The 47912-nt window shown below is 39.7% G+C and carries 45 protein-coding genes and 1 rRNA gene (1 of these 46 only partly in view); 10 read left to right on the top strand and 36 right to left on the bottom strand.

From position 1 onward, the window contains the following. Positions 1-98 (bottom strand): 16S ribosomal RNA (locus tag BUB71_RS14015); the annotation flags it as partial. A gap of 209 nt (positions 99-307) precedes the next feature. Between BUB71_RS14015 and BUB71_RS14010 the strand changes: the two genes are divergently transcribed. Next, positions 308-646 carry a YgzB family protein gene (locus BUB71_RS14010; protein WP_073155783.1) on the top strand — a complete coding sequence of 113 codons (339 nt, stop codon included), beginning with the start codon at positions 308-310 and terminating at the stop codon, positions 644-646. 21 nt (positions 647-667) lie between these two features. Continuing rightward, positions 668-2446 carry an AMP-dependent synthetase/ligase gene (locus BUB71_RS14005; RefSeq protein WP_073155779.1) on the top strand — a complete coding sequence of 593 codons (1779 nt, stop codon included), beginning with the start codon at positions 668-670 and terminating at the stop codon, positions 2444-2446. Positions 2447-2478: 32 nt separating this feature from the next. Here BUB71_RS14005 and perR read toward each other — a convergent pair whose 3' ends face one another. The 6 genes from perR to bcp all read right to left on the bottom strand — a co-directional run bounded on the left by perR (position 2479) and on the right by bcp (position 6986). Then, positions 2479-2931: a peroxide-responsive transcriptional repressor PerR gene (gene perR / locus BUB71_RS14000; RefSeq protein ID WP_073155775.1), complete on the bottom strand. Its 453-nt coding sequence runs from the start codon at positions 2929-2931 to the stop codon at positions 2479-2481. 90 nt (positions 2932-3021) lie between these two features. Continuing rightward, complete coding sequence (locus tag BUB71_RS13995; RefSeq protein WP_245815641.1) at positions 3022-3735, bottom strand: MgtC/SapB family protein; 714 nt, start codon at positions 3733-3735, stop codon at positions 3022-3024. Between the two features lie 59 nt (positions 3736-3794). Beyond that, positions 3795-5060 (bottom strand): vWA domain-containing protein, encoded by a 1266-nt coding sequence (locus tag BUB71_RS13990; RefSeq protein WP_073155771.1) that lies wholly within the window; start codon positions 5058-5060, stop codon positions 3795-3797. Beyond that, positions 5057-5719, bottom strand: coding sequence for an endonuclease III (gene nth, locus BUB71_RS13985; RefSeq protein WP_073155767.1), 663 nt, complete (start codon positions 5717-5719; stop codon positions 5057-5059). The genes BUB71_RS13990 and nth overlap by 4 nt, the downstream gene beginning before the upstream one ends. A 17-nt stretch (positions 5720-5736) precedes the next feature. Beyond that, positions 5737-6522: a class I SAM-dependent methyltransferase gene (locus BUB71_RS13980; RefSeq protein ID WP_084731577.1), complete on the bottom strand. Its 786-nt coding sequence runs from the start codon at positions 6520-6522 to the stop codon at positions 5737-5739. Next, the gene (gene bcp, locus BUB71_RS13975; protein WP_073155764.1) at positions 6519-6986 is read right to left on the bottom strand and encodes a thioredoxin-dependent thiol peroxidase; all 468 of its coding nucleotides are present in this window, start codon (positions 6984-6986) and stop codon (positions 6519-6521) included. The genes BUB71_RS13980 and bcp overlap by 4 nt, the downstream gene beginning before the upstream one ends. Positions 6987-7069: 83 nt before the next feature. Between bcp and BUB71_RS13970 the strand changes: the two genes are divergently transcribed. Both BUB71_RS13970 and crcB read left to right on the top strand, forming a co-directional pair. Further along, a complete protein-coding gene (locus BUB71_RS13970; RefSeq protein WP_073155761.1) occupies positions 7070-7444 on the top strand; it encodes a fluoride efflux transporter FluC in 375 nt (124 codons plus the stop codon). Beyond that, entirely contained in the window at positions 7441-7794 is a 354-nt protein-coding gene (gene crcB, locus BUB71_RS13965; protein ID WP_073155758.1) for a fluoride efflux transporter CrcB, read from the top strand. The genes BUB71_RS13970 and crcB overlap by 4 nt, the downstream gene beginning before the upstream one ends. 51 nt (positions 7795-7845) lie before the next feature. On the opposite strand, the gene BUB71_RS13960 is transcribed toward crcB, so the two are convergent. After that, positions 7846-8544 (bottom strand): sporulation protein, encoded by a 699-nt coding sequence (locus BUB71_RS13960; protein ID WP_073155755.1) that lies wholly within the window; start codon positions 8542-8544, stop codon positions 7846-7848. Positions 8545-8588: 44 nt separating this feature from the next. After that, positions 8589-11492, bottom strand: coding sequence for a hypothetical protein (locus tag BUB71_RS13955; RefSeq protein WP_073155750.1), 2904 nt, complete (start codon positions 11490-11492; stop codon positions 8589-8591). Between the two features lie 152 nt (positions 11493-11644). Here BUB71_RS13955 and BUB71_RS13950 point away from each other — a divergent pair, with 152 nt between their 5' ends. After that, positions 11645-12937 carry a glutamate-1-semialdehyde 2,1-aminomutase gene (locus BUB71_RS13950; protein WP_073155747.1) on the top strand — a complete coding sequence of 431 codons (1293 nt, stop codon included), beginning with the start codon at positions 11645-11647 and terminating at the stop codon, positions 12935-12937. A gap of 34 nt (positions 12938-12971) precedes the next feature. Continuing rightward, entirely contained in the window at positions 12972-13346 is a 375-nt protein-coding gene (locus BUB71_RS13945; RefSeq protein WP_073155743.1) for a globin domain-containing protein, read from the top strand. A 425-nt stretch (positions 13347-13771) separates the two neighbouring features. Here BUB71_RS13945 and ald read toward each other — a convergent pair whose 3' ends face one another. From ald to mutY, 20 genes are all read right to left on the bottom strand, one after another. After that, positions 13772-14887 (bottom strand): alanine dehydrogenase, encoded by a 1116-nt coding sequence (gene ald / locus BUB71_RS13940; RefSeq protein ID WP_073155739.1) that lies wholly within the window; start codon positions 14885-14887, stop codon positions 13772-13774. A gap of 259 nt (positions 14888-15146) precedes the next feature. Then, positions 15147-16442: a YjiH family protein gene (locus BUB71_RS13935; RefSeq protein ID WP_245815640.1), complete on the bottom strand. Its 1296-nt coding sequence runs from the start codon at positions 16440-16442 to the stop codon at positions 15147-15149. A 135-nt stretch (positions 16443-16577) separates the two neighbouring features. Then, the gene (locus tag BUB71_RS13930) at positions 16578-17162 is read right to left on the bottom strand and encodes a hypothetical protein (protein WP_139279113.1); all 585 of its coding nucleotides are present in this window, start codon (positions 17160-17162) and stop codon (positions 16578-16580) included. Positions 17163-17339: 177 nt separating this feature from the next. Beyond that, positions 17340-17618 carry a cytochrome C oxidase subunit IV family protein gene (locus BUB71_RS13925; RefSeq protein ID WP_073155729.1) on the bottom strand — a complete coding sequence of 93 codons (279 nt, stop codon included), beginning with the start codon at positions 17616-17618 and terminating at the stop codon, positions 17340-17342. 5 nt (positions 17619-17623) lie between these two features. Beyond that, positions 17624-18247: a cytochrome (ubi)quinol oxidase subunit III gene (locus BUB71_RS13920; RefSeq protein ID WP_073155726.1), complete on the bottom strand. Its 624-nt coding sequence runs from the start codon at positions 18245-18247 to the stop codon at positions 17624-17626. Next, positions 18247-20109 (bottom strand): cytochrome c oxidase subunit I, encoded by a 1863-nt coding sequence (gene ctaD / locus BUB71_RS13915; RefSeq protein WP_073155805.1) that lies wholly within the window; start codon positions 20107-20109, stop codon positions 18247-18249. Before ctaD ends, BUB71_RS13920 begins: the two co-directional genes overlap by 1 nt. Before the next feature lie 64 nt (positions 20110-20173). Then, on the bottom strand, positions 20174-21190 hold the full coding sequence (gene coxB / locus BUB71_RS13910; protein ID WP_245815638.1) for a cytochrome c oxidase subunit II: 1017 nt from the start codon (positions 21188-21190) through the stop codon (positions 20174-20176). A gap of 83 nt (positions 21191-21273) precedes the next feature. Next, positions 21274-22227, bottom strand: coding sequence for a heme o synthase (cyoE, locus tag BUB71_RS13905; protein WP_245815637.1), 954 nt, complete (start codon positions 22225-22227; stop codon positions 21274-21276). A gap of 309 nt (positions 22228-22536) precedes the next feature. Beyond that, positions 22537-22824 (bottom strand): ATP-binding protein, encoded by a 288-nt coding sequence (locus tag BUB71_RS13900; protein WP_084731573.1) that lies wholly within the window; start codon positions 22822-22824, stop codon positions 22537-22539. Further along, positions 22825-22956, bottom strand: coding sequence for an ATP-binding protein (locus BUB71_RS20215; RefSeq protein WP_139279112.1), 132 nt, complete (start codon positions 22954-22956; stop codon positions 22825-22827). It abuts the gene before it with no gap. A 66-nt stretch (positions 22957-23022) separates the two neighbouring features. Further along, on the bottom strand, positions 23023-24792 hold the full coding sequence (locus BUB71_RS13895; protein ID WP_073155718.1) for an ABC transporter ATP-binding protein: 1770 nt from the start codon (positions 24790-24792) through the stop codon (positions 23023-23025). 83 nt (positions 24793-24875) lie between these two features. After that, a complete protein-coding gene (gene codY, locus BUB71_RS13890; RefSeq protein WP_073155714.1) occupies positions 24876-25655 on the bottom strand; it encodes a GTP-sensing pleiotropic transcriptional regulator CodY in 780 nt (259 codons plus the stop codon). Positions 25656-25998: 343 nt separating this feature from the next. Further along, positions 25999-26538, bottom strand: a complete 540-nt coding sequence (lepB, locus tag BUB71_RS13885) for a signal peptidase I (RefSeq protein ID WP_073155711.1) — start codon at positions 26536-26538, stop codon at positions 25999-26001. 523 nt (positions 26539-27061) lie between these two features. Continuing rightward, positions 27062-28375 carry a vWA domain-containing protein gene (locus BUB71_RS13880; RefSeq protein WP_073155708.1) on the bottom strand — a complete coding sequence of 438 codons (1314 nt, stop codon included), beginning with the start codon at positions 28373-28375 and terminating at the stop codon, positions 27062-27064. Between the two features lie 352 nt (positions 28376-28727). Continuing rightward, complete coding sequence (gene proC, locus BUB71_RS13875) at positions 28728-29582, bottom strand: pyrroline-5-carboxylate reductase (protein ID WP_084731571.1); 855 nt, start codon at positions 29580-29582, stop codon at positions 28728-28730. A gap of 302 nt (positions 29583-29884) precedes the next feature. Next, the gene (locus tag BUB71_RS13865) at positions 29885-31195 is read right to left on the bottom strand and encodes a S8 family peptidase (RefSeq protein ID WP_073155701.1); all 1311 of its coding nucleotides are present in this window, start codon (positions 31193-31195) and stop codon (positions 29885-29887) included. Between the two features lie 123 nt (positions 31196-31318). After that, positions 31319-31756, bottom strand: a complete 438-nt coding sequence (locus tag BUB71_RS13860) for a GNAT family N-acetyltransferase (protein WP_073155697.1) — start codon at positions 31754-31756, stop codon at positions 31319-31321. Between the two features lie 361 nt (positions 31757-32117). Then, a complete protein-coding gene (locus tag BUB71_RS13855; protein ID WP_073155693.1) occupies positions 32118-32834 on the bottom strand; it encodes a VOC family protein in 717 nt (238 codons plus the stop codon). A gap of 146 nt (positions 32835-32980) precedes the next feature. Continuing rightward, positions 32981-34660, bottom strand: coding sequence for a VanW family protein (locus BUB71_RS20020; protein ID WP_073155690.1), 1680 nt, complete (start codon positions 34658-34660; stop codon positions 32981-32983). 33 nt (positions 34661-34693) lie between these two features. Next, a complete protein-coding gene (gene mutY / locus BUB71_RS13845; RefSeq protein WP_084731569.1) occupies positions 34694-35731 on the bottom strand; it encodes an A/G-specific adenine glycosylase in 1038 nt (345 codons plus the stop codon). A 418-nt stretch (positions 35732-36149) separates the two neighbouring features. Between mutY and BUB71_RS13840 the strand changes: the two genes are divergently transcribed. Continuing rightward, positions 36150-37127 carry a metal-dependent hydrolase gene (locus BUB71_RS13840; protein ID WP_073155682.1) on the top strand — a complete coding sequence of 326 codons (978 nt, stop codon included), beginning with the start codon at positions 36150-36152 and terminating at the stop codon, positions 37125-37127. A gap of 34 nt (positions 37128-37161) precedes the next feature. Beyond that, positions 37162-38148, top strand: a complete 987-nt coding sequence (locus tag BUB71_RS13835; protein ID WP_084731567.1) for a mechanosensitive ion channel family protein — start codon at positions 37162-37164, stop codon at positions 38146-38148. 77 nt (positions 38149-38225) lie between these two features. Here BUB71_RS13835 and BUB71_RS19645 read toward each other — a convergent pair whose 3' ends face one another. Continuing rightward, positions 38226-38381 (bottom strand): hypothetical protein, encoded by a 156-nt coding sequence (locus BUB71_RS19645; protein WP_175552372.1) that lies wholly within the window; start codon positions 38379-38381, stop codon positions 38226-38228. A gap of 17 nt (positions 38382-38398) precedes the next feature. Beyond that, entirely contained in the window at positions 38399-39718 is a 1320-nt protein-coding gene (locus BUB71_RS13830; protein ID WP_073155679.1) for an O-antigen ligase family protein, read from the bottom strand. A 466-nt stretch (positions 39719-40184) separates the two neighbouring features. Between BUB71_RS13830 and BUB71_RS13825 the strand changes: the two genes are divergently transcribed. Both BUB71_RS13825 and BUB71_RS13815 read left to right on the top strand, forming a co-directional pair. After that, entirely contained in the window at positions 40185-40442 is a 258-nt protein-coding gene (locus BUB71_RS13825) for a YgaP family membrane protein (protein WP_073155676.1), read from the top strand. A gap of 872 nt (positions 40443-41314) precedes the next feature. Then, positions 41315-41527 (top strand): hypothetical protein, encoded by a 213-nt coding sequence (locus BUB71_RS13815; RefSeq protein ID WP_073155669.1) that lies wholly within the window; start codon positions 41315-41317, stop codon positions 41525-41527. A 606-nt stretch (positions 41528-42133) separates the two neighbouring features. Here BUB71_RS13815 and BUB71_RS13810 read toward each other — a convergent pair. From BUB71_RS13810 to purM, 5 genes are all read right to left on the bottom strand, one after another. After that, on the bottom strand, positions 42134-43072 hold the full coding sequence (locus BUB71_RS13810) for an MFS transporter (protein ID WP_073155666.1): 939 nt from the start codon (positions 43070-43072) through the stop codon (positions 42134-42136). A gap of 294 nt (positions 43073-43366) precedes the next feature. Next, a complete protein-coding gene (gene purD / locus BUB71_RS13805; protein ID WP_073155662.1) occupies positions 43367-44638 on the bottom strand; it encodes a phosphoribosylamine--glycine ligase in 1272 nt (423 codons plus the stop codon). Between the two features lie 76 nt (positions 44639-44714). Continuing rightward, positions 44715-46253, bottom strand: coding sequence for a bifunctional phosphoribosylaminoimidazolecarboxamide formyltransferase/IMP cyclohydrolase (gene purH / locus BUB71_RS13800; RefSeq protein WP_073155657.1), 1539 nt, complete (start codon positions 46251-46253; stop codon positions 44715-44717). A gap of 212 nt (positions 46254-46465) precedes the next feature. After that, a complete protein-coding gene (purN, locus tag BUB71_RS13795) occupies positions 46466-47035 on the bottom strand; it encodes a phosphoribosylglycinamide formyltransferase (protein ID WP_073155654.1) in 570 nt (189 codons plus the stop codon). Between the two features lie 5 nt (positions 47036-47040). Beyond that, a protein-coding gene (gene purM, locus BUB71_RS13790) for a phosphoribosylformylglycinamidine cyclo-ligase (protein ID WP_073155651.1) crosses the window boundary here: on the bottom strand, positions 47041-47912 show its 3' portion. Its footprint extends 166 nt past the window's final position; 872 of the gene's 1038 nt are visible here — the last part of the coding sequence; the start codon falls outside the window, past its right edge — the gene reads right to left on this strand; the stop codon is at positions 47041-47043.

Raw genomic sequence — 47912 nt, 5'->3', positions numbered from 1 at the left:
CGCTCGTTCCACCTCCGAAGAGGCTTCCCGCGCTCGACTTGCATGTATTAGGCACGCCGCCAGCGTTCGTCCTGAGCCAGGATCAAACTCTTCATAAAAGTTTGTCTTGCTCAATAAGAATTACAGGTCACATGTTCACTCTTCTGTTATCAAAGTGCTTCATCATTTGTATCTCTTTATGATGTTTGCCGCTCTTGCGGCGACAAGTAGTAATATATCATGTCTAGATAGAGAAGTCAACACTGTTTCTCAAAAAAAAAGTTTCTGCTATAATGCAAGCAAGCTGTCTCACTTTGGAGGTTGTGTGATGCTCTTATCAAGTAAAATTAATAAAATACGTACCTTTGCATTGTTATTGATATTTATTGGTGTTGGAATCATGTATATCGGCTTTTTATTCCCTAGCATAATGGCTTTATTTCTCGTTATTGGAATGCTTGCTGTTTTGGCAAGTGTAGGGATTTACTTCTGGATTGGAATGTTATCAACTCAAGCACCATTAGTTGTTTGTCCAGCGTGCAACAAGAAAACGAAAGTACTAGGAAAACGTGATCAATGTATGCACTGTAAAGCAATCTTATCACTAGATCCACAGGATCAATCAAGTGAGGAAAGTAAAAAAATGGACACAGTTCATCATGACTAATAACAAAGGAGGACTAAACCTTTGAGAGCAAAGCATTTGCTGAATATGATCGAAGAAAGTGCCCAACAGCATGCTGAAAAGACTGCACTGATCTGGTATTCAGAAGGAATGCAGCAAGAAATGAATTATGCTGAATTTTGGCAAAGGGTGCAAGAATTTGCTTTAGGTCTTGAAAAATTAGGAATCAGGCAGCAATCAAAAGTTGGAATTCTATCGCATAATAACCCCTGTTGGCCTATTTGCGATCTAGCAATTCTCAGTTTAGGAGCCATTTCAATCCCAATCGATCCTTATCTCCCACCATACCAAGCAATGAAACTGATGGATCAATTTGATGTTGAATACATAGTTGCAGAAACGGCAGAAAATGCCGAATTATTCCATCAAATACCAACATATAAAAAAAACCTAATCGCTATCTATGACGATGATAAACCTGAACAGAATATCTATTCTTTTACTACTGTTCTTAATCAAGGTGCAGATTTAAGCGAATTAAAAGAACAGAAAAGTAATGCCCCATTACTACGAGATACTGACTTAGCCACGATTGTTCACACTCCAGGTACCAATGCCCCTCCTAAAGGAGTCATGTTAACACACCAAAACTTATCGTTTGGTGTTCATTCACTTTTTAACATCTTCCCAGCATCCAAGCATGATATCTTTCTTCCATTGCTATCGCTTTCCCACCCAGCACAACGTATTGTTCAAACACTTTATCCCCTAGCTGTAGGCGCTACTATCGTCTTTAGAGAAGAAAACGATTCACTTGTTGAAACGTTGCAGAAAACACAGCCCACCATTTTATTTGCAGTTCCTCGTTTATTATCAGAGTTGCAAGCAGAGATGGAAGAACAATTTCATGAGGCGTCTTGGGTTAAAAAAAAGGTCTACAATTGGGCACTACAAGTGGGTGTAGAACGAGAAGAGTATTTAAAAAAAGGCTTCAATTGGCAGCTACCTACAAAATTACGTGAACGGTATGAACAAGCTGACCTTTGGGTCTTTTCTAAACTTCGCGAACTAATTGGAGGTAAACTACGCTTTCTAATCTGTACAGGTGGCAAGCTATCGGAAAAACAAAGGGAGTATTTTTCTTACTGTGGATTACCAGTCATTTATTGCTATCATATGACTGAATGTACGACATTTGTTGCTGCTCAATCTTTACTTCATCCCTATCAGGAAACTGTTGGTTTTGCTCTCCCATCTGTGGAAACAAAAGTGCTTACAGATGGCGAATTGGTCATCCAAAGCCCTACTGTGATGATGGGCTATTACAAAGCACCCGAGAAAACCACCGAAGCACTCATTGACGGATGGTTACAAACTGGGGATCATGTAAGCATCAATAAACAAAATCAACTGCAAATACAACCTTCACCACGCCTTATGATGCTACTTGCTAATGGTCAGTCATTTTCGCCTGAAGAAATAGAATCAGCTCTCGAAGAAAGCAAGTATATCTCCCAAGCTTTTATCATGGGTCATATGCAAAAATCAACAACTTTATTATTTGTGCCTGATTTGGAAGCGATTTATGAATATGCAAAAGACGAAGATTTTCCTTCATCTAGGTTGGATGATTTAATGCGATCTTCACTCATTCAACATCTAATCAAAAGAGAAATTGCTCATTGCTGCGAAAAATTTCCAATATCAGTTCATCCTACTTCTTTTTATTTTCTTGATCATTCTTTCTCAATTGAAACAGGCACATTAACTTCTATAGGAAAACGAAGGCGATGGCTGATCGAAGCAACTTATTATCAAGAGCTTGAAAATATTGCCCAATAATACAAAAACCCATCGCTTGTCATGCGATGGGTTTAATGTTTCTTACTACCAACAACCTGCTGACCCTGACATTCTGGACACGTTCCGTAAATCTCCATGCGATGCCCTCCCACTCGATAACCGGTCATGTCAGCCGCTTTACTCTCGGCTTCAAATAAATGTGGATAATCAAAGTCAGTGATTTTACCACAATGATTACAGATCACATGATAGTGATCTGACATATTGGCATCAAATCGGCTGGATGCATCTCCATAAGTTAATTCTCTTACTAGACCAGCCTCTTTAAACACACGAAGATTATTATATACCGTTGCCACACTCATATTAGGAAACGTATCAGCTAATGCCTTATATATATCATCCGCAGTTGGATGACTCAAAGTGGTGAGCAAGAAGTTGAGGATTGCATGCCGTTGAGGGGTCATCCGCACTCCATTTACTTTTAATGTTTCCACTGCTTCGGCTAAGCGTGTATTTCCCATTATGCTCCACCTCACTTCTAACCGCCATTAGAAAAAACTATTCTCTAATAAGAATTTATATAATTAGTGTACGGTTCATCAATCAATTTGTCAATCAACTTCAGCGATCTCATCTTCATCTATCCATCGCCATCCCACTGAATCAACCTCTGTTTCAACACTAAGTCGACCAATAATTCGCTCGATTACTTCATCTCTGCGCAATGGCGTAAGCAACAAAGCACGCACAACCATTTGATGATTCCGTTCGGGAACTGTTGTTACATTTTTAATGCCGATATCCTCAGTATGCAATATTGTGAGCAATAACATCCTTACTTGAGCTTCATCTTTTTCTTGACATGTAATCTCAATTAAATAATTCCCTTTTACAGTCCGTTTTCCTGTACGATCATTTAGCTCGCGAGCTATGATGCGTAAAAGCGTATTGGTGAGAATGATAAAAGCGGCACCTGCTAGTGCTTGCCAAAGGTAACCTGCTCCTGCTAATGTACCAATTGCAGCAGCACACCAAAGAGTTGCTGCCGTATTTAATCCTCGAATGCTAAGACCGTCTCGGATGATAACGCCAGCTCCTAGGAAACCAATACCACTGACTACTTGGGAAGCAATTCGCGTTGGGCTTGCTTCTCCCGCTACCATCACACCTAATGATACAAATAAAGCTGCCCCTACTGAGACGAGTACATTGGTCTGCAATCCTGCCATGCGCTGTCTCCATTGTCGTTCAAATCCAATCAGTATACCTGCTAAAAATGCGACTAAGACTCTTAATAGAAATTCGTGCCACAGCGATGTGATCACCTACGATCTCATTAAATAGGGATATCGAATTCAGTAAAAGAATCAAAGATTATTGTTGCTCATTTTTCTGGTATTAATGTTTCCAGCTTTCCTTGCAAATAGTCTTTTAATCGATCACGGCGATTGGTAATCTTCTGCAATAGCAAATCTTTCTCACTTTGACTTATCTTGAGTTCTTCAGCCGCTGCTGTCAAGATTTCATATTCAAAATTAAATTTTGGATCTAGTTTTAATAATTGATTTCTTTTGCGATTTTTCATGATTTCCGCCCAAGTATAGGAATACAGATCATTCGTCTCAAATAAACCAAAGTCGTCGCCAATCCCTGTAGATTGATCTTTAAAATTAAAACCAGAATCTTTATCAACCTCACGAGACTCTCCTAAACCTGCAAAAGCGATATCATCTAATTTTTCTTTTAGCTTATTATCTTTACTATCATAAGAAAGGGTACTTACTTGAGCTTGCCCTTCAGAATAGAGTAGCTCCTTTGTTTTGGTCAATGCTTGATCGTCAATTGCATCAAGGCTGGAACTCACAACAAAGACTTGATTCACATCATTCGGGCTATTTTTTTGATTAAATTCTATTTGAACTTGGCTTAATGCATCGGATAATTTACTTGCCCCTCCGAGTTTCACACCATCTAAAGCACTGGTAAGCTCTTGCATCGAATCATCAGACTGACCAGGGGCTGCACCTGCAATTTTGATAAATGATGTATCTTTATCTACTTTTCCGCCATAAGTATGGATGGAAATTGAGTATTCCAAACCGTTTGTACCACTATTCAACACATCATGAATTGCTTCTTTTATTTTTTGTTTGATTGTATCAAAACGTGTTTGTTCTGAATTTACTTTCTTTTGTTGAACTGAAGATGCATCAATAACGAGGGCGATATTTACATGCACAGGGCTTTTAATCACTGACTTTGGCGCACTTTTTCGTTGGGAGCTTAATGGGATTCGTGAGTCATATTGATCAATTTTTTTTGCAATGGGCTGATAATCTTGAGCTAATAAATAAATCAATCGATTATAAGCTTCAGATGCATTTAATTTTGGTGAGAAAGTGCGAAGTTTTGCTCGCACACTATCTGGAAGTGTAGGCGTATAGCCAGTTGGTTCAATCTCTTCAGCGTACTTACCAGGTCCTTCTTTTAACATTCCCTCAATAGAGGTAGCTGCTTTAAAAGACAACATTGGATCTGGTTTACTTTTTTCACTTCCTCCTCGATCCTTACCATGCCATACTGACTGATCCGAACAAGCAGTTACGAAACTGAGCAATAAAGCAAATAACATGATAAAACTCTTTCTCATGATGTTCCACCTTTCTGATTTTTTGCATACCAACAAAGCGACGCTAAGTCACATTGTTCACACTTTGGTCGACGAGCAACACAAATTCTACGACCATGCCAAATTAACTGATGATGTGTATCACTCCAATCTCTTTTCGGGACTCGCTTCAACAACTGACGTTCTGTCTCTAACGGATTTTCGCTATCTGCCAAAGCAAGTCGATTGGCAACTCGCTGTACATGTGTATCAACAGCTAATGCAGGTACGCCAAATGCATTGCTCAAAACAACATTGGCTGTTTTCCTTCCAACACCAGGCAAAGATTCTAACGCTTTTCGATCATTAGGTACAACACCATCATATTTGTCAACGAGGATTTGGCAAGTTTGTAAAATGTTCTTACTCTTGTTTCGAAAGAGACCAATACCCCGAATATGCTCTGCTAACTCCTCGACAGTTAGTGTTAGAAAGTCATATGGTGTAGGAAAACGTCGGAACAAATCATGTGTCACAATATTTACCTGACGATCAGTAGATTGAGCCGATAAAATTGTGGCAATTAATAGCTCAAATGGGTTTCGATAATTTAATTCACAATGAGCATTAGGATACATCATTCTTAATTGATCTAAGATGCGTTTGGTCGGTACCCGTTTTGGCTTCTGCACCGGTGCCATGGCTGTTTCTCCTCTTTCTATTGTCGATTCTTCTCTGCTTCCATAATTAACTCATAACTATTTGGATGAAAGCTCCCTCGTAAGAAATCTCCATAACGAGCACGAACACGGAAACCTTGCCTTGCTAACAAATGCTCTAGTTCTTGTGGGTATGTATATCTGATCTTCATTCGCGTTCGCAGTCGTTCTAAGGATTTTCCTGTATGGGTAAAGCGTTCATAGTAACGATAGATTTGGATAATCTGGTTAAAGTAATCCACCTCAGAAAAATCATACACATCAACTTGTTCATCACTACCTGGAACTGAAAAGTTACCTCGAAAAGCATATTCATTATCAATTGATTGTAACTCCGCATGGAGGGGTACAAATAGATTAAATGCAAACAACCCTTCATCATCAAGGTGATGGCGAATCGCCTGTAATGCATTCATCTGCATCTGAACTGTATCAAGATGTTGAAAAGAGCGATACGGGATAATAATGAGTGGAAATGTCTTAGACAAGTTAAAGTCACTCATATCCGAATGAATCCATGTTACACGATCTTCAATACCTAAAGCAGACGCCTTTGCATTGGCATATTCCAACATCTTTGCTTCAACATCTAATCCTACAACTTCGACCCCTTCTCGGGCGATTGCAAGAGCTACTCTTCCCGTACCACATCCAAGCTCAAGAACCGGCCCACCTGTTTGTTTCGCCAATTCTAGATAGTAGAATGTATCATGATCAAGACCTTCCGATGTCCAGTCATAATATTGAGGCCATTGATAAATCGATTGGTCTGTCAAAAATGTCACTTTATATACTCCTTCAAAAAGCTAAGTATTTCTTCCACATGCCCTTTCGCCTTTACCTTACGATATGCTTTTACGATCACGCCATCTGGATCAATCAAAAAAGTAGAACGTTCTATTCCCATCACTTTTTTACCAAACATATTCTTTTCTTTCATTACATCATATAAATTACAAACGGATCCATCTTCATCGCTTAAAAGTGCGAAAGGCAATTGGCATTTTTCTACAAACTTTTCATGACTGGTGACTGAATCTCGGCTTATCCCTAAAATTTCCACATGATTTTGTTGGAATTCATCATAATGTATTCTAAAATCATTTGCCTCAAGTGTACAACCAGGAGTTAAATCTTTAGGATAGAAATAAAGTACAACATAACTACCTCGCAACTGATTGAGTTGAATGGTTTGTTGTGTAGTTGCTGGTAATGTAAAATCTGGAGCAGGTGATCCTATTTTTACCATTTTTCCGCCTCCTTATCTTCCTTTTTATTATATCTATATCTGCCATAAGATACTAATTTTATGTGAAAGCGAAGGATACATTCATGTTGAAACATTTATTTTGGGTTGGTCTCGGAGGAATAGTTGGTACATTTCTTCGAGCATGTTGTTCTTTTTTGTTTGTAACACCTTGGGGAACATTATTCGTCAATTTAGCAGGCTGCTTCTTTCTTGCACTACTTTTCAGTTGGAATCAGACTAAAAAAGTGATCCCAACCGTCTACCATGATGCGCTAGGAGCTGGTGTAATGGGCTCTTTGACTACCTTTTCAACTTTTATAACTGAAATTTTCTTATTACCCTTCATGATTGAGAAGATTTTATATCTCATGGCTTCAGTGATCGGGGGAATTACATTCGCATACATAGGCTATTGGCTCGGACGTGGCGGATTTCGAAAAGAAGTGATAAACCGATGAGTCTTCTTTTTATTAGCATAAGTGGCTCACTTGGAGCGATCAGTCGATATCTGCTGTCAAAACGTTATCCCTTTAAACAATTTCCGACGACTACTTTATTGATTAATTTAAGCGGTTGCTTCCTTTTTGGCTTTTGGCTTGGCTGGATCGGATTCCAAACACCTCCTGCACACCCTTTTACAACAGGTTTTTTAGGAGGCTATACGACCTTCTCAACATTTAGTGTAGAGATTATCAATCTTTTAGAGAAAAAGGATTTGAAAAGAGCTATCTTTTATCTTTTTGCTAGCATTTTTGGCGGGATGGTCTCTTGGGCAATTGGGTACGGGCTAGCTCGAATGAGTACATAAATAAAACTCACGGTCTCCCGTGAGTTCACTTTACCCCATATAAAATTAGGCTTATTTATGAAAATGATTTAATTGTTCATGCAGGCGTTTTGTTAACATTTCTGGCTGATTATACTCTTCAGCAGTGAGTGTAAATTTCGCAAAGTTTACATGTGAATTCGGTTTACTGATTATTACATGCAACTCATTTCCCTGCAATTGAAATCCAAAAGCGAGTTGCTCCCCACGATCTGAAGATTGAAGACGAAAACGTTGAGCAAAAGGAAGAGTATCATGATAAGCTTCTTGATCAAAATAAACGTCTACTAAATGAAATTGAAACTGTTTCATCTGATTGATTACCTTTTCGACAAATGGATGCATCTGCACATCGATTCCATCATGATCATCAGGATCAATTGCTCTTTTTACATCTAACCCTGTTTTTAAATAAACCGAAGCACCACCAGAGGTAACAGGTGTATCGACAGGTAGTTGAAATTCAAATGGAATGCTTTTCTGTTCTTTTGCTGCAACCGTAAAAGATTCTGTTAACAAAAATTCATCCAAAATATGCTCTTCTTGTTGATCATCAAATAAAGGTTGTAAGATTAAATAGAGATAAATCGAATCAATCTTTTGCGATGCTTTTCCACCTTCAACATATATTTCACCTTTTACCCAATCTCCTTGGCGATATGTCGATCTCTCCAAACGAGTATCAACTTTAGCTGAACCGATTCCAAGACTTGCTAACATACGTCCAATCATGATATGTCCCTCCTCAGATGTTGAATCATCGCTGTGAAGTTTAGTTACTCTGGATTGGTATTCTGTTTTTGCTCGGGCTTAGCTGCTGTATCCTCTGCTTTTGAATGTGATTGTTGACCTTCTGTTGACTCTGAAGTCTCTTCTGAGTTGGTTTGTGTTGATTTTTTAGCAGATGACCTTCTTCTTTTCCTCTTTCTCTTACGTTTTTTTGGAGTTGGAGACTCTGATTGCTCCGTGTTCTCTGGTTGTGTTACATCAATTTCAAGTCCTGCTAACTCCCGCTCTTCCATTAGCTTCGCCCATTCTTCACGTTTCTGTTGGCGAAAAACTTCCTCTTCATGTTGTAGCTCCTGTTGTATCTCTTCTACCATCCGTTGCTCTCTTTGGTTAAAGATCAATCTTTCTCTCTCTAATCGTTCTTGTTCCCGTTTTTCCCATTCAGCTTGCTCTTGCCGCAAACGAGCGATGGCTTCTTGTTCTTTTTCTAAGTAATGTGCCTGAATCTCTTGCAATCCTGTTTTTTCTTCTAAATCATGTTGCTGTCTTAACGCAGCAAACTTCATCCTCTGCTTTTCGATCCGCTCCCTTTCGCGCATCTCTTCTTCGATTCGTTTCTGCTCTTCTTCAAGCAAGCGACGCTGTTCTTCCTCTTGTTTTGCCAACTCTTGTTCTAACTTTGTAAAAACTTCTTTCTCTTGCATTTCAATTTTTTCACGTAGCTGCTCTTGTCGCTTTTGCAATTCCTGCTCTGCTTGTACAATCAACTGTTGTTTGCGCTCTTCGAATTTTTTCCATTGCTCTTCTAGCAACTCCTGCTGTTTCTTTTCAAATTCAATTCGAATTATCTCTAACGGATCATCTGCGGTCTCTGTCGTTGCTTGAGCAGACTGGCTCGATTGGTTCGACTTTTTCTGTTCTGATTTTGTAACTGTTGTTGATGCTTCACTTACTTGCTTATCCGTTCTTGGCATTACTTGAGGATCAGCGATGGGCTCTGTTACTTGGTTATGCAGTGGGTCATGTCGTTCCCGCTTCTCAGGTTTCGGTTCTCTACTTAATTGCTCTATCACTTCAGGAATATCTGGCATATCAGGGCTTTGCTGCGACTGCAAATCTTTTTGGATACTTTCAAATTGGCTAAACAACTCATCAAGATTATCGAGTTTCAAATCATCGATTTGATCAGGTTGATCATCAGTTGGAGCAGTAAACTCAACTTCTTGTTGAAGATTGCTCTGCTGTTCTTGTTTTAATTGACGTTCAATCTCTTCAAATGATTGATTGATTTGCTCAAATGTAGGGTCTGTAGATTGATTCGTTGGTTGAATTTCTGCTTCATTTGTTACTTGGTTTGGATCAAATGCATTGGACCAATCGACTAACTGCCCTTCTTCTAAATTATCAATATCGTCATCCATATTTTCTGTTTGTTGTTGTAGCTGTTGCCATTCCTGATCAACCTCAGTAGAAGATGATTGGCGTTGTTGCTCCTGCAACAACTGTTCAAGCTCTTCTGGGCTCACATTTAATTCTCTCATCCAATCTTCTTCAGTCTGCGGAGATGTTCCAACATATTGATCTTCAATTGTTGCCGAAGTTTGTTGCTGCTCTTCAATTGGAAAAGCAGGTGTCTGTGTTTGCTCTAAAACAGGATACGTCTCTTGATTTGCTGAGATTGGTTCTATTTCTTTTTCATCAGCCTCAACTGGCGGATTCGCATTAGGAAAATAGTCAAATGGATCAAAACTTTTCTCCTGCTTGATAGTTGGCTCCTCAAGTAAGAGATCAGGCTTCACGGGTGATTCGTTAGTTGGCTGCTGTGTCATCTCTGGAGAATATTGCTGGTTGGAAGCTTGTGTAAACTGCTGATTATTGGACTGCTGCGTCGCTTCTGGCGTATATTGTTGATTTATTGGTTGCTGCGTCGCTTCTGGCGTATATTGCTGATTCATTGGTTGCTGCGTCGCTTCTGGCATATATTGCTGATTTATTGGTTGCTGCGTCGCTTCTGGCATATATTGTTGATTCATTGGTTGCTGCGTCGCTTCTGGCATATATTGTTGATTCATTGGTTGCTGCATTAGTTCTGGTGTATATTGCTGGTTCGTGGAAGGTTGCGCTATATCAGGCGTGAACTGTTGATTCATGGTGGGTTGGCTAAAGTTTTGCGATGGTTGCTGTGTTGAGTCTAATGTGGGAAAATTCGGCTTTGGTTTATGCTCTATTTGAGCTGATTGCTGTTTTTTATTTCCACCAAAAAGATTACTCAAAAGTCCCATTCCACTACTTTTTTGTAAATACTGATCAATAGGTCTTTGGATCGCCTGAATCGATTTGGCTTTGAAAGCTTTATAAACGATTCTAGCAATTGGCCTCGGTAATGAGTGTTTACGTGGTAATCGATCCATAGCAGTTTCAATATATTCTCCTGATGCAACTCCATAGAAAAAGGAACCCCAATTTAAATCGAGTGGATATGGGGTGACCTGATCAACACCGCTACAAAGAACCTTTAAATCACCATCTTCGTTCAATCCAATATTATGTAAGTCTTTAATGTAAAACATTGGAATCGACTGTGAGCGTAAGTATATTTCCAGATCAAGTAATGCTTTCATCCAATGAACAATTTGAGCCTCTTCTACTGCAGATTGAGCCATCACTTGAGGCAACGGTTGTAAGGGCTGATAAGGGTAGACGAAGACCAATGCATCTGGCTCCATAAAAAGATCGGTAAAGTTGATCAGGAGAGGATGATCCAAATGATCATAAAGTTGTCGAACTCGGTCAAACTCAAGTGTAGTCACTCTTCTTTCTAGCGGCACAGACTGCAAATAATAATACTGATCAAACGCAGTTGAAACAGCCAGTTCACCCCCAAAAAAAGTAACTACATTCTCAACTAAATATTCTCCTGTATAACGTTTACCAATTGTGAACAATGACAATGCTTCTCGCCCCCATTTTTTCCTCAGTACCCTTTTCTATTTCAGATAAAAATGCTTTTAGAGGGTAACAGCCTTAGAATATCATAATTTTTCAGCTAACTCCAATCTACAATTATTGTTATACTGGTTAAAAAACTTGGAGGGGGTTTATCGTGCATATAGAAAAATCACATCAATTACATAAAAGAGCACAGGAGGTGATCGTTGGGGGAGTAAATAGTCCTTCTCGATCTTTTCGAGCTGTAGGTGGAGAGTCACCCATTTATATGAAAAAGGCGCAAGGGGCATACTTTTGGGATGTTGATGGGAACCGTTATATCGATTATCTGGCTGCATTTGGTCCTATTATCCTTGGTCATGCTCATCCACAAATCACAGCCGCAATTTTTTCAAGTAGTACTAACGGAATTCTCTATGGTACACCTCATGAACTTGAAATTCTATTCGCTGAGCAGATCCGCCAAGCGATTCCTTCTATGCAACAACTCCGTTTTGTTAATAGCGGTACAGAAGCAGTAATGAGCACCATTCGACTCGCCAGAGCCTTTACAGGTCGTGATAAAATTATTAAATTCGCTGGATGCTATCATGGGCATGCTGATCTTGTGTTAGTCGCTGCAGGCTCCGGCCCTTCTACGCTGGGAACACCAGATAGCGCTGGAATTCCACAAAGCATCGCTCAAGAAGTGATTACAATCCCGTATAATCAACCACAGCTACTGGAAGAAGCATTGCAAAAATGGGGAGATCAAATTGCTGCCGTACTGGTTGAGCCTTTAGTTGGAAATTTTGGCATTGTACCACCAGCTTCTGGCTTTCTTGAATCGATCAATCGTCTTGCACATGCCCATGGAGCTTTGGTCATTTATGATGAAGTGATTACAGCTTTTCGGTTTCACTATGGTGGGGTGCAAACGCTCTTTGATGTAGAGCCTGATCTCACTGCTTTGGGCAAAATTATCGGTGGCGGTTTACCGATTGGGGCTTATGGAGGCAAAAAAGAAATCATGGAGCATGTTTCTCCAGAGGGTCCCATGTATCAAGCAGGAACAATGGCAGGGAATCCCCTTTCATTAGCAGCCGGCTCCGCTTGTCTATCAACACTCGCCCAGCCAGGCACGTATCAGCGTTTAGAGCAAATGGGTACTACTTTACATGACCAAATACTAAACTTAGGCAGAAAATTTGACATCCCTTTACAAGTTAACCAATATGGTGGTGCCTTTACCGTTTACTTTACAGAGCAAGAAGTGACTGATTATGAAACTGCTAAAAAAAGTGATGACCAGCAATTTGCTCAATTTTTTCAACTCCTATTACAAGAAGGAGTCTACATTGCACCATCAAAATATGAAGCATGGTTTCTGACAACAGCGCATACTGAACAAGAAATCGAAATGACCATTCTAGCGATAGAAAAGTCTTTTAAACAAATGAAGAAATAAACAATGAAATATTAATTTTAACTAGGAGGTTTTTATGCTATCACCATATGAACAGATTGGCGGTGAAAAAACCGTCAGAGCAATTGTGGAAAAGTTTTATGCAAAGGTTCAACAACACCCTTTACTAGCACCACTTTTCCCAGAAGATATCCAACCAGTAATGGAAAGGCAGTATCTTTTTTTAACACAATTTCTAGGAGGTGAACCCTTATACACTCAGAAACGGGGGCAACCAATGCTTCGGGCTCGGCATCTTCCTTTCCCTATTACAAAAAAGCATGCGGAAGCTTGGTTACTCTGCATGCATGAAGCATTAGATGAAGTAGGTATTACTGGTATGGTACGCAATCAAATCTGGAGCCGACTCGAAATGACTGCCTTTCATATGGTAAATCAATCTGATGAATAGTCCTTCATCAGCCGTTTCCATAAAACAGAATATTCTGATATATTTTTCATAGTCCCATTCCTAACTGGAATGGGATTTACTTTACTCTGAGTTTGCTCTTTTTTGACATCAGGTTAGTTTTCCTTGAATGACTGTTGCGCTTGATGTTCATTCAACAAATGAAGCGCTAGATTATCGTGAACTGTGCCAGGAATCCAAACCGCCTGTCCAGTCTCACTCCGAATCTCATCACTCCAGACTCCCTCTGTAAGCAATAGAAAACGGACAACTTTACCTCTGAAATTGATCCATTTGAAACTCCTCATCATCTATCGATAAGGTATCTCGCGCAATTGGAGGCCATTGTTTCAAAGATTGGTCTCGTCTCTTTTGATCATTATGATACACAATACTTATATTTGAACCAAAATTTCATGAATTCGGACTCAATCAAGCAATTCTTCTAATGATACATATGAAAATCCATGTGCCTTAGCAACTGCTGCATGCGTAACAGCACCTCTCATCACATTAATCCCTTTTGATAATGCAAAATTTCCGGTTGATGCTTGAATTACTCCTTGATCTGCAACCTGTATACCAAAAGGGGTCGTTACATTTGTTAGAGCCATGGTAGATGTATGCGGCACTGCACCAGGCATATTGGCAACCGCATAATGTAAAACACCATATTTGAGATAAGTAGGGTCACTATGTGTGGTAATACGATCAATTGTTTCGATTGAGCCCCCTTGATCTACTGCGACATCTATAATGACAGAACCTGGCTGCATAGACTTTACCATTTCTTCACTAACCAATTTGGGTGCTTTTGCACCAGGAATCAACACAGCACCAATCAATAAATCAGCTTGTTCTACAGCATTTGCCAAATGATACGGTTCCGATTTCAGAGTTGTAACGCGTCCTTGAAATAGGTCATCTAATTGACGAAGTCGCTCAGTATTAATATCTAAAATTGTTACATGTGCTCCTAGCCCAACAGCCATTTTCGCAGCATTTGTTCCTACAATGCCTCCGCCTACAATCACAACTTTCCCAGGCGCTACACCAGGCACACCACCTAGTAATACCCCTTTTCCACCTTTAGGCTTCTCTAAAAATTGCGCTCCTAATTGGATCGACATACGACCCGCTACTTCGCTCATCGGGGTAAGTAATGGCAGTGCACCTTGCTCTGATTGAATCGTTTCATAACCAATCGCTGTTACACCATTTCGAACCAACGCTTCTGTTAGTTTTTTTTCAGCTGCAAGATGAAGATAGGTGTACAAAATCAAGTCTTCTCGGAAGAAGCGATACTCCTCTGAAAGTGGTTCTTTTACTTTGATCACCATCTCAGCTGACCACGCTTCTTCGGCAGTCTGTACAATTTGAGCTCCTGCCAATCGATAATCCTCATCAGAAAAGCCACTACCTACCCCGGCTCCTGACTCCACCCAAATTTGATGCCCATGTTCAACATAAGTAAATAGACTGGCAGGGGTTAAACTAACTCGATTCTCATTATTTTTAATTTCTTTTGGCACACCAATTATCATCTTGTCACCCTCCTTTATGCTTACAATAAAATTATACTAAATAAAAATATTTATATCATTATGTAAAAATAGATCATTTGCAGTCATTTACAAATGATCATTGATCAACTTGATAGAAGAAGGGTTATCCCTTTCATCTTAATCGTATAATTTAGAAGAAAGACAATGACTAATGACCAATTTGCCTATGTATTGATTCAATGATTGATAAAGTTATTCTGTTCGGGGACAGCGATCCATATACACGACTGATAAAAGTCTAGAAAAAAAGGTAAGCAATGATCGTAATAATCGGCAATGTAATCATCGTCCTTTGTAAGAAAATGATTACAAGTTCAACAAACGCGATCGGAATACTTGATCCTAAAAGAAGTCCACCTACTTCAGACATGTAAATAAGCTGTGTAACTGAAAGACAAGCAATAATAAACCGTGTAAATTCACTCTTAATTGAACCACTGGCAATCACCGCTGGTAAAAACATATCGGCAAAACCAACCACCATTGTCTGTGCTGCGATGGTCGCCTCTGGAATATGAAAAAATATCAGAATGGGAACAAAAGGAAGGCTAATCCATTTGAAAAAAGAAGTATACTCTGCCAAAATTACTGCTGTTGTCCCAAATGCCATCACAACAGGCAATACACCAAACCAAAGATCGACTATATTTTTCAATCCATTTTTCCAAATGAATGATAATTCCGTTAATTCTGCTCGTTTTAATGCCTGCTTTATGCCCCAGCTCCATAGTGTGGTTCCCTTTGGTGCTTGTTCAAGCAATCGATTCTTTGATCCATCATAAAATGTATCTTCTTTTCTTGAAAGAGGGGGGATTCGGGGTAAAATAATCGCTGCTACAATCCCAGCGAAAACAATCGTTAAATAGTAAAGTCCAAAGCCCTTTTCTAAGTTCATCTGTTCATAAACAACAATCGTAAATGTAATCGAAACGACTGAAAAAGCGGTGCCGATCACTGCGGATTCACGTTTTGTGTAGATTCCCTCGCGATACTGTTTATTTGTAATCGCAATTCCTACCGTTCCGTCACCTAACCAAGAAGCGATGCAATCAATTGCACAACGACCTGGAAGTGTAAAAACGGGTCGCATCCATCGTAAAAGTAGCGCACCCGTTAGTTCGAGTAACCCAAAGTCCATTAAAAGAGGCATAAATAATCCAGCAAAAATAAATACTGTAACCAAGACAGGTATTAAATTTCTCAGCAAGAGTCCACCTGTTTGCTCAGACCAGAAGAGCTCAGGACCATACTGGAAGATTATTAATATTGCAAACAATAGCCCGATCGTTCGCACGATTAGCCATAACCCATTCACATCAAATAAGCTTTTTAGGAAACCATGTTTCATGATAAAAGCTGGTCTCCGCAGCTTAGTCATCCAGGTGAAGAATGTAGCAACGAAAATAATCCAAGTAGCCAAAACCGGTAAAATCCCATGGAGCATCATCTGTAGCTGTTTCGCTAAAAATGCGACCAAAATCGTTGTTTCACCATGAATAGAAATAGGAATCACAAATAAAAACAATCCGACCAAAGATGGTACAACAAAACGTAAGTAAACGATTGATCATCACACTCCTACCTTATGGTATGAGTCACCTTTATACGCTCATCATACCAATATATACCATTCGTTCACTATTTCATTACCATCAGTTTAATTAACTGGCTATTTATCTTCGTCAACTTCAACATGATCACTTTCTTGGCTCTGTTTATGAGCGTTTTCTTCCCTTGGTTTATCCTCATTCTCTTTCATACTATGAAATTCTGTTTGTTTTATCTCCTCATCTTCATTTGATTTTTCTTGTTCTGTATCTATATCTTCTGTCTCATTTGTAGCTTTTCGTTTGATCTTATTTTCTTTCCATTCACTAGTTTGTTGTTCTGTTTTCTCATTCTCTTCTGATTCACTAGTAATATTTTCCATCGTCTGATACTTTAAATCTTGTTCTGTTAGCTTCTCTTCATCTTCATGAATCATTTCTTCCATTGAAGCAATCCGCTTTGTTAAATCGGCTAATTCCTCAGTCATGCGGATTTGATCTTCAATCATCTTTCGCTGTTCAGCAAGCGATATTTCAACCATTTGTTGATATGCTTTTTCCTGTTTTATTTGTTTACGGCGCGCAACGACCTGTTGGGTAATCCTCCAAATAAACCATCCGACAAGTCCAATTACCACAATGCCAACTATATAGATAAAGGCTGTTAAAATATACGTTTTCGAATGAAGGAATGCCATTTTGCTCATCCTCTCTATCCTTGCTGAGATAAAAAATATTTTTAAGTTTGCTTTTGATGAAAAGGCAATCACGTTCAAAAATAGTATAGTTGGGCGGAAAAATCAAATGGAAATTCATTGATCATTTAGACGCAAATAAAAAGCTAGCTCTCGATGATGAGTGCTAGCTGTGAAGTCTTACAAACTTTACATGACAATAATCCCAATTGCTGATATGACAGCAACAAAGATTCCTACAATCATGAAGAAAGTATAGTAATTGGAACCTTTTTGATCAAGATGCATAAATGTAAAGAGCTGCAAAATGACTTGGATCACCGCTAAAATCAAGATCAGCGGTAAAATCCATCCTTTTGAGACGACATTATTAATCACGAGATAAAAAGCGGCAATCGTCAAAGCAATCATAAAGGCAAATGAGATAATATGCTTCCCAATGCCTGACTTTTTAGTAGTATTTGCCATCTTACTTACCCCACCTTCCCTAATAGATAGACAAGGGTGAAGATAAAGACCCAAACAACGTCAATAAAATGCCAATATAAACTGCTGACAAAGAGCTTGGGTGCTGTCTCTTTTGTAATGCCACGTCTAGCTGCTTGCAACATCAATGTACTGATCCAAACAATTCCAAAGGTAACATGCGCACCATGTGTTCCTACTAATGCGTAAAACGAGGAACCAAATGCACTGCTCATAAAAGTGTGTCCTTCATGAACATAATGAACAAACTCATATATCTCAAGGACCAGAAAAGCTAGACCTAACAATACTGTAATACCAAGCCATAGTTGCATAAGACCTTTTCGCTGTTGATTCATATAATGCATAGCCAAAACACTTGTTAAACTACTCGTCAACAGAAATGCAGTAGCCAATGCAACAAGATTTAGATCAAACAGCTCTTTACCTGTTGGTTGTCCAGGTAATGTTTGGTGTCGTAATGCGAGATAGGTTCCAAACAGACAAGCGAAGAGTACAGTTTCAGCACCAAGGAAGAGCCAAAATCCAAGAACTTTATTCTTCCCTTCAAAAGTAGCTGTTTCTAAATGAAGTGGTGCATCCTTTGTGGTTGTTTCCGTTTGAGCTGACATTACACCTTGGCCCCCTTTTCTTCTCTAATCGGTCGAGGATCAATATGATATCCATGATCCTGCTCAAAGGAACGGAGGAACATCATTAATAACGTAATGGCAACCCCTAAGATCGATACCTCAATCCCACGTGTAATAAAGCCAAATCCAGCAATAAACAGACCGAGAGACATCATGATCGGTAAATATGATGAAGAAGGCATATGAATGGGTGCTAATGGCTCTGCTGGTTCAATCTGCGTTTTTTGTTCTTTTGCTACCCAAAATGCATCATAACTGCGAATCAATGGAGTTTGGGCAAAATTATACTCCGGTGGTGGTGAAGCAATTGTCCATTCTAATGTACGACCATCCCAAGGATCGGCTGGTGCTTGTTCTTTTGAAAGGAACGAACGATAGATCGCGACTCCAAGTATAATCGTACCTAACGCCATACCAATCACGCCAATAGAAGACAAGAGATTTAGTGTATCTAAACCTAAATTGGAATGATAAGTAAAGACCCTTCTTGGCATTCCAAACAATCCGAGGAAATGCTGGGGAAAGAATGTAAGGTGAAAACCAATTGCAAACAGCCAAAAATGCCATTTTCCTAATCGCTCACTCAACATTTTTCCAAACATCTTCGGCCACCAATAATAGAGTCCTGCAAAGAGACCAAAGACCGTTCCACCAACAAGTACATAATGGAAGTGAGCAACAACAAAGTAACTATCTTGATATTGGTAGTCTGCTGGCGGTAGTGCCAACATTACACCAGTCATACCACCCATTACAAAGGTAGGAATAAAACCAACTGCCCATAGCATAGGTGTCGTAAATCGAATTTCTCCACCCCACATGGTAAAGAGCCAGTTAAAGACTTTAATCCCTGTTGGTACAGCAATTGCCATCGTCGCTACTGCAAAGACAGAGTTAGATACAGGCCCTAAGCCCACTGTAAACATATGGTGAACCCAAACCATAAAACCGAGGAAACCGATTAAGACTGTGGCAAATACCATAGAGGTATAACCAAACAAGCGCTTTCTTGAAAAAGTTGAAATAACTTCTGACATCACACCAAATGCAGGCAGAATCACAATATAGACTTCTGGATGACCAAAGATCCAGAATAAATGCTCCCAGATCACTGTACTTCCACCCATTGCATAATCGAAGAAATTGGCTCCAAAGATACGATCAAACATTAAGAGCAATAAAGCAACGGTTAATGGTGGAAAAGCAAACAAAATCAAAGCGGATGTTACAAATACAGTCCATGTAAACATAGGTAAGCGAAGAAAAGACATGCCGGGAGCGCGCATGTTAATGATCGTTGCAATAAAGTTCAGACCACCAATTAATGTACCAATCCCTGCAATCTGTAAACCGAGTACATAATAGTCTACCCCAGGGCCTGGACTATAATTATTCAAAGCTAATGATGTATAGGATGTCCACCCAGCATCAGGCGCACCACCAAAGATCCAGCTTAAATTGAGTAGCAAGCCCCCAAAGAAGAAGAGCCAAAAACCAAGTGCATTGACAAAAGGAAATGCTACATCACGCGCACCAATCTGTAATGGTACCACTGCATTCATTAAACCAAAAATCATTGGCATCGCAGCAAGGAAAATCATCGTCGTTCCATGCATGGTCAAAAGCTGGTTAAAAACATCGCCTACAAATAAATTACTATCCGGGAATGCTAGCTGCAATCTCATAAAAATTGCTTCAATCCCACCGATTAGGAAAAAGAAGATCCCAGATATAAAGTAGAGGATACCGATCTTTTTATGGTCAACTGTTGTGATCCAGTCCCAAACTTTTGTATCTTTTACACGAGCGAAAAATTTCTTATTGTAGCCCCCTGTTAAAATTGCGGTTAAAAACAGGGCAAAGACTATGATGACAAGAAGAGTAGCCAATGGAGTCCCTCCTTCGCTATTTTTTGGTTGACTCTGGTTTTCGAGTCATCAAGTATTGAGTTAATGCATTCATCTCTTGATCATTTAAATAATCAATTTTCGGCATCTTTGTACCCGGCTTGATCGCACTAGGGTCTTTTAACCATTTTTTCAAATTGGCTTCATTTTTCGGTAATGTTCCAGCAATTGTATCGCGCAAACCAAAATGTGTTAACTCTGGGCCTTTAATACTTGGGTTGACCCCTGCATGACAGCCCATACAGTTTTGACGGAAGAGCTTTTCGCCCTCGGCTAAATCTTTTGTAACTGTTTTGGTTGCGGGTTGTTTCATAGCTGTTACCCATTGATTGAAATCGGATGGGTTCTTTGCGTACACTTTAAAGTCCATCAGTGCATGTCCTGCACCGCATAACTCCGCGCATTTCCCTTGATAAAGTCCTGGTTTTTTAGCGTCCAACCACATGTAATTCACACGACCTGGAACAACGTCAGTCTTACCACCAAGAGCTGGAACCCAGAATGAATGTAAAACATCTTTCCCTTTGATTTCAAAATGAACTTTCCGTCCTGTAGGAATCACTAACTCTTGTGCAGTTTTAATGCCCAATTGTGGATATTCAAATTCCCACCAATATTGATAACCTGTCACCTTTACTTCTAGTGCATCGCCTTTTGGCTTATCTGCAAGGTCAAAAGTATATCGAACAGTTGGAAACGCTAGAACGACTAAACAAATGATCGGAACGACAGTCCAAAGTATCTCCAAAAAAGTACTTCCATGTACTTGCTTAGGCATGCGATCGATCCCTTTGCGTTTGCGAAAACGAATTAAAACGTAGACATAGATCGCTAATACAATTGCAAAGACAACGACCATTAAGATAAGGCTCCATTTAATGAGGTCAAGTTGAATCTCGCCCGCTGTACCTTTAGGTGTTAATACATTTAATCTTGGGTCCCCACTACATCCGGCAAGAGCTAAAATGACCGTTGCAAAAATGAATAAGAGCCGCCATGTACGTTGTTGACTCACCGTAGCCCAACCTCTCTTTCTCATATCAAGCTAAGATTATTCCGTTATCAAATAACTTCCAGTATTAACGCTCATGTTTGCTATTATACTCTCTCGACGATTTCTATAATCGTGACATCCATGATCATCACAAAAAAGAGAACCGTCAAATATAGGAGTGAATATAAAAACATACGTTTCGCCCAAGCGTCATCATCTTCTGCTTTAAACCCTTTCACTGCGTGAAAAATGTAAATAATGCCTAATACGAGAGCAGTTACTAAGTATAACCAACTTGTTACCCCAGTAAAAAATAATGTTAAAGAAGCCGGTAACAAAAGAATGGTATACACTAATGATTGTCTTTTAGTAGCTGCAAATCCTTTCACAACAGGCAACATGGGCACACCCACTTGTCGGTATTCTTGAACTTTTCGCATTGCAAGAGCAAAAAAATGAGGGGGTTGCCATAAAAACAAAACCATAAAAAGTGCCCAGGCGGATAAATCAACTGAGTTGGTATAAGCCACCCAACCGATCAAAGGGGGTACTGCGCCAGAGATTCCTCCAACAACTGTATTTAAAGTGCTTGATCGTTTGAGCCACATTGTATATATAACTACATAGACAAAAAAGCCAATAAAAGCAAAAAAGGCAGCAAGATAATTAACTCCGACAGCAAGTATAGATAGACCAACTATAGATAGGATAAGCCCAAACCAAAGAGCAGCTATTGGTTTCATACGCCCCTCTGCAACAGCGCGATTACGGGTCCTTGTCATATATGGATCAATATCCCGGTCATAAAAGTTGTTTAATGAACAACTTCCTGCAATCACAAGCGTTGTTCCAAGCAGTGTGTAAACAAGCAAAGACAAGTGTTGGAAAGTATCAAATCCTGCAGCTAGCCAGAATCCAGCAAACGTTACTAAAAGATTATGTATGTTGATCCCCGGCTTTGTTACTTCAAGATAATCCTTCCAAGTTGCTTTCTGCCTATCGATAAATGAATCTGCTATTACTTGATTCGCCGTATGTTCTGATATTGAACGCTCCACTTACAGCCCTCCTTTCGTTGACAATCAATTTATGTTGCGATGCCATACACTAAAACTGCATGTTCACAAAAAAATAGCCCACATGCTCAAGTCATCCCTCATTTTAGATGATCATGAAATGTATTTGCAAGTTTCCTTATAAAAGGTTCATAATTATGTCCCTTTTGATCCTCAGTCTATAGGAGCTTTTCATAAATCTCACTTTAAGTTGTGAACATTTCATGAGCAAAAAAAATACCTTACATTTTATGTTTAGTTTATGAAATGTAAGGTATATATGAATGATAGACAAGTCATATCACTTTTTGATCAATTGACAATTTCGCTTTTCTTCATCCATTTGACAACTTCAATCCAAGTGCCTGTGCCTTCTGATTTAATATCAAACTCATCCATTAAAGTAGCTACGCGTTGCAGCCCTCTTTTTTCTTGATCCGTTTTTGCTGCTTCACGAACTTGCTTTAATATCTCCTCAACATTTGAAATGCCTGGGCCAGAGTCTTGTACAATGAGTCGAAGACCTTTTCGTGTGTCTTTCTCTAACTGATCAATCGTGATCGAACCTTTCTCAGCATGTTGGACAATATTCCCAGCCAACTATGATACAGATTGGACAATGCGTGATTGGTCTAACTCATTAAATCCGATTTTCTTGGCAAATTCGCGCACCTCACTGCGCATGTCAAGAATATCCCACTCGAATTGAATTCGGAATGTTTTACGCTCCATCTTTCCCTCCATAAGCAATTTTTCACCAATTAAGGAGCTGTTCGTTTTCAATCATCTTGTAGAAAATCATCCTTGGTGAACTTCTGATGAAATGGTGAGATTTTGCACCCGATATAGTTGCGCATACATTCCATTCTTTTTCATTAGCTCTTGGTGAGTTCCATGTTCTTTCAACTCTCCACGTTCCACATAGTATATTTGATCAGCATGCGTGATCGTGGAAAGGCGATGGGCGATCACAATTGTGGTACGCCCTTTCTTTAATCTCTCGATTGATTCCTGAACCAACTGTTCGGATTTTAGATCAAGATGAGAGGTTGCTTCATCCAAAATCAAAATAGATGGATTTTTAAGAAAAACCCGAGCTAGAGATAAACGCTGTTTCTGTCCACCTGATAACTTAATCCCACGTTCACCGATCTCCGTCTGATAACCATCTGGTAACTCTGTGATGAAGGAATGAGCATTGGCTAATTTTGCAGCTTCGACAATCTCATCTAATGTTGCATCTAATTTACCCATTCGCAGATTTTCTTCTACAGTTCCACTAAACAGCAATTGTTCTTGTAAGACAAAACCCATCTTTTGTCGTAAGCTCCCTAAGGTAAATGATGTAATACTTCTGCCATCGATTCGAATTTCACCTTTTGTCACATCGTAGAACCGGGGTAATAATGAAATCAACGTTGACTTCCCACCACCACTAGGTCCCACAATCGCTACTGTTTGTCCAGGTTCAACAGTAAAATGAATATCCCGTAAAACGGGTTTCTGTCCCTCATGGTAATTGAACCAGACATGATGAAATTCTACTTGACCTACTACATCATCTACTATCTCTGCATCAGGTTTATTCATAATATCATAAGTTTCATCTAAAAACTCAAAAACCCGATCCATTGAAGCATGTGCCTGTGTTAATGAGGTTGAAGCATTTACTAAACGCCGAATCGGTGCATAAACAATCGACATATAACCGTAAAATGCAGTCATTTCGCCCAATGTCATCTGCCCTTTAATCACGAGATATGCAGCAAACGTGACTGCAATCAAAGGGGCTAAATCGGTAATTGTGGCAAATGAAGTAAAAGTTTTTGCAACCCACCGACTTTGTATAACTGCACGACTTAAAAAATGTTGATTTCTTTTTTCGAATTGCTCTTGCTCTGCTTTCTCAAGATGAAATGCTCGAATAACTGGCATTCCTTGTGTTCTTTCATGTAAATGCCCTTGTAAATCTCCAAGAGCTTGTGATCGTTCCTTTGTAAAATGTTTCATGTTTTTATAAAAATATTTCATACAAATGATGTACAAAGGAAATATCGAAAGCGATACAACCGTCATCATCGGATGCATCCAACACATAATACAGATGGCAATAATTAACATTGCTGTGTCGAGCCAAATATTCATTAAACCAACAATAATAAAATCCTTTGTTTGTTCCACATCATTAATGACACGAGAGACAATTTGACCTACTCGGTTATTTTCATAATAGCGTAAGGATAACTTTTGCATATGCTCAAATAACCGATTCCGTATATCATATAAAGCATGGTAAGCAATCCATTGGGCAAAATACTGCCGATAGTACTCAACTGGAATTCTCACGACTGTAAAGATGAGCAGTGTGACTCCTACAATCAGTCCTAAGCGATATAATTTCGTTTCGAGTGGCAAAGAAACCATCAAGATGTCATCAACTATATATTTTAAAATTAAAGGCAACAACAACGGAATCCCAAAACGAAGCATCCCAATGAATACCGTAAGGATTAATCGTCCTCGATACGGTTTTACAAACCGCATATATCTTTGAAAACTTGTACCCATCCTCTCCATCCTTTATCTTTTTCTCTATTATATCAAAAAAAAAAGGACCCCCTCATCCTGAGAAAGGCTCCCTTTTTTATATACTAGCTCCGTGCTTTTTCAAGAGCTGGCAACAATTTTGGGTTGAGGATCTTGATGTAAGTCCCTTTCATACCAAGCGAACGAGACTCGACTACACCCGCACTCTCTAGCTTGCGAAGTGCATTGACGATTACTGAACGAGTAATTCCTACACGGTCAGCAATCTTACTTGCTACCAACAAACCTTCTAATCCATCCAGTTCATTGAAAATATGTTCAGCCGCTTCTAACTCACTGAAAGAAAGAGAATTAATTGCCAACTGTACAACAGCCCGGCTTCTAGCCTCTTCTTCCACTTGTCCAGCGCGACCACGAAGAATCTCCATACCAACAACTGTTGCCCCATACTCACCCAATACCAAATCCTCATCAACAAACTGCTCATTTAGACGAGAGAGCACAAGAGTTCCGAGATGGTCGCCACCACCAATAATCGGAATAATTGTTGTATAACCTTCTGGGAACATATCCTTTAACTCAGGCGCATATGAAAGGCTAATCGCATCTGTTCCCACATTCGGCATCGACTTATCAACTTCCATTAAGGAACGAGTGAAGTCTGCTGGAACAGTACGTTCAGATAGATGCTGCTGAATTGGGTCTCTTACTGACTCATGGTAAACGGCAGCACCCAATACCTTCCCCTCGGGATTAATCACGTAGACGTTAGATGCTATAACATCGCTCATTGCTTGTGCTACTTCGTCAAAATCTACCAAGTGATGTCCAACATTTTTCTGTAAAATTCTTGAAATCCGGCGTGTTTTGTTAAGTAAGTCCATGAAAAAATCCTCCTAATGTGAAAAGTAGTGTATGCATAAGAGTCGTCCAAGCGTTTGAGAATATTGCACCATTTCATCATGGATGAAAAGTAGGAAATCGATTTCCTATGCATTTCTCATGCATTTTCGACCTAAGAAGTATGACTAAGATGAGGAATAACACTTGGTTTCTACAAAATGCATATGTTTGATTGCAAATATTGTGATGGTAATTACCGAATCGGAAGAGGATAGAGGGAAAAACGGAATCTACCTCCTATTATGCGATATTTTTACAGATGTAAATTTTAATTTTGTGAACAAACTTCGACTTTTATACAATTTTATAATAGTTCTCTCACGATTATAAATGCGCCATGAGAGAGGGTCGCCACAAAATAAACTCCACTTTTCCGTTCACCAATTCGATTGGTACTAATCCGACACTTTGATAACGACTATCCCGACTAGCAAAACGGTGTCTGTTATCCCCCATGACAAACAATGTTCCTTGTTTGACGACAATCGGACCAAAATTTCCATCTTCTATTGGGGTATCAATATACTTTTCAGGTACAGTAGTGCCATTACAGTATAGAACACCCCTGCGTATTGCAATTACATCTCCAGGTAAACCAATCACCCTTTTTACCAAGTAGCGCGTTGCAACATGTGGGTCCCGAAATGTAACTACATCACCACGATCCGGTCTTGCAACCAAAAAACTAAGCTTGTTAATCAGTAAGCGATCCCCATGTTGTAATGTAGGTTGCATCGATGTTCCATTTACTACTGAAATCGCTACACCATAGTGATTAATCAGCACAGCAAGCCCGATCGGGATTAAGAAGATGAACACCCATTTCGACAGGTACCGACGACAGAAATTTAACAACCATGCCATTCTATCCACCTAATCCTCCCAGAACCCATTTCGCTGAGATAAATGATTGACTGTAGTTCCCTCAATCATATCTATTTGAAACGAACTCTGGCCTCCTTACTCTGGATTGAAGAAGAATGGTGAGTTTGGTCTCTACTTTGTTGCCTGTTTATCACCAACTCTCACTTCATTTTTCTTTATTGCCAAATGAGCCAAAATATAAAACTCAAAAACTCAGAATTATTTTCTGCACAAAACCTAACTCTTATGCATAAATCTGAAAATGACTTCATCTTTTTTGTTAAACAAACAACAGGAAACATTGGAAATAAGATATAGATTCTATTTCTACCAAAACGCAATTATCTTATTAGTTTAAATATTACCCGATATATTCACAAAAACAAACCTTCTGTCAAAGATTTTTCGACAAAATGTTCGTTTAATTATTCCTAAACAACATTCCAGATGCGATTATTCTTTGGATTTTATAATTATTTGCATTTTTTGGTATTCAAAATGATGTTTTGAGCAATGATCAAATTTATTTTTTATCCATATCTTGGATATTTTTGTTTCCCTGATCGGTAATATCGCCTTTTTCTTTTACTTTGTTTTTCCACGATTCACTGTACTTATCCTGTGATCGTTGATTTGCATATTTTCCAATCTCATTACGCCGCTCATTTAACGCCTCAAAAGCAGTTTTTAAGACACTCTGATCCACATGTCCTTTTAGACCTGCCATCACTTGTTTCACATGTTTAAACTCTGTTTTTCTTAGCTCGTCCATCTCCTGTTCCATTTGTCTTGCTTGACCATGAATCTGATCAGATTGTTCTTCGGCTTGTCCTTTCCCTTTACCAATCCATGATCGCCATTCATCACGCAATTTTTGATATTGCTCATCAATGTACTTGTTTAATGCTGTTTCATCATTCACTGCAATAAATTGACCACCACCGGCATATGCCACATCTTGCAGTGATTTTTGACCTTTATCTTCTACATCAAACCCAATAATATTCACCACTGTTTTGATACTTGATTCTTTTAGCTTCTTTGCTGCGCCAACAGGATCTCCGCCACATGTTTCTTCACCATCGCTTACAACATAGACATACGAATCGGTAGTATCTGCTTTTATATCCTGACTAACAGACTCTAAAGCTTTTCCAATCGGAGTCCAACCTGCAGGATTCATTTTATCTAACGCGGCTGCAAATTCTGATTCGTTGTAACCTGTAGACTTGTAGATTTCCTCTGTACTATTACAGGACTCCTCTTTACTGGCCCCATTTTCGCTTCCTTTATGTCCATAGACTCGCAATGATATTTCTGCATTTGTCGGCAGTGATGCGGCAAACTTTTTGACAGCGCCTTTTGCAATACCCATCTTTGTCTTTCCACCGATTTTTTTGTTCATACTTCCACTGGCATCCAGCAAAATAGAGACATGAACCTTTTTATTTTCGGGTAGGGTTAATTTTCCCGGCTGTCCATCTTGATTTACATTGATATTTGTCCCTAATTGATTAAACTTTTGAATGATCGGACGATAATCTTCTGCTACGAGAGACATAATAAAATCAACATATTTTGCAGCATCACCATTGCTAGGAGCCTGTTGAGCCAGTTCTTTTACTTTTTTCTCATCAAATTTTGTTCCACTCAGCACCCCTGGGTTACGTAAAAATTTCTTTTCCCATTCTCCATAACTACCTGTTGAAACCGAGGAGATTGGTTTCCCTGCTTGTGAAGGGATCGAAGTTTTTGATTGAGTTTTTGACTCACATCCTGTGATAATCAATAGCAAACTAGTTAATATAAGAGCAAATTTTAATACGAAACGTTTCACTCACTTTCCCCCTCCTTTTTCTAGAATATTCCAAAAACAAAATACTATTCTACAATTAAATGTTAACATAAACAATAATCAATAAAAACGTTTATTTGTTCTTTGAAGTTACAAAAGTAACAATAATTATCCTAGGACTAAAAAAACGAGAATCGTTTTGTGATTCTCGTTTCAGCTTGTGGACAAAAATAAAGGTTCCGTCAATATTTCACGCTCGCCTCCATTTCAGGATGCGTTGATGTCTTCAAGACACCGCATCTAGTAAAATGCGGGCTAAGGAGCATTTTTCCGCCCGCTGTGAAATATTGACTCCACGATTTCTCCTTCTTCTATCCAAATAATACTATCTCATTTAAGTTCCAACCTTATTTAGTTCTTTACCCATTTCAGCTGAGCGTTCCGTTGCTTTTAGGACAGCTTGCTGAAAAACCTTTTGCGTTTCATGCCTATTTAATTCTGCAAGCCCAGCCATTGTTGTTCCATTTGGTGATGTTACTTCTTGACGAAGTTGGCTTGCTTCTTTTCCAGACTGCATCAACATCTGAGCCGCTCCAAAAAATGTCTGCAAAGTTAACTCCCTTGCTACTTGTTTTTCAAGCCCCGCCTGAATTCCTGCTGCTTCTAATGCTTCTACCACATAATAAATATAAGCAGGTCCACTTCCTGAAAGCCCTGTCACAGCATCCATTAAAGATTCGTCAACTGTCCATACGGCTCCAATAGAGCGGAAAATTTGTAATGCACATTCAACATCCTGCTTACTTGCAAAACGCCCATGACACATTGCAGTAGCAGAGTAACCAACAGCGCTTGATGTATTTGGCATAGCACGAACGATCGCTACCTCAGTGCTTAAAAAACTTTCTAGATAAGCAATCTCAATCCCAGCAGCGATTGAGATTAATAATTGACCAGAACACAACTTCTTGCTCCAATATCGCATCGCTTCTGGCACATCTTTGGGTTTTGTAGCTAAAACTACAATATCCGCGCTTGCGATTTGTTTTATTTCAGTTGCTTTAGCAGATAGCCCATACTGGTTAATTAAATCTTGTAAACGTTGCTCATCTGAACGATTCGTTAAAAAAATCTGTTTGGGTTCTACCTGTTTCGTTTGTAATAACCCAGCGATAATTGCCTCTGACATTGCGCCGGCTCCAATAAAGCCAATTCTCTTTTCTTGCAACATATAACGGATTCCCTCCATCTTGATCCATGTCACCTACATACAAAAAACCTGCTCATCACAAGGACGAAAGCAGGTCTTCCGCGGTACCACCTTTTTTAGCGCTGCTGATCAAGCAGCACTCATCTTTCATGCTTCGATAACGGAAAGCAACACCGATCCGATTCATCATCAGCCGCTCAAAGGATGGGTTCAAACCGATTGATATGGAGTCTTTCAGCCAAGGGCTCCATTCTCTGGTGTATAATTCGATTCTACTAATCCTATCACCGCGTTTTGATGCATGTATTTCTATTTATTATGAACAAGAGTTCCTTCCTTTGTCAAGGATGAACCTTTTGTTGCGCCTTTTGAAATTCAAGATATTGCTTCGCAATTTGCAATGACTGTTTGACATCGATATAACCTGCTTGCTCCCCCTCTAAGATTGATGATGTACTCATCAAAATACTCTTAATATCATTTGGGCTTAGGAAAGGGTTTGCTTCTAATAGAGTAGCTGCCACACCAGCACAAAAAGGTGTTGCCATCGATGTTCCAGAAAGACGAATATAGTGTTCACTCACACGGCTTTCGGGTAGTTGCATTTCTAATTGAGAATCAGGAGCGCTCAATGAAATGATATCAGCACCTGGGGCATAGATATCGGGTTTGACAAGTCCATCTGGAGTAGGGCCAAGACTTGAAAATGGTGCCCTGATATCATCATCACGATCTAGGGTATTGCGATCATCGGCAGCGCCAACTGTTATGATCAATGGATCATTACCTGGTGTGCTGATTGTTCCCGTACTAGGACCTTCATTACCAGCAGCAGCACAGACAACGATTCCATGGTGCCATGCTTTTTCCACTGCTTGAGCCATTGGATCATCTCGATATGATTCGAGAGCAGTGGAACCTAGGGATAGAGAGATCACACGAATTTGATAGCGTTCCTTGTTTTCGATACACCATTCTACACCGCGAATAACAGTGGAAAGTCTTCCTGCACCGTGCTCATCGAGCACTTTGACTCCAACTAAATTTGCTTCAGGTGCTGCTCCAGCATAAAGACCTTCAGATTTATATCCATTACCAGCAGCATCTCCAGCACAATGTGTTCCATGACCTTGATCATCGTAAGGGTCTGTTTTTTGGTTTACAAAGTCAACAAAACCCTTGATTCGATTTGTTGGTTGAAGTAAGTCAGGATGTGGATAAATGCCAGTATCTAAGACCGCAATTGTAATGCCTTTACCTGTAAAACCATCCTCTAATTGAATATCACGTGCGCCGGTACTTTTTGATGCAATATCAAGAAATGCTTGGACTTTGCGATCATAAAAGATACGTACCACATTTTGGTGTTCTGTAAGTGTTCGAATCGCTTGAGGATTTAGTTTACCGTACAGACTACAAAAAAGTGGTAACTCACCGAGTGAATATGATGTATCCGCAGCTGAATACTTGGAAAATATGTCGAAGATTTCTTCTTTCTGCTTTTCCTTTGTCTCTGGTTTCAACTGTACAATAACAGGTAACATCGTTGTTGCTGTTTGATTTACTTGTGATCGCATTGTTTGCAGATGGTAACGCAGATTAGAATCGATGGTCCGAACCTTCTCTTCAAACCATGGTTTTTTGGAGCTCATGATCGTTCCACCTTTCAAGTTTCGACATTGTTTTATATATTATATATTTTTTGAAAATAACCTCTTTAAAATTAAAAAATCCCCTAGAGGAGTCTTTACTCTAAGGGACCTTCTTTGTTTCATTTACCCCATCACGGCAATATTTTGATCAAATAACTCTTTTTCTAAGCGGGTTGAGCAACTGTTGACAAACCCTAGATGACAATAGAACGAAAGTAACTTTTCCGTCCCTTGATCTACTGTAATCCAGATTCGCTTCACACCTTTTCTCCGGAACCTCTCTTCTAGGGCATTTACTAGCATTGTTCCGACTTGCTGGTTTTGATAATTTGGGTGAACTGCTAAACAATAAAAAAAGCCTGTACTCCCATCCATGGTTCCTACAATCGCTCCTACTACTTCACCATGCGGTGCCTCAGCTACTATTACGAGGTCACGATCATAGGCCAATTGTTGATATAGCACTTGTAGTGTTTCCTGCTCTTTCCGATGCGTCGCCGTTTTTTTCCAAATTTGAGTCACATCGTGAACATCAGTCAACTGAAAGGAACGCAGTTGCATACGATACCCTCCCACCAAAAAGCCAATAAATTTAGTTATATTTGAAAGTCCAATAAAAATATTTGATCATTGCCGTGACTGATGAAAAGAAACATTTCATCAACAAATGATGAAGAATAATAACTTTTACAGTTTAACCCAGTAAGATTCGATTTGCAATGAATGTTTCATTGTACAAATGATAGAAAAATTATTACTAATCATGCCGAATATAAATAAACTCACGCTCTCTTATTTCCCGATTTATCGAATAAAAAACCCAATCCCATAGACTGAAATAATAATTTAATAGGAAATGAATTGAATATTTACGCTTGGGTAAATCCCAGAAATATTTGTTCAAGCGTTTGCAAAAAAGCCTTTACTTTATATTGGGAATGGACTGGATAAAATAGGGATATGGCTTGAGTTGTAACTCTATTGACTGTTCGTCCAAAATCGTCATTCGAATAGGATGAACTTCAGGGAGACGTTGAGTTGGATACCATGGACGTGATGTATCTCCAAGGATAAACATGCCTTGATCATCACCTAATATTTGAAACGTTTTCTCGTCACCAGTATATGGAAATACATCAAAATGTGAACAGATGCTTTGCATAGCTTCCGGTAGATTTTGATCAAATGCAAACCCTACCTCGCTAATATTGAGCATGCTATCAGTTGAAAAAGGATTGGTGGAAGCGTTTTCCAAGTTTTGACGTGCAATCAGCTCTACCAAATTACCACCAGAATCATAGAAGTAGATGGACTCTGCATTTACTGCATCAAAAAAAACAGTGTCTCCATCAGCATGAATGCCTGCATTTTCAATTGAATGAGTGGGTAGTAATGGACAACCCTTTTGTAGCAACCACTTTTTTGCTTTAAGTAATTTGTTTTTGGGGATATTCATTGCAATATGATAAAAGGGATCTTGTTCTGCCATCGTTGAAATAAAAGTAACGCTGGTTGAGCCCACAAGCATAGTAAATGTATCTGTGGATTGAGTTTGAAGTGAAAAACCAAGCTGGTCTATATAAAATTGTTTTAATGTGGAAATATGCGTGGTTGTGAGTTCGACTGAGAGAATTTTCATATGACATTCACGCCTTTTTTAAAATTATTATTATTTAATAATAAAAATATAATAATTCGATGATGTAGTCAAACTAGTGTCAATGCCTGACAATCAGATTTTTCTCCCCATTTTAAAACCCATCCAAATATGGATGGGTCTCAATTTTACTGTTGTTTTTCTTTAGGAAGATTTTCTGTTGGTTTATTTGGATTGACGACTTTTTCTTGTGTAAATGCTTTTGGTGCTTCGACAATTTTCTTCTGACGAACTTTAGCTCCAGGTGCTGTATAGGTATCGACTGTCATCGAATTAGGACCTACACGAATACGAATCATGATGGGTTTGTTAAAGTTATTTTTAAACTTAAAGTCAGGGCCATCCCAAGATACGGTTGCATCACGTCCTGGTGGCACATAAGTAACAGTCGCACTATGAGAAAAGCGACGAACAATTTTAAGACCAGCTTGATCAACACTGTTAAATAAGGTTGAAGAAACTTGGCAAATGCCTCCACCAATCCCCTCACTAAATTCCCCTTTTACAATTACACCTGCTGTCTTATAGCCACGAGCTTCCGTCCGTTCTCCCACTACCTTGTTGAAGGAGAATTTCTCACCTGGTAGAAGGATGATTCCATCGATTGCCTTAGAAGCAAGGCGAATATTATTCATACGGTTTGCGTTGTTGCCATCATATTTCGTTGTGTATGAGCCAACTTTCTTTTTGTCAACTTGCTCAATATCTTGAATGGTTACCGTTGGCTCCACCTTCATGATTGGAATCTCAGTCGAATGGTTTATATATGGTTTGAGGTTTTCTAACCAACTTTCTACCTTTTCGGTATCCATATACCAACCTGACGCCTCAGGTTTTATTTCTGCATGAAGTCGCTTGGCTGAAGCATTGACTGGTGGGTGATCGACCTGTTTCTTTACTTGATCCAGCCATGTGCGCAAAGCGGATTGGTTAATCGATTGAAGATTTTTTCCATCATAACCTGCTTTTTGTAAATCGTAGTCAAATGTTTTTCCTTGGAAGGTTAAAGTTAAGTGATCATCTTGCTTGACAGCTGTTTGCTTCTGTTGATTTGGATTTGTTTCACGAGCAAATAGATCAGGACCAAAGATAATGGCAAGGGCTCCACCCAATAACAAGAATGAAAGAAGACCCCATAAAAACCGTTTCTTAGGAAAATGTGATTCCTTGATCGGAAGCTGGGGTTGCTGAACCTCAGCCTGCTTTGTACGATTATTCCTAGAAATTTGCTGTGTGGTTATTGGATTGGCTGGTTTCTGTTCAGTCTTTTGTTGCAAATCGTCCTTCGTATATGGAATCGTTTTTTCTAAATCACCGCTAGACTTCCCATCAAATTCCAATTTTTCTTCTTTATTATGTTCCGATAATTCTACATTAATTTCAGCACTTGAAGACGTTCTCTGAACTAACTTAGACTTTCCTGCCTCATCCATATTCTCTTTTTCTGCTATTTGATCTACTTGTATCTTGTACGGACGGTTCGTCATTTTTTCTTGCTTGGTTGGGTCTAATGTTTCATCTGTTACCTCTAACTCATTGATGATTGGTAACTGAGTAGTAGCAGTAGGGTCAACTGACAGACCTTCATTGGCTATTTCCTCTTTCGAAAGCTCGCTCGTTTCAATCGAATCATGATCAATTACTTCTTGATCATCATCAGAGATTTCCAACTTCTCTGTAGAAGATGACGTTGATTGATTGAGCGGGGAATGCTGGGGTTGATGTTCTAACTTATCACCATCAGTTTTTTCCAAACGTTCAACAGGTTCATCTTTCTTCGATTGGTGTTTGTTTGGTTTTTCTTCCACCCATCTCTCTCCCCTATATTGTTATGGTAAACATTATATAAACTTTAATGCTTTTCGGTATACATTTGCGAGAGTAGAATTTGAAAATTTTTCATAAGTCCATAAGGAAATATTTTCATTGTACATATTTTCTATTCCCAAATAGTCCATTTCTAGAACCTCTATATTCCAATGACGATGGGTAAAAATATGTTCTAACTCTCCAACCTGTCTACCATTCCTTAACAAAATGCCATGCAATTCCCCCCATCGAATAGCGGCATCAATCGCTGATTCACCTTTATCCCTCTCGATGGTAGGCAAAGACCAAAAACCTGCTAATAAACCAGTATCAGGGCGTTTCTCCACCCATAATTTATTCTGATCTCGAATCAAAAGGAACACCATCTTCTGTTTTAATGGCGCTTTATTCTTGGTCTTAATAGGCAGCTCATCATGTTGTCCAGTTGCTAATCCCTGACATGCTTGTTGCAGAGGACAGAGTAAACAACGTGGTGATGAAGGAACACAAATAGTAGCTCCTAATTCCATCAAAGCCTGATTAAAATCGCCAGGTGCTTCTTCTGGAATCAATTGAAGCGCCAATTGTTCAATCTTTTTTCTTGTTTTTGGTTTTGCAATATCATCAGTAAGGACAAATAATCGAGAGAGAACACGCATCACGTTGCCATCGACAGCAGGTAATTTTTGATCGTAGGCAATGCTTAACACCGCCCCCAATGTATAGGGCCCAACCCCTTTTAATCTTGCCATCTTCTTTGGTTCATATGGCACATATCCCCCATATGAGCTCTGAACTTCTTTTACTGCTGAATGGAGGTTACGAATCCGCGAGTAATATCCAAGCCCCTCCCAAGCTTTATATACTTCATCTTCCTCTGCTTCAGCTAAATGTTGTAGTGTAGGAAACTGTTCGACAAAACGATTAAAGTAAGGAATAACTGTTTCAACCCTTGTTTGCTGTAACATAATTTCTGATACCCAGATTTTATATGGGTCTTTATCCTTACGCCAAGGTAGATCGCGACGGTTTTCTCGATACCAAGTAAGTAATCGATCTTGAATTTCCATAATCAGTTCATTTTCTAATGCCTCTTGCTTTATCCTTCATTCCCCCTATTTGCTGACTATGGGGTCAAACGCCATCTTTGATTGTTGCATAACAGAGAATGACTTCATCCATTATAAGTTCAGCTCGTTAGGTTTTTTCTTCAGTCTAGACTTATTCCATTATAAGTTATCTCTTCTTTCTTCTTAGTTACAAATGGTATGATGGAAATATATCCATATGAGGGTATCGTAACAGAAAAAACGCATAACGAAAATAGGTCTACATTTCTTTATTAAAATCTGCTAGACTTTCATAAAACATCCACATTTGGAAAATAAGCTCTGGTTCAAATCAGGCTAAAGAAACCTTCGATATGAAATAAAAAAATGAATCTTTTGTTGACAAGTTAGACATGAATGTCAAATGTTGGAGGGTACAATGGATACAAGCACCCACCTTGTTATGGGAATTGGTCTTTTTGGACTGGCTCATTTAGACCCATCAATGGGTCATACAGAAACAGCAACAGCAGTCTTGGCAGGTACCGTAATTGGTTCCCAGGCTCCTGATTCTGATACGATTTATCGTCTTTTCTCAAATAGTCTCTATATAAGAAAACATCGTGGATTCAGCCACTCTTTACCTATGCTTTTATTGTGGCCGATCCTAATCACGTCTGGACTACTGTTAATTTTTCCGACTGCGGTCGCTACACATTTATGGCTTTGGACATGGTTAGCAGTTGCAATTCATATTTTTATCGACCTCTTCAACGCTTATGGCACACAGGCACTTCGCCCTTTCTCCCAAAAATGGATTTCATGGAACATTATCAACATCTTTGATCCATTTATCTTTACACTTCACTTAGTCGGTATTCTACTTTGGAGTTTTCATCTATTTAATCCAGGAATTATATTTGCGATAATCTACTTAATCATGATACTCTATATCGGTTGGCGAACTATTACCCATCAACGCCTTCAATCTTGGGTACAAGCACATACTCAAGAAGAGGGACGATTCACTATTACACCTACATATCGCTGGACGCGCTGGAATGTAGTACTCAAGCAAAATGACCGTGTGCGCATGGGTGAAATTCGACAAGGTCAATTAATCTGGACAGGACAGATATTGATGAAAGAAACCAATCACCCCGCAATCGAAGCATCCAAGCGTTCAGAGACGATTCAAGCATTTCTTTCATTTACATCTTATGGTTACCCCATTCTATTTAATCGACCTTATGGATACGAAATCCGATGGCTCGATGTACGTTATCATCATAAGAAACATTTCCCTTTTGTTGCCGTTGTGCTACTTGATCATCAATACCAAGCAATCAATTCATATGTAGGCTGGGTAAGTCGGACACAATTGGAGAAAAAAGTGGAGCGTCTACTTTCGTCATGATGTGTGACAAAAGGCACTCGGAGGTTGAATCATCTTGGCTGCGAACACACTCACCGAATACTTTAAACTTGAAGAGAAAAAACCAGAAACGATAGCAGAATCAACAAAGCCACAAAAACCTTTCCTAGAGGGGATGTGGAACAGTTTGGTAAACTTTTTTAAGGAAGTTCGAGAACACCCAGTGGAAAAACTCCTAATCCCTTTAGGGGAAATATTGATGATTATCCTTATCACCTTTATTGTGATCAAAATCATCGATCGAGTTGTAGATAAGTTCTTTGATCTTGGTAAGATGGAAAGCAATAAAGCTCATACATTGCGAAAGTTGATAAAATCCGTCTCCCATTATTTAATTTATTTCATTGCATTGATGAGCATATTGATTCAAATTGGTTTTGATCCAAGACCTATTCTTGCAGGTGCAGGTATTATAGGTCTTGCAGTTGGCTTTGGCGCCCAAAACCTAGTTCGTGATGTAATCTCTGGTTTTTTTATGATCTTTGAAAGCCAACTAGAAGTAGGGGATTATGTACAAATAAATGGAAGTATAAACGGAACAGTAGAAGAAGTAGGTCTGCGTATTACAAAAGTTCGTGAATTTAATCAACGACTGCACTATCTTCCTAACGGAACAATTACACAAGTCACAAACTACAACCGAGAAAAAATGAGGGCCATCATTCCGATTACAGTTCCCTTTGAGTCTGACTTAGATATTGTGAATCAAGCACTCGAAGAAATATGTGATAAGGTATATGAAGACCATAAAGAAGACTTAGTTGAAAAACCAGAGGTTATGGGTGTGACGAGAATTGATCCAAATGGAATTCAATTTACGATTACCGCCCTCTGTGTACCGGACAATTATTGGAAACTTGAGCGTCAGATGCGTCGAGAAGCTGTAATGATCCTCCATTCTCATGGCATTCAGATCGCCTATCCACGCACAGTCATTACTGACCCCGACCAAATGCATAAGCTCCAAACTGCTAATAAATCATTGCAAACCATGAATAAATAAAAAGCCCAGCACTCTATCCAACCATTGTGTAAAGTGAGATCAAACTTGCATTGGTCGGATTCGAGTGTTTGGGCTGTCTAAAAATATTGATTCCACACAATACCCACAACTGCCACGATCACTCCTCCTATTGCGATCCAAAGCGCAGTACGTGATAAGTCCCTCATCAACAATTGTTCTGCATTTACAGCAGCAACGCGTTGTATTTTTACCTTTTTCTTCTTTCGTGCCAATTGTTTCACTCCTTGCCTTACAGTCTCTTGATCTTCCAAAACTCTCGTAAAAATATGAAAAGAGATGAAACCCACTTATAATCGATTGCTGGGAAATCTTGAATCTCTTTTGATTCTGGCAATGATAATTCTTTACTAATTCGATCTGACTGCGTATGAATAATAATGACACTTAACATAAAAATCAGTCCGACTTGTGGGGAAATAATAGGGTAATCATACATCCCATGTCCCAACAACGCAATGGTTTGTGAAATTAACATCCCTGCTAATCGCTTCTCTTCTTTTGTCTCTGCTGCTTTCCGCCAATGACGCGCTCTCCTGATTGTCATCAAGACTAGCGCAACAAACAACATCAGACCAATAATACCAAATTCACTGGCTACACCTAGAATCACATTATGTGCATGAAATACATAGAAACCGGCTTTTTCCAAAAATAATTGTCCAAAATGTAATGGTAAAACTCCCACCAGCCAATGTTCTCGGAATATTTCAAATGCTGTTGACCATACTTTAAATCGGACAAAAAATGTACTCATCAAAGTATCGTTTCTAGGGATTAAATCAGGGTAAAAGATAACAGCAACAATAAGTAGACATGTAAGAGCCACTGTGCGCTTACGATGACCTGTCATCCAAACTTGGACAATCAGTCCGATCACCAAACCCACCCAAGCTCCTCGTGATCCCGTTGACCAGATAGCAATACAGAATACAGCAAGTGCACCAAAGGCAGCAACTTTTTGCCACATCTTTTGTAACACGGAAGAAGCATAAATACTCATCAGCGCAAAACAAATTAGCATCGCAGCAGCTAAGTTAGAGTTGCCTGCTGTTCCTACACTGCGAACTGAGTTTTCCGATTGCCATCGATAATGACTATAAAAATCGAGTAGATGTTTTAAAAATGTATTCTCATTAATGACCGGCCAATCAACTTGTTGAATAATCACAATCGCCGCTACAAAAAGCCCGCCCAGCCAGAAACGAATATACATCTGTTGTACTTCTTCCCATGACCACTGCACAACTTGCCGAATCCAAACGGTCAAGAGAAAGTAAAGAACAAACATCGAGACTGAGATAAGTCCAATTGGAATTCCATTATCAAACCACGAAGGATTAAAATACCAGCTAATACATGATAAGAGGGCAAAACCGATAAAAATCCGTTCGGGCCAGCCTTTGATATTCCATTTCCCCTTAAAATGAAAGAAAGTAAGCATTCCAATGCAAACCAATGCAACAGGTGGTAGAAAAGGGGTTAAGAGTATGGAGAAGTATAAGAGCTGTGTCAGGCCTACGATAATACTTCGATTCAATTCTAGTTTCAAGAGTAGTACTCCCTTTTTTATACAAGATAAGTCATCTGCATACAAATCTATGTAAATTTTTAAAAAATACATACTTAGAAATAGATTTATGCGACGACGAGAAAGAAAAAAGAAATCCTTCTTCCTATTCCCCAAAAGAACCGATTAGAAGCATCGATCATGACTGACAATCTGATCTATTATAACATGGTTTGAACAAGATGCGATTATTCCATTTTCATCCTTTATCTTTCGAAGATTCATATCCTTGGAAGTTATCGCTTTGTTGATGTGGACGCAAGACAAGCTTTTGTATCTATAGTTCTTTATTCGTTTGATTCGTATTCGATGATGTCGACTGACGATCACATACCATAAATTTACTTATTCGCCCTCAATTTGTTTCCAAACTTTCACTCTCATGCTCCAATCAAAAAAAGACATACTAATGAATGTCCAATGATGAATTTGTAGGAGGAGTTAAAGAATGAAAAAAAATGTAGGTCGCTGTGATGCGATGTTACGAATTACCCTAGGACTGATGGGACTTGCCTATTGCATTGCACGAACAAATCGTCGTCGTCGCTTCCCATGGACAACTGCTTTCTTATCAGCAATGAAAGTAGCTGAAGGGATTATGAGATATTGCCCAATGCTCGCCCTCTTCGGTAAAAATACAAAAGGCTTTGCGTCATTCTTTAAGAAAAAAGACCCCTTGATCTCACTAAACCATCAACCAGAGTAATCATTTGTGATCACCATTGAAAAATATGTCGAATTAATAAATCCCCTATGGAATATATAAATAAATCGTGTGATAAAAATATATGTTTGCTTTGTAATCCTTAAAAGGTTGCGTTTCGCAATCTTTTTTTATATAATCGAACATATGATCCGGATGTGTTGCTTCCTCTTGATTTCACTGGCAAATCCAATTCCATGTTACCTAAAAACTCAGATGCAGATATCAGACATGCTATCAGTCCATTCTGATTACTAAAATAGCAACCAACCATCTACAAAATAAATTTTTACTAACTACTGATACATTATTCAGCAGTGACGCAGCTTTAATATCATTGTGTTTTTTCAGACTTTTTAGTATAATTGCTACTGAGATACTCTGTCTCACTTCTAAAATTAAAAATATATCTGCGAAATGTGGTTTAGTATCAGAATAGAAAGGGAATGCCATAAGCAACCAATTTGCAGCGAAAGAGGCTTTAGCACTTTTCATAGAACTTTGTTTGCTTTATACCTGTTCTATTCTAAGTAAAAAATTTGCTATATCATAGAAGGAAGCGCTTTCTCCATCCTTTCTGGATGAACTGCAGATTGTATACCTTTTTCGTTGACCTGACAGCCCCAAGCAGAAGGTAAAGGATTATCAGAACCTGTAACTCTCTGGAAATATCGATGAAATATGACTGATAAACAGAAAATGCAACTAATTTTCAAAAAAAAGAGGTTCTTGTTGCCTCTTGTCGAAAAAACTAGTATAAGTTTTTTGAATACAAGGGTGGCAAAATCAAAAAAAAATGGTAGAATGGAGTACAGGTCAGAACAAAAGTTCGTTTACCATCAACCAACTACCGGTTAGGGAGTGTGAGAATAACTATGGCGCTTAGTGAAGCGGAAAAAGAGACAGTGATCCAATTTGATGAATCCACCAATCTTGCAAGAGTGTATACAGCTAGTTGGACTGTTGCGCGAACCTTAAAAAAAGCTGGATTCAAACCGATTCGCCGTGATGATGGCGCTTGGTGGTTTGAGATTCCCATTGAAGCAATGAGCATTCAAGGGGATAAAGAAACGACGAAGATCGGCTAACACATACTTATCAATATCATCGGAAAAAGCTAGAATCTCGCTAGCTTTAGCCCGATGTCTCATTGTGCAGACATACTTCGTCTTCAGCTAAAGGGAAGAGTCCTGCTCTTTAAATAGATTGTTTCTTCGACCAATTCACCCTCATATATGTGGATGGGTGATTGCAATTCGTTTTGACGCTCATTTCCCGGTCTCTCATGAGAACCGGGATTTTATCGTAACCTAAAAGTTACATATAAAAGACGAGTGAATAGAACATAGCCCACCATACAGGCAACTTTGAATGCACAACACTTGTTGATTTCCAAACATCTGTATAGATTACAGCTTGAATAGCAAACTGGCAGACCCAAATGGGTCTGCCAGTTGCCTTTCACGGAAAGTCACGTTCTCCCTCTCCTGATGAGGAACAAAGAAAAGAGTGTCCAGGGGATCGTCAGGAGCCACAAGGACTCAACGCCGAAGCGCTTCTCCATCTGTCCCCCGTACACATTACCGATCAGGGTCGCTCCCTCGGCCATCAGAGAGCGTATGGCCATCACTGATCCACGTTGTTCCGATGGTATCAATCGGAACAAATCGTAGATACAGAAAGCGCAGATGCGCCTAGCAACCCCCCTGAAGAATCGCACCGATGACCAACAAGGTCAGTCCTGCAATCATGTTGAACTGTCGATTCACCCAGGTTAAGAGCAATGATCCAACCAGCAGCACCACGGCAATTCGGAGCGTGGTAAAGTTTCCCTTGCTGTTTGCCCACTTATCGACCCACAGGGAGGTCAATATATTGACGACAGTGGAAATGACCAGGATCGGACCAGCTCTCCCACCGACATACTGCTCCAGGAAGGTGAGTGTCACCCGGTTGACGATGAAGAAACCGACAGAAATTGCAGCGACCTGTACCACCCGTTTCATTCCCTTGTTCAAGTAAATAGGCGTTTTCTTATGGGATACAGAATCCCCGACTCGGCGTCCTTGCTGATGTCCTAGAGCAATCCGATACAGGAGAAGAACCGGCAAGGCGGTCAGACCCGTACCGATTCCGATCCACCACTCTTTTTGCCCAGACTGCAATAGTACGAGTCCGAGCCAGTAGCCGAGGATAACAGCAAGGGCATCGACACCATTTCCTATGCTGTGATAGCGCGACGCCCTTTTCTCAGGCAGAGCTTCGAGGCTGTCCGCCAGCAAGGTGTAGAGCGGTGGAAAGGTCATGGCATAGGTAACCCCATGAATCCACCGTACCACGACAAACTCTGAGGTATCCTGTGCCATCCCTGTACAGAAGGTGATGACAACCATGAGAGGCAGCGACCACAGGGCTACACGCTTTCCACCGAATCGATTCGTAAGACGCCCACCGATCAGGTAGAACACGATGGCTCCGGCGGGCGAAGCGCCCATGATCATCCATATTGTATCGTGTAACCCTAATTTTTTGAGGTAACTGACAATCGGATTTGCCGACAGACCGACTTCAAACGAAAGGCAACTGATGGCAGCAGCGATTCGCAGACGGATCATGGCAGGAGTGGAGAACATGGCTTCCTTCCTATGTCGAATCCGTTTTCCAAGCTGTGGACTCTATGAAGTGATCATAGTGGCCTACTTTTGAGTTCGATCTAGGTACCCAGGCGAATATTACACTAGATCAAACATGTTCAAACACACATGTTCACAATGAAAACATATTCTAAAATCTCGATCAAAAAAAAATTGAGAGAATTGTTACAATCATGCAACCAGCAATTTGACGACTGATCAAATGAAGTTGAATTTCTCTATGTAGAGATGAAAAACCCCTCACATGTCATATGTGGGGAGTTGGTCAATACTTTATTTTAATGCTTTATTGGCAATATCTGTCCGATAATGGGCACCTTCAAAGTGAATTTGCTCGACCAACTGATATGCTTGTTCACGAGCTGAAGCAAGGTCTTCGCCAAGCGCAGTAACACCAAGGACACGACCGCCATTTGTCACAACTTTTCCAGTTTCTGATCGTTTTGTACCAGCATGGAAAATCATTGATTGGTCTGATTGGACGGATGAAGATAATCCAGTGATCACTTTCCCATTTTCATAATCTTCGGGATAGCCTCCTGATGTCATGACAACACAAACCGCTGCTTGTTCATTCCAATCAAGTGATAAATCAGCCACTCGATTTTCACTCATTGCTTTGAAAACTTCTAAAAGATCTGTTTTTAATCGTGGTAAAACGACTTGCGTTTCAGGGTCGCCAAATCGCGCGTTAAATTCGATCACTTTTGGTCCAGTTGCAGTGATCATCAAACCTGCATAGAGAATTCCCTGAAATTGAATCCCTTCTTTCTTTAATCCAGCAATCGTTGGTTTTAATATCTCCTCAATTGCTTGTTCGACAATTTGTGATGGAATCTGAGGTACAGGCGAGTATGTCCCCATTCCTCCTGTATTCGGTCCTTGATCCCCATCATATACAGGTTTGTGATCTTGGGAGATAACCATTGGCTGAATCCCACTTGAATCGACAAATGCCATTAATGAAGCTTCTTGTCCCACTAAAAACTCTTCAATTACTACCTCATTACCAGCTTCACCAAATATTCTTTTCTCCATTACGTCATGAATCGCTTCTTCTGCCTCTGTAACGGTTTGCGCTACAATAACACCTTTACCTGCCGCTAGCCCATCTGCTTTGATTACAATTGGTGCACCTATGATCTTTATGTAATCCTTTGCCTTGTTTGCATCTGTAAATGCACGATACCGCGCTGTCGGAATCTGATATTTTTCCATTAGTTCCTTTGCAAACCGCTTACTACCCTCAATTTGCGCTGCTGCTTGATTTGGACCAATAATGGTTAATCCCGCTTCTTGAAAGCGATCAACAATTCCAGCAATCAATGGTATCTCTGGTCCTACGATCGTCATATCAATTTCAGCTTGCATTGCAAAATCCTGTAACTCGTCAATATCGGTTGGATTTAAATTAATACAAGTTGCAAAAGATTCCATCCCTCCATTTCCAGGAGCAACAAAGATCTCTTCTACTAGGGGACTTTGCTTTAACTTCCATACTAATGTATGTTCACGCCCACCATTTCCAATCACAAGTAAACGCAATGTGACACTTCCTTTCTATAACGAAATATTATTTGATTATAAAAGATCAATTCGGTCTGATTGGATTACATAGATCTCAATGTTTAAAATGACGAATTCCTGTCATCACCATAGCTATGTCATGTTTATTTGCTTCATCGATTGACTCTTGATCACGAACAGAACCTCCAGGTTGAATAATGGCACGAATTCCCGCTGCTGCGGCTACTTCTAATGTATCTTTCATCGGGAAAAAGGCATCTGATGCTAAAACAGCTCCTTTTGCTTGCTCTCCAGCCTGCTCAATGGCGATTTTAGCTGCTCCAACACGATTCATTTGTCCAGCTCCAATTCCAATCGTTTGTCCATTTTTCACAAGTACAATAGCATTTGATTTTACATGCTTTACTACTTTCCAAGCAAAGAGCAAATCTGCCCATTCTTGTTTGCTAGGCGCTCGTTTTGTTGCATTTTGACACTCTTCTCTTGTTATTTCATGTTGATCCACATCTTGAATCAACAATCCACCGCCAACAGAAACGACTTTATGTTGCTGAACAGTTGAAACTTCTCCTTTTAAACGAAGCAGACGCAAATTTTGTTTTTTCGTTAAAATTTGGCGAGCTTCCTCCGTAAATTCAGGAGCAATAATAATCTCAAGAAAAATCTGACTCATCAGCTCGGCTGTTTCATCATCTACAGTTTGATTTGTAGCAATAATTCCTCCATAAATTGAGATCGGATCAGCATCATAGGCAAGGCGATATGCCTCAACAATTGTATCAGCACTGCCTACACCGCAAGGATTCATATGTTTTACTGCAACGACAGTGGGTTGCTCAAACTCACGTACCAGTTCTAAGGCTGCATTTGCATCACTTATGTTATTATATGAAAGCTCTTTTCCTTGCAATTGTTCACAGGTGGCAAGTAAGCCTTCTCCTGCTAGTGGTTCCCGATAAAAAGCGGCTTGTTGATGTGGGTTTTCCCCATATCGCAATTCTTGTTGTTTTTGGAAGGTTAATGTCAATTGCCCGGGAAATGGCTCATCAATTTGTCGATTTAAGTAGTCAGCGATCAAAGCATCATAGGCAGCGGTATGTCCAAATGCTTTAGCAGCTAAACGACGACGAAGTGCCTCATCCGTGCCACCGTTCTCTTTGAGCTGCTGGATCACGAACGCATAATCATTTGGATCAATGACTACTGTTACATAACGATGATTCTTCGCAGCAGAGCGAACCATTGAGGGGCCGCCAATATCTATATTTTCAATCGCTTCCGCAAAATCGACATCTGGCTTTGCAATCGTTTGTTGAAAAGGATAAAGATTGACACAAACCAGATCAATTGGTGTGATCGCTTGGTCTTGAAGCTGTTGCTGATGGGTCTGAAGATCACGAACGGCTAATAAACCTCCATGTACCTTTGGATGAAGCGTTTTGACTCGACCATCTAAGATTTCAGGAAAACCTGTCACATCTGAGATGCTAATCACTGGCACTTCGGCTTCCTCAAGCGTTCGACGTGTCCCTCCTGTAGAAATAATTTCCACACCTTGTTCTGCTAAAGATTGAGCAAATGAGACAATTCCCGTCTTGTCAGATACACTGATCAATGCACGACGTATTTGCATGAATATCATATACCTCCAAATTATATTAGATATATATTGTGTAGACTCCGTGTTGGTTTCAATATTTCACGCTTCGACTTCAATTCATGCTGCTTAGATGTCTTCAAGGCGCCTCGAAATATTGACTCCACAATTTCTTCCCTCACTACCCAAATGTTATTAACTCTCTTAACAAGCGGAGTAATCGTCTTGAACACTCCATGTCGACTCTTTTATAGTTTTCCTTCAACCCAACTTCGAACAATTTTCGGGTAGAGTCGATGTTCAACACGATGAATTTTATCTTCCAGCGAGGCAAGGGTATCATCTGGATCAACTGAAACTGCTTCTTGCGCAATAATCGGACCTGTGTCAATGCCTTCATCGATAAAATGAATTGTCACCCCTGTAATTTTCACAGGATAAGTAAAAGCCTCTTCTATAGCATGTTTCCCTGGAAATGCTGGTAAAAGTGAAGGATGAATATTGACGATCTTTCCAATAAATGGATTCAAAATGGTTTCTCCTATGATTCGCATATATCCAGCTAGAACAATCCATTTAATTTGATATTCTTCTAAAGTATTTACAATTTCTTGCTCATAGCGAACTTTGTCAGCAAAATCATGCGGATTGATACATCGATAAGGAACTTTAGCTGCTTGCGCTCGCTCAATTGCTTTCGCATTTGGACGATCACAAATAAGTAGAGAAATGGGCACCTCCCAATTCTCTTTGTTTGAGCAATCGATCAAACTCTGAAAGTTACTACCATTGCCAGAGGCAAAAACGGCAATACCCATTGTTTTTACCTCCTTTTCGCCCAGGCAAATTGAGATTGCTGTCCCGCGACTACTTGACCGATCCTAGTCGCTCTTTCTCCTAATTCTTCCGCCGCTCTGCACACTTCGTCTGCCTCTTCGACTGGGACAACCAATACCATGCCAATCCCCATATTAAAAGTACGCACCATATCTTCGAAGGAGATTTTTCCGATATGTTGAATCCATTGGAAAATAGGTGAAACCTCCCAAGCGCCTTCTCTTACTTCAGCAGCGCAGCCGGTTGGTAATATTCTTGGCAAGTTCTCAACCAGTCCTCCGCCTGTAATATGCGCACCTCCCTTGATCTGGAATTGTTCTTGCAAGGCAAGGAAGGTTTTTACATAAATGCGTGTAGGTGTGAGAAGTGCTTCTCCTAATAATTGGTTACTAGCAGGAACTGGTTCAGCATAAGTAAATCCTCGATCCTCAAGTAAAACTTTTCTCGCTAATGAGAAACCATTGCTATGCAAGCCATTCGAAGCAAGCCCAATCAGCACATCGCCAGGTTTGATTTGACTGCCATCTAACACCTGTTTTCGTTCAACGATACCAACGGCAAAACCTGCTACATCATATTCTCCATTTGTATACATACCAGGCATTTCTGCTGTCTCTCCGCCAACTAATGCACAGCCAGCCTCAACACACCCATCCGCAATCCCTTTTACAATCTGTTCGGCTTGCTTAGGCTCTAATTTTCCTGTCGCCAAGTAGTCCAAAAAGAATAGTGGCTGTGCGCCTTGAACAACCAAATCATTTACACACATTGCTACGCAGTCGATACCAATCGTTGAATGTTGATTGAGAGCAAAAGCAACTTTTAGCTTTGTACCGACTCCATCAGTAGCTGAAACCA

It is taken from the genome of Seinonella peptonophila, assembly GCF_900129355.1.
Classification (GTDB): domain Bacteria; phylum Bacillota; class Bacilli; order Thermoactinomycetales; family Thermoactinomycetaceae; genus Seinonella; species Seinonella peptonophila.
This window is presented reverse-complemented; position numbering and strand designations above follow the sequence as displayed.

Coding starts and splice junctions, on each gene's coding strand:
- BUB71_RS14010 (WP_073155783.1), top strand. CDS start 308: ATGCTCTTATCAAGTAAAATTAATAAAATACGTACCTTTGCATTGTTA.
- perR (WP_073155775.1), bottom strand. CDS start 2,931: ATGGGAAATACACGCTTAGCCGAAGCAGTGGAAACATTAAAAGTAAAT.
- BUB71_RS13990 (WP_073155771.1), bottom strand. CDS start 5,060: ATGAGAAAGAGTTTTATCATGTTATTTGCTTTATTGCTCAGTTTCGTA.
- nth (WP_073155767.1), bottom strand. CDS start 5,719: ATGGCACCGGTGCAGAAGCCAAAACGGGTACCGACCAAACGCATCTTA.
- bcp (WP_073155764.1), bottom strand. CDS start 6,986: ATGGTAAAAATAGGATCACCTGCTCCAGATTTTACATTACCAGCAACT.
- BUB71_RS13970 (WP_073155761.1), top strand. CDS start 7,070: ATGTTGAAACATTTATTTTGGGTTGGTCTCGGAGGAATAGTTGGTACA.
- crcB (WP_073155758.1), top strand. CDS start 7,441: ATGAGTCTTCTTTTTATTAGCATAAGTGGCTCACTTGGAGCGATCAGT.
- BUB71_RS13960 (WP_073155755.1), bottom strand. CDS start 8,544: ATGATTGGACGTATGTTAGCAAGTCTTGGAATCGGTTCAGCTAAAGTT.
- BUB71_RS13945 (WP_073155743.1), top strand. CDS start 12,972: ATGCTATCACCATATGAACAGATTGGCGGTGAAAAAACCGTCAGAGCA.
- ald (WP_073155739.1), bottom strand. CDS start 14,887: ATGATAATTGGTGTGCCAAAAGAAATTAAAAATAATGAGAATCGAGTT.
- BUB71_RS13930 (WP_139279113.1), bottom strand. CDS start 17,162: ATGAGCAAAATGGCATTCCTTCATTCGAAAACGTATATTTTAACAGCC.
- BUB71_RS13925 (WP_073155729.1), bottom strand. CDS start 17,618: ATGGCAAATACTACTAAAAAGTCAGGCATTGGGAAGCATATTATCTCA.
- BUB71_RS13920 (WP_073155726.1), bottom strand. CDS start 18,247: ATGTCAGCTCAAACGGAAACAACCACAAAGGATGCACCACTTCATTTA.
- BUB71_RS20215 (WP_139279112.1), bottom strand. CDS start 22,956: ATGGAGCGTAAAACATTCCGAATTCAATTCGAGTGGGATATTCTTGAC.
- BUB71_RS13895 (WP_073155718.1), bottom strand. CDS start 24,792: ATGGGTACAAGTTTTCAAAGATATATGCGGTTTGTAAAACCGTATCGA.
- codY (WP_073155714.1), bottom strand. CDS start 25,655: ATGGACTTACTTAACAAAACACGCCGGATTTCAAGAATTTTACAGAAA.
- lepB (WP_073155711.1), bottom strand. CDS start 26,538: ATGGCATGGTTGTTAAATTTCTGTCGTCGGTACCTGTCGAAATGGGTG.
- proC (WP_084731571.1), bottom strand. CDS start 29,582: ATGGAGGGAATCCGTTATATGTTGCAAGAAAAGAGAATTGGCTTTATT.
- BUB71_RS13865 (WP_073155701.1), bottom strand. CDS start 31,195: ATGAGCTCCAAAAAACCATGGTTTGAAGAGAAGGTTCGGACCATCGAT.
- BUB71_RS13860 (WP_073155697.1), bottom strand. CDS start 31,756: ATGCAACTGCGTTCCTTTCAGTTGACTGATGTTCACGATGTGACTCAA.
- BUB71_RS13855 (WP_073155693.1), bottom strand. CDS start 32,834: ATGAAAATTCTCTCAGTCGAACTCACAACCACGCATATTTCCACATTA.
- mutY (WP_084731569.1), bottom strand. CDS start 35,731: ATGGAAATTCAAGATCGATTACTTACTTGGTATCGAGAAAACCGTCGC.
- BUB71_RS13840 (WP_073155682.1), top strand. CDS start 36,150: ATGGATACAAGCACCCACCTTGTTATGGGAATTGGTCTTTTTGGACTG.
- BUB71_RS13825 (WP_073155676.1), top strand. CDS start 40,185: ATGAAAAAAAATGTAGGTCGCTGTGATGCGATGTTACGAATTACCCTA.
- BUB71_RS13815 (WP_073155669.1), top strand. CDS start 41,315: ATGGCGCTTAGTGAAGCGGAAAAAGAGACAGTGATCCAATTTGATGAA.
- BUB71_RS13810 (WP_073155666.1), bottom strand. CDS start 43,072: ATGTTCTCCACTCCTGCCATGATCCGTCTGCGAATCGCTGCTGCCATC.
- purH (WP_073155657.1), bottom strand. CDS start 46,253: ATGCAAATACGTCGTGCATTGATCAGTGTATCTGACAAGACGGGAATT.
- purN (WP_073155654.1), bottom strand. CDS start 47,035: ATGGGTATTGCCGTTTTTGCCTCTGGCAATGGTAGTAACTTTCAGAGT.